53 protein-coding genes (2 of these 53 running past the window's edge) are annotated in these 57,671 nt (G+C 39.2%); 37 read left to right on the top strand and 16 right to left on the bottom strand.

What is annotated here, in order from left to right:
• The 3 genes in view from ybeY to H0W62_08765 are tightly spaced (at most 48 nt apart) and all read left to right on the top strand, a layout consistent with a single transcriptional unit that may run on beyond the window.
• On the top strand, positions 1-311 hold the 3' portion of the coding sequence (gene ybeY, locus H0W62_08775; GenBank protein ID MBA3648631.1) for an rRNA maturation RNase YbeY. 151 nt of this gene lie to the left of the window's left edge; 311 of the gene's 462 nt are visible here — the last part of the coding sequence; the start codon falls outside the window, past its left edge; the stop codon is at positions 309-311.
• 48 nt (positions 312-359) lie between these two features.
• Positions 360-2,222 carry a tRNA uridine-5-carboxymethylaminomethyl(34) synthesis enzyme MnmG gene (gene mnmG / locus H0W62_08770; GenBank protein ID MBA3648630.1) on the top strand — a complete coding sequence of 621 codons (1,863 nt, stop codon included), beginning with the start codon at positions 360-362 and terminating at the stop codon, positions 2,220-2,222.
• Positions 2,223-2,246: 24 nt separating this feature from the next.
• Positions 2,247-4,688, top strand: coding sequence for a choice-of-anchor B family protein (locus tag H0W62_08765; GenBank protein ID MBA3648629.1), 2,442 nt, complete (start codon positions 2,247-2,249; stop codon positions 4,686-4,688).
• An 11-nt stretch (positions 4,689-4,699) separates the two neighbouring features.
• On the opposite strand, the gene H0W62_08760 is transcribed toward H0W62_08765, so the two are convergent.
• Together H0W62_08760 and H0W62_08755 are read right to left on the bottom strand one after the other, a co-directional pair.
• The gene (locus H0W62_08760; protein MBA3648628.1) at positions 4,700-5,197 is read right to left on the bottom strand and encodes a hypothetical protein; all 498 of its coding nucleotides are present in this window, start codon (positions 5,195-5,197) and stop codon (positions 4,700-4,702) included.
• Positions 5,194-5,775 carry a sigma-70 family RNA polymerase sigma factor gene (locus H0W62_08755; GenBank protein ID MBA3648627.1) on the bottom strand — a complete coding sequence of 194 codons (582 nt, stop codon included), beginning with the start codon at positions 5,773-5,775 and terminating at the stop codon, positions 5,194-5,196. Before H0W62_08755 ends, H0W62_08760 begins: the two co-directional genes overlap by 4 nt.
• Positions 5,776-5,920: 145 nt before the next feature.
• On the opposite strand from H0W62_08755, the gene H0W62_08750 reads away from it, so the two are divergent.
• Positions 5,921-6,265 carry a hypothetical protein gene (locus tag H0W62_08750; protein MBA3648626.1) on the top strand — a complete coding sequence of 115 codons (345 nt, stop codon included), beginning with the start codon at positions 5,921-5,923 and terminating at the stop codon, positions 6,263-6,265.
• A gap of 70 nt (positions 6,266-6,335) precedes the next feature.
• On the opposite strand, the gene H0W62_08745 is transcribed toward H0W62_08750, so the two are convergent.
• Both H0W62_08745 and H0W62_08740 read right to left on the bottom strand, forming a co-directional pair.
• Positions 6,336-6,782 (bottom strand): hypothetical protein, encoded by a 447-nt coding sequence (locus H0W62_08745; protein MBA3648625.1) that lies wholly within the window; start codon positions 6,780-6,782, stop codon positions 6,336-6,338.
• 72 nt (positions 6,783-6,854) lie between these two features.
• A complete protein-coding gene (locus H0W62_08740; GenBank protein ID MBA3648624.1) occupies positions 6,855-7,592 on the bottom strand; it encodes a DUF72 domain-containing protein in 738 nt (245 codons plus the stop codon).
• Between the two features lie 99 nt (positions 7,593-7,691).
• Here H0W62_08740 and H0W62_08735 point away from each other — a divergent pair, with 99 nt between their 5' ends.
• The 3 genes from H0W62_08735 to H0W62_08725 all read left to right on the top strand — a co-directional run bounded on the left by H0W62_08735 (position 7,692) and on the right by H0W62_08725 (position 11,838).
• Positions 7,692-8,903: a DUF763 domain-containing protein gene (locus tag H0W62_08735; protein ID MBA3648623.1), complete on the top strand. Its 1,212-nt coding sequence runs from the start codon at positions 7,692-7,694 to the stop codon at positions 8,901-8,903.
• A 109-nt stretch (positions 8,904-9,012) separates the two neighbouring features.
• Entirely contained in the window at positions 9,013-11,193 is a 2,181-nt protein-coding gene (locus tag H0W62_08730) for a glycoside hydrolase family 9 protein (protein MBA3648622.1), read from the top strand.
• Positions 11,194-11,370: 177 nt separating this feature from the next.
• Positions 11,371-11,838, top strand: coding sequence for a hypothetical protein (locus tag H0W62_08725; protein ID MBA3648621.1), 468 nt, complete (start codon positions 11,371-11,373; stop codon positions 11,836-11,838).
• Positions 11,839-12,910: 1,072 nt separating this feature from the next.
• Here the strand turns inward: H0W62_08725 and rlmD are convergent.
• Both rlmD and H0W62_08715 read right to left on the bottom strand, forming a co-directional pair.
• Positions 12,911-14,335 (bottom strand): 23S rRNA (uracil(1939)-C(5))-methyltransferase RlmD, encoded by a 1,425-nt coding sequence (gene rlmD, locus H0W62_08720; GenBank protein ID MBA3648620.1) that lies wholly within the window; start codon positions 14,333-14,335, stop codon positions 12,911-12,913.
• Positions 14,336-14,612: 277 nt separating this feature from the next.
• Positions 14,613-14,921 carry a YXWGXW repeat-containing protein gene (locus tag H0W62_08715; protein ID MBA3648619.1) on the bottom strand — a complete coding sequence of 103 codons (309 nt, stop codon included), beginning with the start codon at positions 14,919-14,921 and terminating at the stop codon, positions 14,613-14,615.
• A gap of 149 nt (positions 14,922-15,070) precedes the next feature.
• Here H0W62_08715 and H0W62_08710 point away from each other — a divergent pair, with 149 nt between their 5' ends.
• The gene (locus tag H0W62_08710; protein ID MBA3648618.1) at positions 15,071-16,510 is read left to right on the top strand and encodes an aminotransferase class V-fold PLP-dependent enzyme; all 1,440 of its coding nucleotides are present in this window, start codon (positions 15,071-15,073) and stop codon (positions 16,508-16,510) included.
• Positions 16,511-16,815: 305 nt separating this feature from the next.
• Here the strand turns inward: H0W62_08710 and H0W62_08705 are convergent, their stop codons facing one another.
• Together H0W62_08705 and H0W62_08700 are read right to left on the bottom strand one after the other, a co-directional pair.
• Positions 16,816-17,244, bottom strand: coding sequence for a type II toxin-antitoxin system death-on-curing family toxin (locus H0W62_08705; GenBank protein MBA3648617.1), 429 nt, complete (start codon positions 17,242-17,244; stop codon positions 16,816-16,818).
• Complete coding sequence (locus tag H0W62_08700; protein MBA3648616.1) at positions 17,244-18,317, bottom strand: DNA-binding protein; 1,074 nt, start codon at positions 18,315-18,317, stop codon at positions 17,244-17,246. Before H0W62_08700 ends, H0W62_08705 begins: the two co-directional genes overlap by 1 nt.
• 235 nt (positions 18,318-18,552) lie before the next feature.
• Here H0W62_08700 and rplM point away from each other — a divergent pair, with 235 nt between their 5' ends.
• The 6 genes from rplM to frr all read left to right on the top strand — a co-directional run bounded on the left by rplM (position 18,553) and on the right by frr (position 22,710).
• Entirely contained in the window at positions 18,553-19,002 is a 450-nt protein-coding gene (rplM, locus tag H0W62_08695; protein ID MBA3648615.1) for a 50S ribosomal protein L13, read from the top strand.
• Between the two features lie 19 nt (positions 19,003-19,021).
• Positions 19,022-19,414: a 30S ribosomal protein S9 gene (gene rpsI / locus H0W62_08690; protein MBA3648614.1), complete on the top strand. Its 393-nt coding sequence runs from the start codon at positions 19,022-19,024 to the stop codon at positions 19,412-19,414.
• A gap of 40 nt (positions 19,415-19,454) precedes the next feature.
• A complete protein-coding gene (gene rpsB, locus H0W62_08685; protein MBA3648613.1) occupies positions 19,455-20,360 on the top strand; it encodes a 30S ribosomal protein S2 in 906 nt (301 codons plus the stop codon).
• 81 nt (positions 20,361-20,441) lie between these two features.
• A complete protein-coding gene (locus tag H0W62_08680; GenBank protein ID MBA3648612.1) occupies positions 20,442-21,278 on the top strand; it encodes an elongation factor Ts in 837 nt (278 codons plus the stop codon).
• Positions 21,279-21,373: 95 nt separating this feature from the next.
• The gene (locus H0W62_08675; GenBank protein MBA3648611.1) at positions 21,374-22,087 is read left to right on the top strand and encodes a UMP kinase; all 714 of its coding nucleotides are present in this window, start codon (positions 21,374-21,376) and stop codon (positions 22,085-22,087) included.
• A gap of 65 nt (positions 22,088-22,152) precedes the next feature.
• Positions 22,153-22,710, top strand: coding sequence for a ribosome recycling factor (frr, locus tag H0W62_08670; GenBank protein MBA3648610.1), 558 nt, complete (start codon positions 22,153-22,155; stop codon positions 22,708-22,710).
• Positions 22,711-22,756: 46 nt separating this feature from the next.
• Here frr and H0W62_08665 read toward each other — a convergent pair whose 3' ends face one another.
• A complete protein-coding gene (locus H0W62_08665) occupies positions 22,757-23,785 on the bottom strand; it encodes an SPASM domain-containing protein (protein MBA3648609.1) in 1,029 nt (342 codons plus the stop codon).
• 462 nt (positions 23,786-24,247) lie between these two features.
• On the opposite strand from H0W62_08665, the gene nadA reads away from it, so the two are divergent.
• Complete coding sequence (gene nadA, locus H0W62_08660; protein MBA3648608.1) at positions 24,248-25,255, top strand: quinolinate synthase NadA; 1,008 nt, start codon at positions 24,248-24,250, stop codon at positions 25,253-25,255.
• 43 nt (positions 25,256-25,298) lie between these two features.
• A complete protein-coding gene (locus H0W62_08655; GenBank protein MBA3648607.1) occupies positions 25,299-25,811 on the top strand; it encodes a hypothetical protein in 513 nt (170 codons plus the stop codon).
• Positions 25,812-25,828: 17 nt separating this feature from the next.
• Here H0W62_08655 and serS read toward each other — a convergent pair whose 3' ends face one another.
• The gene (serS, locus tag H0W62_08650; GenBank protein ID MBA3648606.1) at positions 25,829-27,097 is read right to left on the bottom strand and encodes a serine--tRNA ligase; all 1,269 of its coding nucleotides are present in this window, start codon (positions 27,095-27,097) and stop codon (positions 25,829-25,831) included.
• Between the two features lie 289 nt (positions 27,098-27,386).
• Between serS and rho the strand changes: the two genes are divergently transcribed.
• The 11 genes from rho (at position 27,387) to H0W62_08595 (ending at position 36,566) form a co-directional block, all read left to right on the top strand.
• Positions 27,387-28,907: a transcription termination factor Rho gene (gene rho / locus H0W62_08645; protein ID MBA3648605.1), complete on the top strand. Its 1,521-nt coding sequence runs from the start codon at positions 27,387-27,389 to the stop codon at positions 28,905-28,907.
• Positions 28,908-28,973: 66 nt separating this feature from the next.
• Positions 28,974-29,129 carry a 50S ribosomal protein L34 gene (gene rpmH / locus H0W62_08640; GenBank protein MBA3648604.1) on the top strand — a complete coding sequence of 52 codons (156 nt, stop codon included), beginning with the start codon at positions 28,974-28,976 and terminating at the stop codon, positions 29,127-29,129.
• A 52-nt stretch (positions 29,130-29,181) separates the two neighbouring features.
• Positions 29,182-29,583, top strand: a complete 402-nt coding sequence (rnpA, locus tag H0W62_08635) for a ribonuclease P protein component (protein ID MBA3648603.1) — start codon at positions 29,182-29,184, stop codon at positions 29,581-29,583.
• Positions 29,564-29,785, top strand: coding sequence for a membrane protein insertion efficiency factor YidD (gene yidD, locus H0W62_08630; GenBank protein ID MBA3648602.1), 222 nt, complete (start codon positions 29,564-29,566; stop codon positions 29,783-29,785). The genes rnpA and yidD overlap by 20 nt, the downstream gene beginning before the upstream one ends.
• Positions 29,786-29,910: 125 nt before the next feature.
• The gene (locus H0W62_08625; protein ID MBA3648601.1) at positions 29,911-31,572 is read left to right on the top strand and encodes a S41 family peptidase; all 1,662 of its coding nucleotides are present in this window, start codon (positions 29,911-29,913) and stop codon (positions 31,570-31,572) included.
• Positions 31,573-31,717: 145 nt separating this feature from the next.
• The gene (tsaB, locus tag H0W62_08620; GenBank protein ID MBA3648600.1) at positions 31,718-32,395 is read left to right on the top strand and encodes a tRNA (adenosine(37)-N6)-threonylcarbamoyltransferase complex dimerization subunit type 1 TsaB; all 678 of its coding nucleotides are present in this window, start codon (positions 31,718-31,720) and stop codon (positions 32,393-32,395) included.
• A gap of 92 nt (positions 32,396-32,487) precedes the next feature.
• A complete protein-coding gene (locus H0W62_08615; GenBank protein ID MBA3648599.1) occupies positions 32,488-32,838 on the top strand; it encodes a helix-turn-helix transcriptional regulator in 351 nt (116 codons plus the stop codon).
• 120 nt (positions 32,839-32,958) lie between these two features.
• Positions 32,959-33,264, top strand: coding sequence for a helix-turn-helix transcriptional regulator (locus H0W62_08610; GenBank protein MBA3648598.1), 306 nt, complete (start codon positions 32,959-32,961; stop codon positions 33,262-33,264).
• A gap of 32 nt (positions 33,265-33,296) precedes the next feature.
• Positions 33,297-34,688, top strand: a complete 1,392-nt coding sequence (locus tag H0W62_08605; protein MBA3648597.1) for an MBL fold metallo-hydrolase — start codon at positions 33,297-33,299, stop codon at positions 34,686-34,688.
• A 94-nt stretch (positions 34,689-34,782) separates the two neighbouring features.
• Positions 34,783-35,436, top strand: coding sequence for a uracil phosphoribosyltransferase (upp, locus tag H0W62_08600; GenBank protein ID MBA3648596.1), 654 nt, complete (start codon positions 34,783-34,785; stop codon positions 35,434-35,436).
• A 101-nt stretch (positions 35,437-35,537) separates the two neighbouring features.
• Positions 35,538-36,566 carry a PorP/SprF family type IX secretion system membrane protein gene (locus H0W62_08595; protein MBA3648595.1) on the top strand — a complete coding sequence of 343 codons (1,029 nt, stop codon included), beginning with the start codon at positions 35,538-35,540 and terminating at the stop codon, positions 36,564-36,566.
• Between the two features lie 25 nt (positions 36,567-36,591).
• On the opposite strand, the gene H0W62_08590 is transcribed toward H0W62_08595, so the two are convergent.
• Positions 36,592-37,197 carry a DNA-3-methyladenine glycosylase gene (locus H0W62_08590; GenBank protein MBA3648594.1) on the bottom strand — a complete coding sequence of 202 codons (606 nt, stop codon included), beginning with the start codon at positions 37,195-37,197 and terminating at the stop codon, positions 36,592-36,594.
• Positions 37,198-37,392: 195 nt separating this feature from the next.
• Between H0W62_08590 and H0W62_08585 the strand changes: the two genes are divergently transcribed.
• Complete coding sequence (locus tag H0W62_08585; protein ID MBA3648593.1) at positions 37,393-38,046, top strand: SAM-dependent methyltransferase; 654 nt, start codon at positions 37,393-37,395, stop codon at positions 38,044-38,046.
• 44 nt (positions 38,047-38,090) lie between these two features.
• On the opposite strand, the gene H0W62_08580 is transcribed toward H0W62_08585, so the two are convergent.
• Complete coding sequence (locus tag H0W62_08580) at positions 38,091-38,372, bottom strand: acylphosphatase (GenBank protein MBA3648592.1); 282 nt, start codon at positions 38,370-38,372, stop codon at positions 38,091-38,093.
• An 84-nt stretch (positions 38,373-38,456) separates the two neighbouring features.
• Between H0W62_08580 and nadB the strand changes: the two genes are divergently transcribed.
• Positions 38,457-40,046, top strand: a complete 1,590-nt coding sequence (gene nadB, locus H0W62_08575) for an L-aspartate oxidase (GenBank protein MBA3648591.1) — start codon at positions 38,457-38,459, stop codon at positions 40,044-40,046.
• Positions 40,043-40,243: a nuclear transport factor 2 family protein gene (locus H0W62_08570; protein ID MBA3648590.1), complete on the top strand. Its 201-nt coding sequence runs from the start codon at positions 40,043-40,045 to the stop codon at positions 40,241-40,243. Before nadB ends, H0W62_08570 begins: the two co-directional genes overlap by 4 nt.
• Positions 40,244-40,319: 76 nt before the next feature.
• On the opposite strand, the gene H0W62_08565 is transcribed toward H0W62_08570, so the two are convergent.
• Positions 40,320-40,949: a hypothetical protein gene (locus H0W62_08565; GenBank protein MBA3648589.1), complete on the bottom strand. Its 630-nt coding sequence runs from the start codon at positions 40,947-40,949 to the stop codon at positions 40,320-40,322.
• 494 nt (positions 40,950-41,443) lie between these two features.
• Here H0W62_08565 and H0W62_08560 point away from each other — a divergent pair, with 494 nt between their 5' ends.
• The gene (locus H0W62_08560; protein ID MBA3648588.1) at positions 41,444-43,483 is read left to right on the top strand and encodes an aryl-sulfate sulfotransferase; all 2,040 of its coding nucleotides are present in this window, start codon (positions 41,444-41,446) and stop codon (positions 43,481-43,483) included.
• A gap of 172 nt (positions 43,484-43,655) precedes the next feature.
• Positions 43,656-44,303 carry a Pr6Pr family membrane protein gene (locus tag H0W62_08555; protein MBA3648587.1) on the top strand — a complete coding sequence of 216 codons (648 nt, stop codon included), beginning with the start codon at positions 43,656-43,658 and terminating at the stop codon, positions 44,301-44,303.
• 108 nt (positions 44,304-44,411) lie between these two features.
• Here the strand turns inward: H0W62_08555 and H0W62_08550 are convergent, their stop codons facing one another.
• Positions 44,412-45,965 carry a hypothetical protein gene (locus H0W62_08550; GenBank protein MBA3648586.1) on the bottom strand — a complete coding sequence of 518 codons (1,554 nt, stop codon included), beginning with the start codon at positions 45,963-45,965 and terminating at the stop codon, positions 44,412-44,414.
• A 190-nt stretch (positions 45,966-46,155) separates the two neighbouring features.
• Here H0W62_08550 and H0W62_08545 point away from each other — a divergent pair, with 190 nt between their 5' ends.
• The 5 genes from H0W62_08545 to H0W62_08525 all read left to right on the top strand — a co-directional run bounded on the left by H0W62_08545 (position 46,156) and on the right by H0W62_08525 (position 53,938).
• A complete protein-coding gene (locus tag H0W62_08545) occupies positions 46,156-47,934 on the top strand; it encodes a sulfatase-like hydrolase/transferase (GenBank protein ID MBA3648585.1) in 1,779 nt (592 codons plus the stop codon).
• Positions 47,935-48,190: 256 nt separating this feature from the next.
• On the top strand, positions 48,191-50,308 hold the full coding sequence (locus H0W62_08540) for an aryl-sulfate sulfotransferase (GenBank protein ID MBA3648584.1): 2,118 nt from the start codon (positions 48,191-48,193) through the stop codon (positions 50,306-50,308).
• Positions 50,309-50,641: 333 nt separating this feature from the next.
• A complete protein-coding gene (locus tag H0W62_08535) occupies positions 50,642-51,547 on the top strand; it encodes an ATP-binding cassette domain-containing protein (protein ID MBA3648583.1) in 906 nt (301 codons plus the stop codon).
• Entirely contained in the window at positions 51,540-52,817 is a 1,278-nt protein-coding gene (locus H0W62_08530; protein MBA3648582.1) for an ABC transporter permease, read from the top strand. The genes H0W62_08535 and H0W62_08530 overlap by 8 nt, the downstream gene beginning before the upstream one ends.
• A gap of 98 nt (positions 52,818-52,915) precedes the next feature.
• On the top strand, positions 52,916-53,938 hold the full coding sequence (locus H0W62_08525; GenBank protein MBA3648581.1) for a M28 family peptidase: 1,023 nt from the start codon (positions 52,916-52,918) through the stop codon (positions 53,936-53,938).
• Here the strand turns inward: H0W62_08525 and H0W62_08520 are convergent.
• Positions 53,935-55,428, bottom strand: a complete 1,494-nt coding sequence (locus H0W62_08520) for a hypothetical protein (GenBank protein MBA3648580.1) — start codon at positions 55,426-55,428, stop codon at positions 53,935-53,937. The two genes, H0W62_08525 and H0W62_08520, sit on opposite strands and share 4 nt — an antisense overlap.
• 384 nt (positions 55,429-55,812) lie before the next feature.
• Positions 55,813-57,671, bottom strand: the 3' portion of a protein-coding gene (locus tag H0W62_08515; GenBank protein ID MBA3648579.1) for an aryl-sulfate sulfotransferase. It continues 280 nt past the right edge of the window; only the last 1,859 of its 2,139 coding nucleotides appear in the window; its start codon lies beyond the right edge, outside the window; its stop codon occupies positions 55,813-55,815.

Raw genomic sequence — 57,671 nt, 5'->3', positions numbered from 1 at the left:
ACAGCAGGTATCTTAACCATAAATTTTATACTGATATATTAACGTTTGATTATTCTGAAAACCATCGAATAACTGCAGAAATCTATATAAGTGTAGACCGTATTAAGGATAATGCATCAAAGTTCAAAAATACCTTTCAGCAGGAATTGAAGAGAGTAATGATCCATGGCCTTTTACATACATTAGGATATAAAGATAAAAGTGTCGTATTAAAACGCCTCATGCGAAAAAAGGAAGATGACTGCCTCTTACTTTTTGATAATATGAAGCATGTTTCACGTGAAACTGCGCCTATCTATAATAAATGTTAATGGCTATTAAGGGTTGTATAAACTATCTTTACAGGTAAATTTTTTCTTTTGTTCCAGGAATATGATGTTATTGTGGTAGGTGCAGGCCACGCCGGGTGTGAAGCGGCGGCAGCAGCTGCGAATCTGGGTTCCTCGGTACTATTAATAACCATGAATATGCAGACCATAGCTCAAATGAGCTGTAATCCTGCAATGGGTGGAATTGCAAAAGGTCAGATCGTGCGGGAAATAGATGCTCTAGGTGGTTATTCCGGTATCGTTACTGATAAAAGCGCTATTCAATTTCGAATGCTGAACAGGTCTAAAGGGCCGGCTATGTGGAGTCCACGTGCTCAAAATGACAGACTATTATTTGCCCAGGAATGGCGTTTAAGGCTGGAACAAACGAAAAATGTAGATTTCTTCCAGGATACTGTTCGAAAATTAATAATCAAGGATCAAATAGTTACAGGTGTAGAAACAGGACTTGGATTAAAAATAAAATCCAGGTCAGTAGTACTTACAAATGGTACATTTTTAAATGGGATCATACATATTGGAGAAAAACAGTTTGGTGGCGGTCGGATGGCAGAGAAAGCTGCAACCGGAATTACGGAACAATTAGTTGAATTGGGTTTTGAATCCGGCAGAATGAAGACCGGAACGCCACCGCGCGTGGATGGAAGATCTATTGATTATAGTCTGCTTGAAGAACAACAAGGAGATGAAAACCCGGGAAAGTTTTCTTACACTAATACTTTACCGCTTTCAAAGCAGAAATCATGTCATATTGCCTACACTGATTCTAAAGTACATGAAATTCTAAAATCGGGATTTGATGCATCACCCATGTTTTCCGGCAGAATAAAAGGTGTAGGCCCCAGATATTGTCCCTCTATTGAAGATAAGATAAATCGTTTTGCAGATAAGGAAAGGCATCAGCTTTTTATAGAGCCTGAAGGATGGAACACTATTGAAGTTTATATCAATGGATTTTCAACTTCCTTACCGGAAAATATTCAATATGAAGCCTTAAGCAATATCAGTGGATTTGAAAATGTGAAAATGTTCAGGCCGGGATATGCGATTGAATATGACTATTTCCCTCCAAATCAGCTAAAATTATCCTTAGAGACTCAAACTATAGATAATCTTTTTTTTGCTGGTCAAATCAATGGTACTACCGGGTATGAAGAAGCAGCTTGCCAGGGCTTAATGGCAGGCATAAACGCACATTTAAAAATTCAACTTCGGGAACCTCTTATTCTAAAGCGTTCTGAAGCATATATTGGAGTGCTGATAGATGACTTAATAAATAAGGGTACTGAGGAGCCGTACCGGATGTTTACTTCCCGTGCAGAGTTTCGCATTTTATTACGTCAGGACAATGCTGACTTGCGGCTTACAAGTATTGGTAACTCCATTGGATTAGCAGACGAAAACAGGGTCAGTAGAGTTAATCAAAAGAAACAGGCAATCGAACAAATTATCTCAGACTTCAAGAATCAAAAATTAGAGATAACAGAGGCCAATTCTTATCTTGTTTCACGTGAAACAACAGAGATTAAAGAACGAGCGAGCCTTTTTTCTATTTTGAGCCGCCCTCAATCCAATATGATATCCATGATAGAATATCTGGATAAAATTTGCAATATTGTAAATGGTTTTGATGATGAAATAATAGAAGAAGCCGAAATTTTAATGAAGTATGAGGGCTACATCGAAAAGGAAAAAGAGATCGTAACAAAAATGAACCGTCTGGAAGATGTTCCTCTTTTAGAAGCATTTAACTACTCACAAATTAAATCTCTTTCTACCGAAGCGAGGCAAAAACTTACAAAAAATAAACCCCAGACTCTTGGTCAGGCAAGCCGCATTAGCGGTGTTTCACCAAGTGATATTTCCGTATTAATGGTGTATTTAAAAAGATAATTTCAATTCACTTATTAAATCTTTATGCTTAAATTCTATACTAAAGGGCTCTGTGTAGCTTTTCCTGTAAGGCAACTTGCAAGTTTTCTAATATTAATTTTATTGGCCGCTACAACCTTTTCACAAAATATCACTCTGCGGGGCCATATATCTTATCCTACACCTGAAAATGGTAACGTTTGGGGGTATGTAGATTCAGCAGGAAGGGAGTATGCCCTGATGGGAACTTATGAAGGTCTTTCTATTGTAAATGTTTCCGATCCTGACAATCCGGTTGAGGTTTTTAAAGTGCCTACCCAACCTAGTTTATGGCATGAGATCAAAACCTGGAATCAGCATGTTTATGTCACGAATGAAGCAGGTGGAGGCTTATTGATCGCTGATTTAAAAGATCTTCCGGATACAATAACTTATAATTATTTCACTGATTCAGCAACCTTAAATACTTCCCATACCCTTTGGATAGACGAAAACGGAATTCTTTATCTTTTTGGAAGTAACCTGGGGGCTCCGGGAAGATATGGTGGTGCTGATATGTACGATTTAAAAGAAAACCCGAATAATCCGGTGTATATTTCTTCCTATAATGCAACCGGAGATTTCCAAAGAGATTACATTCATGATGGATTTGTTAGGGGAGATACGCTTTGGGCATCACATGTATATTCTGGAATGTTAGAGGTGATAGATGTATCAGATAAGCAAAACCCCGTTCCCCTGGCTTCATTTTCAACTCCAAATAATTTTACGCACAATTCGTGGCCTACACATAACGATCAATACCTTTTTACTACAGACGAAGTAGACAATTCTTTTCTGGCCAGTTACGATGTTTCTGACCTGCAAAACATATCCCCCCCTCTGGATAAAGCGCAGAGTAATCCCGGCAGTAATGCTATAGTCCATAATGTACATCTGTTTAATGATTCATTTGCAGTTACAAGTTATTACACAGAAGGAGCAGTAATATTTGATGTAACCCATCCCGATAATATGATTAAGGTGGCACAATATGATGAGTCTGAATTTACAGGGGGCGGATACCATGGAGATTGGGGTGTTTATCCGTATTTACCTTCAAAAAATCTGCTTGTTTCAGATATTGAAAACGGTTTATACATATTGACCCCTGTTTATAATCATGCAGCCTGGGTTTATGGAGTAATAACAGATTCTGCTTCAGGTGCCTTATTAAATAACGTCAGTGTAACAGTATTGAATACTGAAAACAGCGCGGTATCATCCTTATCAGGAGAATATAAAACAGGTGCAGCATCTGCAGGTTTCTATAATATTTCTTTCAGTAAGCCAGGCTATCATACCAAAATAGTAGAGGGTGTTTCACTTATATCAAATCAGTACGATACACTTAATGTAGTATTGGGGCAATTGCAAAACTTTGTCTACCAGGGCCAAATAATTGATTCCAGTTCCAAACAACCGCTGTCTAATGCAATGGTTGTGATTGTAGACAGCATCTTTACGTTTACAGACTCTACAGATTCAAATGGTAATTTTATATTCCCTGTTTTTTATAATGGAACCTACCAAATTTTTGCGGGAAAATGGGGATATAAAACCGCTTACCTATCCTCTCAAAACATTAACAGCGGCACCTCTCCGCTTATTGTTTCTCTTGCACCAGGTTATTATGATGATTTCTCACTTGATTTCGGATGGAAAGAAAGCGGTGATGCGCAATCCGGCAAGTGGGTAAGGGCTGAGCCGCTCGGCACACTCTACTATAGTCAGCAATCAAATCCAGAATTCGATGTAGATAATGACTATGGTAATCAGTGCTTTGTAACGGGAAATAAGGAAACAGAATTTTATGTGGACCCGGTTTTTAACGGAACCACGCGATTATCCTCTCCACTTTTTAATGTATCAGGATATACCGATCCCTACCTTGATTTTTATATATGGTTCTATAACGTTTCAGGAGTTTACCCATACGATACTTTAAAGATCTTTTTAGTTGGTGAAAGCGATTCCTCGCTATTAAAAAATATAAGCGTTTCAAATACACAAAGGAGTCACTGGGTTAGAGAGCGTTTCAGGATAAAAGATTTTGTGGTTCCTTCTGAAAATATGTCAGTGCATTTTTATGCTGAAAACCCATCGGGAAGCTATAGTTTATTAGAGTGTGGAGTTGACAAATTTCAGATCATAGATTCTTTTGAAGTGGGCATTAATAATTCAGGCAATAATATCAACCGGCTGGAAGTATTTCCAAATCCTTTTGATAATACTTTTTTCGTTTCCTATGACCTGTTGCCTGGTAGTTTTACCACTCCTGAACTGCTGTTAACCGATCCGGCAGGCAGGGTGATTATCTCAAAAAAATTGATTAACGACATTGGTGAAGAATCCTTCTTTATCGGGCTATTACCTGCGGGTATTTATTTTTTACAGTTAAAGAATAAAAATGGTTTATTGCTTACCAGGAAAGTAATAAAGAAATAATAGTCTGATGTTCATAAGCTTGAGCCGTTCTTGTGGATTGTCTTTCTCATTAATTTATCTATCAAGAACAAGGCTGCAACTTCATCTATAATCAGAAATGCCAGCAGATTACGGTTTAATATATTAGACCAATTTACTTGGGGCATCTGAAAAGAGAATGTTGAACCCGCAGGGTGACTCCATTGAATTTGCGATAATGTATATACAAGCAATCCAAGAATGCTGATTAGGAAAAATCCGCCAATTCCTTTAATGATACGCGTGTCCACTTTTGTCTTTACAATTTTCGGGGCAGGTTCAAAGGCAACCAGATCCATTATATTTTGTGTAAACCTTAAGGATGGTTCTTCCAGTTCAACACTTTTAAGATGTTGGTGAATAGAAATATATTCATCATATAATTTTTTTATATCAGGATTTTCATGGAGCATTTGCTCTATGGCAATTACCGCTTCAGGTGAAGATGTGCCATCAATGTAATTCCAAAGCTGTTCATCAATCGTATTCATAGCAGTTCTTTTACTTCATTTTGTAATAATTGTTCCAGCTTAATTCGAAGGCGCTGACGGGCCCGGTGCAGTTTTACTTTAACAGTGTTGGTTTCATAGCCTGATATTTTACTTATTTCATCCAAAGACTGCTCGCCCTGATAAAAGAGGGTAATAATAAGTGCATCATCAGGCAATAGCATTTGAATAGCTTTATTCACGTGTTCAGTTCTTGATTTGTACTCAATTTCATTTGCCTTTAAATAGGATGGATAATCCTCTAAAATATGTTCGTGCTGCTCATCATCCACTGAAATAATCTGCACTTTTTTCTTCCTTAGAAAAGACATAGAAGTATGGTAAACAATTGAATAAAGCCATGTTGAAAACTTTGCACTCTGTTGAAAAGTCCCCAATGAGCGGTAGGCCTTTACGAAACAATCCTGGGCTACCTCTTCTGCATCTTCTCTGTTCTTTGTAAACCGAAGCGATAACGAGAAAATATAACGTTGATAGCGCTGCACCAACAAGCTATATGAAGAAGTATCACCTCCCAACACTTTATTGATAATCTCAATATCCGAAAGTTGCTCACTCATTAACAGCTTATTAGACTACCCAAATACTGCACAGGTTACAGGAAGTCCGATTTAATTAAACTGATAATAAAATAGCAAATGCCTGTAACCTCCGGCTTAATATCAGAGTCAAATTACACATTCAACAAACCTAAAAATATAAAACATGGATCCTATTTTAATTCCCATTCTTGTTCCGCTGGCTGCCTTTGCCATGATTTTTGGTATTGTATACCTCTCAAATAAAGAGCGTATGCTAATGATTGAAAAAGGTATGGACCCTCGCTCAAAACAGCACCGGCCATTGAATTCAATTAACTCTTTAAAGGGCGGATTAATTTTTTTAGGCGTGGGCATCGGTTTAATGATTGCTTTTTTCCTTACAAACTATTCCCTTCCCAATACGGAAGATTCTGAGGCAATTTATTTTAGTATGATTGGTATTGGAGGCGGCCTCGGATTAGTAATAAGTTACCTGGTAGAAAGAAATGATGAAAAAAAACATCTTTAATCTGAAGAGTAATTCGCTTAGTGACTTACTTAATCCTATTGCTCTTAATCTTTTACAGTGTCATATTAATTCAGGCTTTCTGTTTTTGAAATCCACCTGCATTAGCAGCTATCGCAATGGCTAAAGCAATAATCGTTAGATTTTTGAGAATATAACTTCCTGAAAGAGAAGGAACCATAAACGATTTCCAGGTAAAATCAGGTAACAGTACGAGGGGACCAAATGTCATTATCATGTGCGGAATAAGCAAATATAATGCGATTCGTTCCTTTCCGGGAAGAAGAAATATAATGCCAATAGCCATTTCATAAAGACCAAAGAATATTTCGAATCCATGGAAAGGAATAAAGGGTATGGTTTGACTCCACAATTGTTTCACCAGTGCCTCGGCAGGACTGAGTCCAACTAATTTAAGCACGCCAAACCAAAAATAGACAACAAATATTGCGAACCGGGTAAAGGGGAAACATATCCGGCATAAAAATTTAAGAACCCGGTGCTCAAGCGATGCCAGCATACTTTTGAATTAAACTGATAAAGCAGTAAAGATCAGATAATGAATAATAAAATTCAAGAGGAAGGTAAATTTTTAATTTTCAAGAAATTCGCTCAATTTTTTGGCATTATTTATTGCATATACGTTTATATCGTTGTTAAAGTAGGCAAAAACATCTTTTCCGCGAGCCAATTTTTTAATCTTACCCGCCCACTCCTGAAGTTCCGCATCAGTATAATCTGAGGCGTAAAGGTTAGGTGCACCATGAAATCTGAGATAAGTAAAATTTGCAGTAACTTTTTCCACAACCGGCCATTGATTCGAGTGCTGAATAACAAGTCCCAAATTATATTTTTTTAGTACGGTATATACTTCCTCTGTAAACCAGGTGGGGTGGCGGAATTCAAAAGCATGACGCGTTTTATTTGCTTCAGTATTATTTTTTAATACTTCCGCAAAAGAGTTCAAACGCTCCACATTTACTGCCCGGTGAGCAGGCAATTGCCAAAGCACTACTTCAAGCTTGAGACCCAATGCTTTGGATTGGCTAAAAAAATTTTCTACTGCCTCCCAGGCATTTTTCAATGCAAGAAACTGGGTAATATACCTGCTTCCTTTAATTGCGAAACGAAAATGGTCGGGTGTTCGGTTTTTCCAGCTTAAAAAGGTGCTTTCTTTTGGAAGATGATAGAATGAACTGTTAATCTCTACACTATTATAATGTTCCGTATAAAATTCGAGTTGCCTTGCTACTGGAAAATCTTTTGGATAAAATCTCTCATGCCAATGTTTATAGTTGAAACCGCTGGTGCCTGCATAAATTTTCTTCATAAGTAACCCTGCTTTAAACAGCATCAATTATTATGCAACAATAATAGGAAGACAGTCAATCGATTTGGATATAATTTAGCTGCTCACTTAAAAATATCAATGCCCCGCAGTGGATATGCTGATCTTCCGCTTCATTATGGTCATGTACCCGTATGGCTGGCGGAGCGAATGAAAAAGTTGGGCGGTGCTATTGTAGAAGCAATAGCTCTGGAGTACGGCATTTCTGCAGTAGTTCAGCGCTTCAGCGACCCTTTTTGGTTTCAGTCTTTAGGTTGCGTACTGGGTATGGACTGGCATTCGTCAGGAGTTACTACATCGGTGATGGGTGCTTTAAAAAAAGCGATAAATCCAATTAGCCATGAGCTTGGAATTTATATATGCGGAGGAAAGGGCAAATATTCCCGGCAGACTCCTGAAGAGCTGGTACGCATTGCTGATAAAACAGGTATGAATGGCAATTATTTAATTAACTGCAGCAAGCTAAGCGCTAAGGTAGATAACACTGCCATTCAGGATGGCTTCCATCTTTACCTCCATTCCTTTATTGTTACGAGGGATGGTGATTGGACGGTGGTACAGCAGGGATTAAATGATAAAAGTAGCATGGCAAGAAGGTACCATTGGCACAGCACTTCAGTAAAATCTTTTGTGGATTCACCCCATACTTTTATTTATGGAAAAAACCAGGGGCTTATCCTGAACCTTACAGATCCTAAGGCTTCGGGCACCCGCGATTCACTTGTGAAAATAGCCATAGAAGATCCTGTACAATCTTTACCGGAAATAAAGAAGCTGTTAATGCCTTGCTACCACGATGTACGAGCCGCAGATGTTAACATAAAACGCTTAGGAAGTGTATTGGCACTCGCTCATGAAAAAGAGGTTCAGAACTTTGAGTCGCTGCTTATGTTGCAAGGCCTGGGACCGAGAACATTACAATCCCTTACCCTGGTAAGCGAGGTAATCCATGGGACACCGTCACGCTTCAGTGATCCGGCGCGTTTTTCATTTGCGCACGGAGGAAAAGACGGACACCCATTTCCAGTGCCTGTAAAAGTCTACGATGAAACTATTGATGAATTGAGACAAGCCGTAAATAAAGCAAAAATCGGTTCCAACGAAAAAACACATGCAATAAAAAGTCTGGCACACCTGGCTCAAAGGATAGAAAAAGATTTTGTGCCGAATCAAAACCTGAGTGCTGTAATAAAAAAGGAAAAGGAAGACTCCTGGAAATATGGTGGAAGAACGGTTTTTGGTAAAGTGATGCCCCCTCAGGGAAATAACAATGAACAGCTCAAATTATTTTAACGATAATCATTTAGCAACCATTTATAGATTTTCCCGGATAATGTATTAAAAAGAAGCCTGGCCTGTCTAACCTTTTTGCATCTCCACCGTAGACTGGGAAATTCTATTTATGAAAATTGTTTGTGTTTTTAGTTTTCTGCTGATTTCCATTCAAGCAGTGGCTGCTCCTGTTACTACTACAGAATTTATTAAGATCGACCAGTTTGGCTACCGTACGTTTGATCAGAAGATCGCTGTAATTGCTAACCCTCAAACCGGATTCAATGATACTATTCACTTTACTCCTGGAAATACATACCAGGTACGCCGCTGGAACGATGATGCAATAGTTTATTCCGGAAATATCACAACCTGGAATAGTGGCATCACGCAATCTCAATCCGGCGACCAGGTTTGGTGGTTCGATTTTTCTTCAGTAACCGTATCTGATGATTACTATATCTATGACCTTACAAATGCATTAGGCTCTTATCGTTTTACTATAAGCGACTGTATTTATAATGGTGTAATGAAAGCCGCGCTTCGCACTTATTATTATCAGCGCTGCGGAATAGTCAAGGCTGCACCGTATGCAGATGCCGGATGGACGGATGGTGTCTGCCATGAGGGAGTTCAGCAGGATATGGATTGCCGGCTGTACAGCAACACGAACTCTTCCACCAGCAGGAACCTAAGCGGCGGCTGGCACGACGCCGGTGATTACAATAAATATGTAAACTTCACCTGGGAAACCCTTACTCATTTGCTGCTCGCTTACGAACAAAACCCGTCCGCTTTTGGAGATAACAGTAACATACCAGAATCAGGGAACGGCATTCCTGATATTTTAGATGAAGTGAAGTATGAGATGGACTGGCTATTAAAAATGCAGAATACAGATGGCTCTGAGCTTAGCATTGTGGGCGGAGGATCAGCAAGCCCGCCTTCGGCTGATGCGCAATACCGCCGTTATGGTCCGGCAAATACTTCTGCAACGCTTACCGCAGCATCAGTATTTGCGTTGGCAGCTATTGAATTTAAATCGCTCGGTATTTATTCCATGAAAACGTATTCTAAAACATTGAAAACGGCTGCGGTAAATGCCTGGAAGTGGGCGAAGGCAAACCCCAATGTCTATTTCTATAATTCAGGCATCATCGGTGCAGGTGAGCAGGAGACGGATGATTATGGCAGGCTTTCACGCAAAGTAGCGGCAGCATGTTATTTATATGCATATACCGGTGGAACTTCATACAAAAACTTCTTCGAGAATAACTATTCACAAGTGCATTTGATCCAATGGCAGTTCGCGTATCCGTTCGAACAAGCCCAGCAAGATGCCCTCTTATATTATACAAAGCTTCCCGGAGCTTCTTCAAATGTAAAAAGTGACATAACCACTGCATATACCAACTCAATTACTGGTTATGATGAAAATCTTCCGGGGTTTTTAAATAAAACGGATGCCTACCGCGCCTACCTTCAGGATCAAAACTATACCTGGGGCAGTAATGAGTTTAAATGCGACCAGGGTGTAATGTTCACAAATATGAATGGCTACAATCTGGATCCGGGGAATGCAACCAATTACACAAATGCTGCTTCCGGCTACCTGCACGGAATGCATGGAGTGAATCCGCTCACACATGTTTACCTGAGCAACATGAGCACTTATGGCGCTGAGAATTCAGTTTTGGAATTCTATAATTCCTGGTTCAAAGACGGAAGCCCTTTGTGGGACCGTGTAGGTACTTCTGTTTATGGACCAGCTCCCGGTTTCGTTCCTGGTGGCCCGAATCCATCTTATAATTGGGATGCCTGCTGCCCAAGCGGTTGCGGCAGTTCTTCCAATAATGCCTTGTGCTATTCGGTCTCCATCGATCCGCCGAAAAATCAACCTATACAAAAGTCCTATAAGGATTTCAACAACGATTGGCCAATTGATTCCTGGCAGGTAACTGAAAATGCCATTTATAGCCAGGCAGCTTACGTGCGGTTGCTTGCAAATTTTATAGGTAGTGGATGTACTGAAAAAGTTTCCTATTCAAACGCAGCCAATGATAAAATTTCATTTAAGTGTTATCCTAATCCTGTGTACAATGATTTACATGTAATTTTTGAAAGGGCACTTAATCAAAATGAAACTCTAAGTTTATTTAATTCAGTTAGCAAGCAGGTTAGCTCCTATATTATCAACAAGGGCTTAAACGAAACACATATAGATGTCTCTTCTTTTCCTTCGGGAATTTATTTACTGATGGCAACATGTTATAATATCGTGATAACGCAAAAAATAGTTGTAGTAAAATAATGTATAAGAAAAGACAACTGAATAATTTCAATCCTAAATAAAGTAGGTCCTAAAGCTCTTTGTTCACTTTTCGACAAACTTAAGGTGACTTAATCCTGTTAAGACTGCGAAATTTAGGTCAGGGTTTTATATTTGAGTTAAATATGGTCAATAAGATCAACCGTCTTTTACCCTTTAATGAACCAATCAAATTCCCTGTTTCGTCTCATTCATTCTTTAAGCCAAAGCGAAAAGAGATATTTTACGCTTACAGCAGCTATAAATCGAAGGTCAAGCTCTTATCTTAAGCTTTTTAAAGTTCTTGATCAGCAGAAAGAATATGATGAAACATTACTGAAAGAGCGGCTTCATAAAGAGTCATTTATTTCTCATTTATCGGTTATTAAGGTACAGCTATACCATTTCCTGTTAAAAACATTACGCAATTTTCATGAGAGCCGCTCTGTAGATTTCACACTTAAAGAAATGATGCTTGACGCGGCTATACTTAATGAGAAAGCGCTCTACGAAGAGAGCAAAATGAAGCTGCTGCGGGCAAGAGATTTGGCTGAACGCTATGAAATCTGGAAGGTTTTATTAGAAATTCTCCATAAAGAATATACGCTTCTTTCCATCACTTCTGAAAAAAGTAATATTGAAAATTAGCTGCGCCGTATCAATTCAGATGAAAAGAAATTTCTTCACCGGCTAAACAACTATGGAGAAATAGCTTATACCGCACTTTCTTTATCGGTGCTCCTTAAGAAAGACAATTCAGCGCAAGATCGGTCAAAAGTAAAAGACATTCGCGATCTGATGTTGCACCCCCTTCTGAAAAATGCAGATCAGTTTGCTAGCTTCAGAGCTAGAAGTTTATTTTATTTTATCTGGTCTTCTTACCTGATGGCAAGCTGCCAATATGAAAAAGCTGAATTATACCTGACGGGGCAGATTGATCTCTACAATCAGTTTCCCATTTAAACAACAGGCACCAGGAAATTACCTTGGGGCGTACAGCGATTTGCTGGTACTATACTATCACAATGGGCAATACGAACAAGTGATGGAAGTGATTAAACACTTAAAAAATTAAGCTGAATCAAATGAAATAAAACGCGTAACCTCTGATCGGTTTCGGATAATTATTTTTTCCTGGACTTACAAAACGGAAATAGGGATAGCTATAAAAACGGACAACATCAGCAATTACAGCAGAGTAATCACACAACAAAAAGAATTCTTTGACCGGAATTGCAATATGATGGAACCTCAGCGCAGATTAGAGACATTTCTTGCTCTTGCTGCTTATTAATTATGAAATTCATAATCATGAAAAGGCGATCAGGTTCATTGAAAAAATACTTAATGACGATGCAGCTAAAACCCACCATAAAATAACAACGGTGGCTCAGGTGTTGCATACTCTTATTCATTATGAAGAGGGAAATTTTGATCTGTTGGAGTATTTAACAAGAGGATTAAAAAATTTAAATGGGAATAAAAAAAGTACAACAGCTACCGAAAACTTATTAATAGAGTTTATACTCAATTTATCTCAACTGAATCCTTCTGAACATAAACGGGAATTCTTTTCCGGCTACCTTAAAAAATTTTCAGCGCTGAAAGAGAATCGATTTGAAGACCACAATTTCGATTATTTTGATATCACCATTTGGTTACGAAAGAAAATATTTTTGCAGGGAGAAAAGATGGAAAAGAATACCCTTGCATATGCATTTTATAATTTTTTTATAAGCTCAGCTATATTCTCCACATGGTGGGTTTGCGGAAAAAGATCAAAGGGACGGATTTTTTCTACAGAGTACTGTTCCGCAAGAAACTGCAGATCACGAGCCTGAGTAGCCGGATTACAGCTTACATATATTATTTTATCCGGAGCAAGCTGCAACAATTCTGATATCACCTGCGGGTGCATTCCGGCTCTCGGCGGATCTGTAATTACAATACTTCGATTGGATTGTTCTTTAGTAGCCGAAGAAATATCAGCGTAAAAAGGTTGAGAAGAAATTTTAGAAATATCAGCCTGATAAAAGTCAGCATTGGTAATGTTGTTCAGCTTCGCATTTTCTCTTGCGTCGTCAATGGCTTGCTCTGCCTGTTCTACACCGACCACTTTCTTACACTGCCTTGCAAGAAATAAGGCTATGCTGCCAGTTCCTGTATAAAGATCCAGCACAAAATCTTCTCTGTCCAATTCAGCAAAATCACGCACGCATTGATAAAGCTTTTCTGCCTGGCGGGTATTTGTCTGAAAAAAAGACTTTGCGCTGATTTTAAATTTTAAATCTTCAAGGTGCTCCTGCACATAATCATTTCCTGAATAAGTGATTACCTCCAGATCATAAATGGTATCGTTTCGCTTTTGATTTATTACATATTGCAGGCTGGTTATCTCCGGAAATTTTGTTTTAATAAATTCCATCAATTTCAGAATTTTATGATCATCCGAGGTTGAGAAAACAACCACAACCATTACTTCTCCTGTTAAAGTAATCCGGATTATAAGATTGCGCAAATCGCCCGTCTGTTTTCTTAAATCAAAATATTCATAACCTTCCGCGATCGTAAAATTTCTTATGGCAAGCCGAATCGAATCATTTAATGGCGGCTGCAGCGGACAAGTCTTTACATCAAATACACGATCAAAAGCACCTGGTAAATGATAACCCAATGCTGCATTCTTCACCTGATCAGGATTATTTTTCCAGTCCTCAATTCTGATCCATTCACTTTTACAAAAAGTAAACTCAAGCTTATTGCGGTAATGCCGGTCTTTTTCAGATCCTGCAATAGAAAGCTTTTCCTTAATATGTATTTTCCCTATTCGCTCAAGCGTATCTTCTACGGCTAGCTGTTTATATTTCAGCTGCATCTCATATTTCATATGCTGCCACTGGCAGCCGCCGCAATAACCAAAATGAGGGCAAAACGGCTGTATCCGATCATGGGATGCCTCAATCACCCTGACCACGGATCCCTCCATCCAGTCTTTCTTATTTTTCTCAATTACTATATTAACCACATCACCCGGCACTCCACCTTTCACAAAAATTACTTTTCCTTCACTATGGGCTATTGATTTACCTTCATTGGCGTATGAATCCACCTGTATATTTTCAAGAATAAGATTGCCGCGTGCCATAGAAGCTTGGGTATTTCTGTTGAATTTTCAATAATAATGAATACGTTCCAATGACAAATTAGCCGCAAATACAATTTTTTTTTTAAACTATTTCAAATGTTGAGCAGAGTACTGCTCAAGTAATAAAACCCTAACCTTGGCCGCAATTACAATCCCGGTATATACCTGGTTTATATCACCGGTAAAGGGTTGGGTACTTCCACCCCAAAGATTGTTTAACAATAGTTTGCAATAGACAAAAGACCGGGCATCTCCGGGCTTTTCAGTCTACTATTATCTATCTTCTCCAGTTTCCATGAATCCATACATAGCCGCTCCTTTGCCGATTCCAGTGGCCCGGAGTCCAATGGTATTGAGTACGTGGAGGGCGTGACCAGTAGCCCGGTACTTTTACATAAACCCTGCTCTTTTGATCCCACCGCCATTCCGATGCAATCCAAACTGCTCCGGGGTAAGGCGCCACCGGCGCTACTACGACCGGCGGTGGTGGCGGCTGCTGGATAACTACATGATGTGCACAACTGCTTGTCAGTGCTATCAGAATTGAGAAGATAGCTATATTTATGATCCCACGTTTAGCTTTCATTCTTTAGTTTATGCTTATTTTCCAAAGATTAGACCAAATGATATCGTCTATAAATTTTATTGGATAACCTTGTTCGTTAATTTGAAGAATGTGGAGCCTTTCATCAATAATTCAGGGATATAAAATTACATCAACTAATAAGCATCTTCATGCGCGATCAAATTTTACGGCTGGAAAAAACTTCCCGATTACTTGATCCGGATCAGAGTCAGCGAAATCAGGTACGCAGCCGGGTTATTGAGTATGGGGATCATTTCCTGAATCATATAGAAACTACCAATGCTTTTAATATTTTAAATGAGCAATTGACTGATCATTTAAATATTCCAATTACCGATGAACCTTCATCTATTGCCGAGTTATTATCCATCATTAAAAATGAGGTTGATTATCCGGGGCTCAATCCAGCATCTGGTGGCCATTTGGGATACATTCCCGGGGGTGGAATTTATTATTCCGCTTTAGGAGATTACCTCGCCGATGTATTTAACCGGTATGCAGGCGTGTATTTTGCAGGGCCGGGAGCTGTAAAAATGGAAAATAGCCTGATCAGCTGGTTAGCCGATTTAATGAAATATCCAAATGATGCTGCAGGCAATCTTACATCCGGGGGAAGCATCGCAAATTTAATTGGTTTGGTATGCGCGCGCGATGCATCCAAAATAAAGGCAAGGGATTTCGAAACTGCCGTAATCTATTTAACATCACAAGCCCATCATTCGGTAGATAAAGCCATTCGCATTGCCGGAATGAAAGAATGTATTATCAGGCAGGTACCGCTTGACGATCACTGCAGGATGAAGAGTGAGGCTTTGGAAAAGATGATTGTGATGGATAAGAAAAACAAGCTTCAGCCTTTTTTAGTTATTGCTTCAGCAGGAACAACAGATACGGGTGCCATTGATCCATTGGAAGAAATTGGAAGTATTGCAAAAGTGAACAACCTATGGTATCATATTGATGCAGCTTACGGCGGATTTTTTATACTTACACATGAAGGGAAACAAAGGTTAAAGGGCATTAATAGCAGTGATTCTCTATCGGTAGATCCGCATAAAGGGTTGTTTCTGCCTTATGGCTCAGGTGCCGTGCTGGTGAAGAATAGGGTTGCCATGAATACATCTCATTTTTACCAGGCCAATTACATGCAGGATGCAACAAATGCCACAGAGGATCTGTCGCCTGCCGATCTTTCTCCCGAGCTTACCAAGCATTTCCGGGGGTTACGTATGTGGCTGCCTTTAAAGCTGCATGGCTTAAAACCCTTTAAGGCATGCCTGGAAGAGAAATTATTGCTGGCAAAATATTTCTATGATGAAATTCAAAAATTGGGATTTGAGGTGGGCCCTGAGCCGGAACTGTCCGTGGTAACGTATCGCTACGTTCCTCAAAAAGGTAATGCTGATGCATTCAATAAGCGTATTGTAGAAGAAGTGAAAAAGGACGGACGGGTATTCATCTCTTCCACCATATTAGATGGCAGGTTCATACTTCGAGCCGCTATCTTGTCTTTCAGAACACATCTTTCCACTATTGATCTGCTGCTAGATATTTTAAAAAATACTGTAAGAAAATTGCTGACTGAATAAGCAGATTTAACGACTATTGTTACTGCTCCAAATAAAAAAATGCAAAAAAGGTGATTATTCCGACAGGAACAAATTGAAAGTATCAAATTATAACTAATATGTAAGTGATGAAATCGTGTATATAGTCATGATCAGAAGAAATTTCTTGTAGCTTGTAATATGAAACTAAAGGCTGCCAAAAGAAGCGCAAATCAATGGCAGAATTGACGAATGGATATGAATTTATAAAGAATAAAGCATTAAATCCGCATCATAAAGAGGACTTTAAACGGATGGCTCTCGGCATTAACCTAAGCCCACAGTATCTAAGAGATAGCATGTATAATTTTCAATTTTAATTCTTCATTATATTCAGGTTCGCTTAATAATGATACCATAATTTCCTTCAAAAGTTTTTTATCAATAAGATTGTCTGCAACTGAAACAGCAATATTCTCCATTCCAATAATAAATTTGTCAACAAGCGCACGAAAACCATTTAATTCCAGAAAAAAAGCCCCTAAAGCAACTGAGGTTCTTTTGTTACCATCATTGAAATTGTGCCCCTTATTTATTTCATAAACGATATGCGTTAATTTGTCTACGAACATAGGATAATAGTCGTCATTTTGAATATGTGTCAATGAGCTTTCTAATCTGCCTTCATCAATTATTCCTGGATTACCACCTGATACTTCTAAAATCTTATCATGAGTTTTGATAGCATAGCGCAGGTCAAAATACTTACAATCCATTATCTACCCTTTAGCCGTTTAAAAACCTCTTTATTTTCTTCAATTCTTTCTTCAAGGGAGATACTATGTTCTCCTATAAATTTTTCAAAATCCTCAGAACTTACAATTCCAATGTAACTTTTCAATTTTTCATGGAGTGCATCTCTTAATGCCATGTCACGACTTGCCATTAAACTTCTTGCTTTCTCCCTGAGTGGTTCGTAAATTTCAATGGTAAGATTTTCAAATTCATTGAATAATTCATGCGCTTCAATGAGTTCAAGTTTCCTACCTATAGACTCAAATTTTTTCTTTAGATAAGCAGCAAACCCATTTTCATAACTTGAAATAAGATCAAGGACTTCTGAGTACATTGTTAGCCTCACATTTTCCTTTGAATTGAGGTTGAGAATCTGCCTATATTCTCTTGCATTTTCTTTGAAGATGCTTAGATAAATTTTATCGGTAAGTTGGGCATATTTAAAATTATTAGGTTCAATGTACTTGTTTAAGGCATCAGTAAATTCCTGACGGTAATTGAATTCACGAATAGCACTTGGCAAAAATTCTTCTTCTCTTTGATTTATGTATTTTGTCGACCCTCCCATTTTCTTATTCAGAACATCAATTACTATGTCTAAAATAGCCGAACGAAGCTCTCGTGCTCTTTCAGAACCCGTTAGTAGCATTCCAATATTTAAGAAGGCTCTAAATGTGAATATTCCTATATAAGGCGTTTTGGAGCTAATATCATCAATACCAATCATTTCCGAGATGTCTCCGACATCAACGTCGGAAACATTCCGCCTATATTCTTTTAGGTATGTTAACACGGCATTTCTAAATTCTCTAAGTCTTTTTCCGCTGAATAGTTCATACCCATTTTCAGCCAATTCGGCAGCATGATTTTCTAATAAACGTTCAATAGTTCGAGTATCTACTTCAAAAAATCTACTAATTTGCTGCTTAGTATACCTATACTTTGCTTCAAACTTTAAAGCTCTAAATCCTAATTGCTCGTAAAGCTCTTGAAGGGCAATATTGTTATTAAGAATATTCTTCCTTTCAGTTTGGGAATTTGTTAAATCTTTCATTCTAAGGGAATGGTGGGAAATTAGGAAAGTTTCTCCATAAGGACGTCAAACATCTCGGTAGGACGTTTTCGGTACCATCTCTAAAAACTACATCCGTCAATATATTTTGACGAAAATTTACCTCATTATCAATGTTTTATACGAACGACCTTCAAATTAATGTCCTTAGCCCTTGCTTCCTGCACTATTCCAATTACCTTTGCGACCCCTATTTATAACCTAATACAATACTCCGGTGGATACATTAAGTTTCAGAACGCAGCATGCCAATAAAAGTACTGTAAAACAAGCATGGTGGCTCGTGGATGCCGAGGGTCAAACCCTTGGTCGCCTTTCTACCAAAATTGCTTCTTTGCTTATTGGCAAGCATAAGCCTTACTTTACCACTCACGTAGATTGCGGGGATCATGTAGTGGTTATTAATGCTGAAAAAGTAAGAATGACCGGAAAAAAGATGAGTGATAAAATTATAGTAACCTACACCGGTTATCCTGGCGGCAAACGGGAAACTACACCCGAAAAGCTGCTGGATAAAAAACCTGAATATCTTATTGAAGAAGCCATTCGGGGCATGCTGCCTAAAACACGGCTAGGCAGGGCTATGTTTGGCAAACTGCATGTTTTTGCCGGTACCAGGCACAACCATATGGCGCAAAAACCTACTCCCATTCAAAACAATAGTTAACATTAAAAGACACTAATACGTGGAAAAAACAAATGCCATTGGCAGAAGAAAAGAGGCATCGGCGCGGGTAATCATATTTCCGGCTTCGGGAAAGTCAAAAATTGTAGTAAACGGAAAAGACTATACTGATTATTTCCCTCAGCGAATTTTTCAGCAGGTATTAGAGCAGCCTTTCAACCTTCTTGAGATACAGGACAAGTACGACGTAATAGTAAATGTTAACGGCGGCGGAGTGAAGGGTCAGGCAGAAGCAATTCGTCTCGGCATTGCCCGCTCTTTAATAAAAGTAAATCCGGAGTATCGCCCCATCCTTAAGACTAAGCAAATGCTTACCCGCGATCCGCGCTCGGTAGAACGCAAGAAGCCCGGCAGAAAAAAAGCCCGCAAGCGTTTCCAGTTCAGCAAGCGCTAATTGCAGGAATGTATTAATCATAACAAAATCTTTCATTACGGTGGAAAAAATTGAATATAAACAGTTGCTCGAGGCCGGAGTTCATTTTGGTCATTTAAAGAAAAAATGGAATCCAAAAATGCTTCCGTACATTTTCATGGAACGTAAAGGGATCCATATCATTGACCTGAATAAATCTATGGAAGCGCTCGAAGAAACGGCTGCTGCTATGAAGCAGATTGCACGCAGTGGAAAGAAAGTGCTTTTCGTTGCAACCAAGAAGCAGGCAAAGGAAATCGTATCTGCAGCTGCCCAAAGAGCGGGGATGCCTTTTGTGACGGAACGCTGGCTCGGTGGTATGCTTACGAATTTTTCAACAATTCGTAAGTCCATAAAAAAGATGCAAAGCATTGAAAAGATGCTTACCGATGGAACCTTTGAAAACATTACTAAAAAAGAACGTTTGCGCCTCGGCCGTGAAAAGGCTAAACTTGAAAAGGTGCTTGGGGGTATTGCGGCCCTTAATCGATTGCCGGCTGCTATATACATGGTTGATATTATGAATGAGCACATCGCCTTAGCGGAAGCAAAGAAGCTGAATATTCAAACTATCGGCATGGTGGATACCAATTCCGATCCCACACTGGTTGATTTTGCCATTCCCGCAAATGACGATGCAACGAAATCAATTGCTATTGTAACCAGCTATTTAACCCAGGCAATGGTTGAGGGATTAGAAGAGCGTCAAAAAGATAAGGATGCCATGGAAGCTTCAGGAGGACAGGAGGAAGAAGAAAATACAGAATCGCGCAGAGATTTTAATATGGGCGAAGACGAAGATAGTAAGGATAAAAGAGGTGGTAAAAGAGGTGGTAAGGGGCCCGGTGCACCTGCAGGAGGAGGATTAAGAAGAAGAAGGCCGCAAACTCAACAGCAGCAACGCCCGCGTCAGCCGTTGAAAAAATAATAATTCATATCTTATTCTTTGTATTGAGAGAACTCAGTGTGTGCTTTCTGATAATAGTAAATCATTAAAACATTAAATAAAATGGTTGAAATAAAAGCTGCGGATGTAAACAAGCTCAGGCAACAAACCGGTGCCGGCCTTATGGACTGTAAAAAAGCACTGACAGAATCTGAGGGAGACTTTGAAAAAGCAATTGATTACCTGAGAAAAAAAGGACAAAAGGTTTCTGCATTACGATCCGATCGTGAAGCGAAAGAAGGTGTTGTTATCGCGCTTTCAAATAATGAAAGGACAAAAGGCGTAATTGTAAACCTTAGCTGTGAAACTGATTTCGTAGCAAAAAATGAAGAATTTATTTCCTTTGCAAAAACAGTAGCACAGCGTGCCCTGGAAGAAAATACTTCCGATCGTGATCAGGTTCTTCAATTAAACTACACCGAGATTTCTATCGGTGATAAGATAGCAGAAATGGTTGGTAAGATCGGAGAAAAAATTGAGCTGCGCCGCTTTGAAATTCTGGAAGATGAAACGGTGGTTTCTTATATTCATTCAAACTATAAGCTTGCAGTTTTAGTAGGTTTTAACAAACCAAAAACAGATTTACTGGAAAGTACCGGTAAAGATGTTGCGATGCAGATAGCAGCTATGAACCCGGTAGCCGTAACCCAGGAAAATGTCCCTCAAAACATCATAGACCGTGAATTGGACATTGCCCGTGAAAAGGCGAAAGTGGACGGCAAGCCGGAAAATATGATTGATAAAATTGCAGCGGGTGCTTTAAATAAATTTTTTAAAGAGCAAACACTGATGAGCCAGGAATTCGTAAAAGATAATAAGAAATCAATTTCAGATGTGCTGAGAGGAATTGATAAGGATTTAAAGGTGACTGCCTTTAAGCGAGTAACGCTTTCAAATTAAACCATCAAAGGAGAGAAATTAATTCTCTCCTTTTTTATTTATAGGAATTCGCAATTCAAGGATTTGTAGATAACTGTTATAGAAAGAAACGGAATATGCCGATAAAATACAATCGCATTTTACTGAAGCTGTCTGGTGAATCTCTTATGGGAACCCAGGATTATGGGATAGATCCCGCGATGACAAGTCTGTATGCTGAAGAAATAAAATCAGCTGTAAATGCGGGTGTTCAAATTGCAGTAGTAATAGGCGGTGGGAATATTTACAGGGGGATGAACTCGGAAGAATCGGGCATTGAGCGGGCACAAGGTGATTATATGGGTATGCTTGCAACGGTAATGAACGGCATGGCGCTGCAAAGCATTCTTGAAAAGCACCAGGTAAGAACCAGATTGATGTCCGCTATAAAAATGGAGCAGATTGCAGAGCCATACATTCGGCGGCGGGCAATGAGGCATTTAGAAAAGGGACGTGTGGTAATCTTCGGGGCCGGAACAGGTAACCCATTTTTCACAACAGACACTGCAGCGTCTCTGCGGGCTATTGAAATTGATGCAGAAGTAATTCTGAAAGGAACACGCGTAGATGGAATTTATACAGCTGATCCGGAAAAAGATAAGAACGCTGTTAAATATGAGGCCATTACTTTTAATGAAGCATATTCGAAAAATTTGAATGTTATGGATATGACTGCTTTTACTCTTTGCCAGGAAAATAATATACCCATCATCGTGTACAATGCAAATACTCCCGGAAACCTTTACCGTGTGTTACAGGGAGAAAAACTCGGAACGCTCGTTACCGGATAAGTAATCAGAGCTTGTAATATTTTTTTGTCTCTCCATTTTTTATTTTTGATCGAAATTTTTTACTTATGAGCATTCAACAAATCAGTAGTGATGCAAAAAATAATATGGATAAAGCAATCCAGCACCTTGAGATTGAATTGACCCATGTACGGGCAGGGAAAATTTCTCCCGCCATTCTCGATAACATAGAAATAGATTACTACGGCTCACAGCTGCCCATATCTCAGTCAGCTAACGTCTCAGTTGCTGATGCGCGCACATTGGTTATTCAGCCCTGGGAAAAGAAAATGCTTGAAGTAATAGAAAAGGCCATCCTTGCTGCAAACATAGGGATCACCCCTCATAATGATGGGAATGTTATTAAGCTTTACCAGTCTCCGCTTACGGAGGAACGACGAAAAGAATATGTAAAAAAAGCACACCAGTTTGCTGAACTTGCGCGCGTAAGCATCCGCAACATCCGCCGTGATGCGGTGGATCAAATAAAAAAATTAGGTAAAGAGCATGTTTCAGAAGACCAGATAAAAGACGGGGAAAGTGATATGCAAAACCTTACTATAAAATATATTGGATTAATTGATAAACACCTTGAAGTAAAGGAAAAAGAGATTATGACCGTTTAATAACGATCTTAAATCAGGCTGATTTTGAATATACATAACGGCTGATTTAATTACGTATCACAGACATACCTTCTGAGCAATTTTTACAGATATCTATTTCATTTCTTGAAGTTAGCACAGCATTTCTGAAGGCAGTATATGCCTCGCTTTTCCAGATTTGGCTTAATGGCCTTTGTTTAAGATTCCCTAACTGGTGCTTTGCATCCTTATCAAAACAGCAGGGAACCACATTTCCATCCCAGGTAATTACACAGGAGTGCCACATCTTCCAGCAATGGTTAATCAGGGTGTTTTTAATCCGGTAAGTACCATCCGGGTTTATTTTATAACGCGAATATTTTTCTATGGTGGGAATCAAGCTGTTCCCATTTTCATATTCATAGACCTGTGCTGTTTTAAACCACAGATCATCAGCTCCTGATTCTTTTTGTAAATCAATAACTTCAGAAATCTGGTGTTCATTGGGTTTTACAACTAAAAACTGTATAATAATATGTGGGGTTTTGGATTTCAGTTTTTCTTTCCACTTCACAATACTTTTTACCCCCGCTACAACTTTAGATAATTTACCGCCAACCCTGTACTGTTCATAAACCTCCTGTGTAGTGCCATCAATGGAAATAATAAGACGGTCCAACCCTGATTCCACGGTTTTTTTAGCATTTTCTTGATTTAAAAAATGACCATTGGTAGAGGTGGAAGTGTAAATATTATGGTCTGAAGCAAACTCAATCATATCCAAAAGCTTTGAATTGAGGTAGGGTTCACCCTGAAAATAAAAACTGAGGTACAATAAATCACGGTGTATCTCCTGAATGATCTCCTTAAAAAAAATTTCATCGAGCATTCCTGTATTACGTGTAAAGGCTCTTAACCCACTGGGGCATTCGGGACACCGAAGATTACAGGACGTTGTAGGCTCTATGGAAACACTAAAAGGCAATCCTTTAAGAGTTGCTGTTCCTGCATATTTAGAATAGTGATACGACCAGAAAACTTTAATAATATTCCATGCTTTACGTAATGTAAGTTTGCTGATCAGGTTGGTAAAATCATTCCACACCGGTGTAATCATAGGTACTATTCTTATTCAAAAATACCATTTCATGCCAGAATGAATAAACTGCCATTAATCTGTAACGAGTTTATTATCAAAGTGTTCTTACTAACATTATTTTCCCCGGATATGTGTTTAAACCGTTAGCAGAATGTTCCAAACTTTCTATTTACAAATATCGTCTTATAACTTACCCCTTAGGTGTATAACTCTTTAAAAAAAGTACCATTTGTCAACGAGCCCATTTTTAAAAAGTGAGTAATTATTTAGAATTTTATTAACTGAGCAACATGCGGCACATTGTGTTAACAAGTATCAACCTTGTTGATTTGCAGGATGAATCGTTGTGGATTACGTATTTTTAAATGTGGATGAACCATTGATAAGCAGGAAAGCAAGTAAAAGAAAGTAAAGTTGCAAACGAATTAACACCACTAATAGATTGTAATAATAACTTTCTATTTTAAAAGTAATATTTAAATGAGTGAACAAGTAGCTGAAGCAACTGAGAAATTAAATGAAACCGGTTTTTTAGATATTGAGGTGGACCCGGAAATAGATTTATTTGAAGAAATTAAACGCCTCAAGAAAGAAAAAAATGCTATTATACTAGCGCATTATTACCAGGAGCCGGACATCCAGGAAATTGCGGATTATATGGGAGATAGCCTTGGGTTATCACAGCAGGCAGCAAAAACGCAGGCCGATATCATTGTATTTGCTGGAGTCCACTTTATGGCTGAAACGGCGAAAATCCTTTCACCCCAAAAAAAGGTTTTAATACCTGATCTAAAGGCAGGATGCTCCTTAGCGGATGCCTGTCCTGCGGAATTGTTTTCAAGGTTTAAAGCTAAATTTCCTGATCATGTGGTAATAACCTATATAAACTGTTCGGCTGAAATTAAAGCACTTAGTGATGTCATTTGCACTTCATCCAACGCCCAAAAAATAATTGAATCCATCCCTCCAGAGAAAAAAATCATTTTCGCTCCTGATAAGAATTTAGGGAGTTATCTTATCCGGAAAACCGGCCGGGATATGCTGCTATGGGAAGGTGCATGTATTGTTCATGAAGTATTTTCAAGGGAAAAGATATTAAAGCTGAAAAACCGGCATCCACAGGCAAAGGTAATTGCACATCCTGAATGTGAAACCCAGGTATTAGAACTTGCCGATTATATTGCATCCACCACTGGTCTTCTTAAATACACTATAAATAATTCAGCTACTGAATTTATAGTAGCGACTGAAACTGGAATTCTTCACCAGATGCAAAAATCATCTCCTGAAAAGGTCTTTATCCCCGCTCCTCCTGATAATGGCTGCGCCTGTAACGATTGCCCTTACATGAAACGCAACACACTTGAAAAATTATTCGTGTGTATGGAGTATGAAATTCCTGAAATTACAGTTCCTGAAGAGATACGAATACAGGCAAAGAAATCAATCGATCGTATGCTTGAAATTTCGGCACAGCATGGACTGTGAATAATAATAAAATCACAAAGCTTCTACTTAGGATTCTTATGCTATGAATCTTAGAAAGGAAATAAAAGAGCATTCTAAAAAGCAGGTGATAAAAATTGCATCCTGGATTAATGGCGATAAAGATCGCTTTGCGGAATTGATGAAATTATTTTTCAATGATCAGTACCGGGTAGTTCAGCGATGTGCCTGGCTTGTATCTCATGTGGGTAAAAAACATCCTGAGCTCATTTTACCTTTTATAAAACGGATGCTGGAATACTGTAAGCAACCTGTTCACAATTCTGTTAAAAGAAATGTAATTAGGGTTTTACAGAATATTGAAATTAAAAAAAAATTACATGGACTGGCAACAACTATTTGTTTCGATTTTTTGGTTTCTTCCATGGAGCCGGTTGCAATAAAAGTATTTTCAATGAGCGTACTTTCAAATATTGCAAGAGATGAACCGGGTATCAGAAATGAGCTGCGTATGCTGATTGAAGATCAGATGGAATTTGCAAAGCCAGCCTTTACTTCGAGAGGAAAAAAAATATTAAAGATGCTCGGAAGGGAATAAATTTTTTTAAATCAGTCTTAAATCATTTCCCAACCAGTATACGGTACCAATGCTGCCGGAATTTTAATTCCTTCAGCGCTTTGATTATTTTCTAATAATGAGGCTACAATTCTTGGAAGCGCAAGTGCACTGCCATTCAGGGTATGAGGAAATTCTGTTTTTCCCTCTTTTGTTTTAAAACGAAGCTTCATGCGGTTTGATTGAAAAGTTTCAAAATTAGAAACACTGCTTACCTCAAGCCAGCGTTTTTGAGCTGCGCAAAAAACTTCAAAATCGTAGGTTAGCGCAGATGCAAAACTCATATCTCCACCACATAATTTTAATATGCGATAAGGTAGCTCTAACTGTAAAAGCAGGTGCTCTACATGGCGCACCATTTCTTCCAGCATTTCATAAGAACGGTCGGGATGTTCAATGCGCACTATTTCCACCTTGTCAAACTGATGCAGCCGATTTAATCCCCGAACATCCTTTCCGTATGAACCGGCTTCACGCCGAAAACATTGTGAATAAGCGGTCATCTTCAATGGCAGCTGTTCTTCCTTAAGCAATACATCACGGTAAATATTAGTTACGGGAACTTCAGCGGTTGGAATTAAATAAAAGCCATCGGCATTTACGAAATACATCTGTCCCTCCTTGTCAGGAAGCTGTCCTGTTCCAAACCCCGTTTCCTCATTAACCAGCAGAGGGGGCTGATATTCAGTATACCCTGCATCAATTGCATTTTCAAGAAAAAAGGAAATAAGGGCACGCTGCAGCTTCGCACCTTTCCCTTTATAGAGAGGAAATCCGGATCCGGTAATTTTATTTCCTAGTTCAAAATTTATTATATCATACTCTGATGCTATTTCCCAATGCGGCTTGGCGGATTGTGGCAATTCGGGTATGAAGCCTCCGGTTCGTACCACCTCATTATCTTCTGCTCTTCTGCCTTCCGGCACTTTTTCACTGGGAACGTTAGGGAGCAGAATCAATAGCTCAAACTGCTGTTTCTCTGTATCACGTAATTGATCTTCCAATTTTTTTGCATCCTCTTTCAATTTAAAAGTTTCTTCCCTTTTTCTTTCCGCCTCTTCTTTTTTTTTCAGGGAAAAAAGGTGTCCTATTTCTTTTGACAGCTGATTAAGGTTCGATAATATTTTATCCAGATCTGTTTGCATCCTGCGCCGCTCCTTATCGAGTGAAAGAATTTTTCCTACTATTTCATTTGCATCAAATTGTTTTTTTGCGAGTTGGTTTACTGCATTATCCTGGTTGCTCCGCAAATATTGAAGGGTAAGCATGATTAAATTTTTGCAAAGGTAAACTACGCTTCTGATCGCAAAAATTTAATGAAACAATAAAAAACAGCCGGCTATTTTTATACGTGGCTAAATGTTTTTTAATGGCAATTTGTAGTTTATAATTCTTTACATACCTTTGCCCTGTACTCTTCGTTTTAATCCATCCAGGAAATTTCGATTTATAATTTCAAATCATATTTATAATTAATTCAGGCATACAGGACCTCCCTGTTTGCTCCAATGCAAAACCAATGCATTTGAAAAACTAATATCACCCTTTAAACTATTTATGTACGACATTTTGCAATTGAACGATATGCTCGTTCCCGAACTCAGAGATATTGCTGACCATCTTAAAATTGAGAATTCTCAAAAGCTTGCTAAACAGGATCTCATTTACAAAATCCTCGATCAACAGGCTATTATACCTGAGTCTGTCAAAGAATCCCAGGACGATGCCAAGCCAAAAATACGAAGGCGTAAAGCAGTTACTAATGTAGATGAGCCGCCCGCTAAAGAAACGGAGGTGATTACAGCTACTATTCCAGAACCTGTTGAGATGGAGGCAGCACCCATAATAGAGGAATCTCCAGTAGTGATGAATGATAAGGTTGATGATGGAATGCGGTATGAAAAAAATGGGCAATTCCAGAGGTTGCCTTTCCGAAAGGAAGTTCCCACGTTTAACGTTGATTTTGATGGCATGATTCCGGGGGAAGGGGTTCTTGAAATCATGAGTGATGGGTATGGATTTTTGCGCTCCTCAGATTATAATTATCTTTCTTCTCCTGATGATATCTATGTTTCACCTTCCCAGATAAAATTATTTGGTATCAAGACAGGTGATACTGTAACAGGTACCGTGCGGCCCCCCAAAGAGGGAGAAAAATATTTTGCCTTACTGAAAGTAGAATCGATCAATGGCAAAAGACCTGAAGAAATCCGTGACCGTGTGCCGTTCGATTATCTTACGCCACTGTTTCCTGATGAGAAGCTAAACTTATTTAATGAGCCAAATGACTACTCTACACGTGTAGTTGATTTATTTACACCAATAGGAAAAGGCCAGCGGGGATTGATTGTAGCGCAGCCTAAGACAGGCAAAACCATGTTGCTGAAGGCTGTAGCCAATGCAATCGCTAAAAATCATCCGGAAGTATACCTGATTGTATTGCTTGTTGATGAAAGGCCCGAAGAGGTTACTGATATGGAGCGAAGTGTGCGGGCAGAGGTTGTGGCATCTACATTTGATGAACCCGCTGAGAAGCATGTAAAGGTAGCGTCCATCGTGCTTGAAAAAGCAAAGCGTATGGTAGAATGCGGAAATGACGTAGTAATATTACTGGATTCTATTACCAGGCTGGCACGCGCCCATAATACGGTGTCGCCGGCTTCCGGTAAGGTTTTAAGCGGTGGTGTTGAAGCAAACGCTTTGCATAAGCCCAAACAATTCTTTGGTGCCGCCAGAAACATAGAAAATGGCGGGTCGCTTACTATCCTGGCAACCGCCCTGATAGATACCGGTTCAAAAATGGACGAGGTAATCTTTGAGGAATTTAAAGGCACAGGTAATATGGAATTGCAATTAGACCGCAAGCTTTCAAATAAGCGTATCTTCCCTTCGGTGGATGCTACTGCTTCCGGAACCCGCCGTGAAGACCTGTTGCTGGATAGGGAGATGCTGCAGCGAATGTGGATACTTAGAAACCATCTCGCTGACATGACGGCTGAAGAATCAATGAAGTTCCTTCTTGATCACATGAAAGGCACCAAGTCTAACGAAGAGTTTCTGATTTCAATGAATGGATAAAAGTTATTTTTGTACCCGATGAAAGTATAAGCTTAAACCTAAGAACTACGATAAATAAACCAGGTTATGAAAAGAACTTATCAGCCGTCAAACCGAAAAAGGAAAAATAAACATGGCTTTCGTGAACGGATGAAATCAAAAGATGGACGTGCGGTACTTGCCAGCCGAAGGAAACAGGGGCGAAAAAAACTCACAGTGTCTGACGAAAAAACGCTTAAATAGCATTATTGGGGGGGAAGAAGCACTTTCAAAGAAAGAAGATGCACCCTTTAATATCAGGCGCACTCTTTCAAAAAAAGAACGACTCCATAGCAAAAAATTGATCGACGAACTGTTTTCGGATAGTTCGTCGTTTTATTTTTATCCGTTCAAAATAAATTATCTTAAAAAAAGTGAAAACGCTCAGTTTTCCGTTCAGGTTTTAATATCTGTTTCAAAAAAAAATTTTAAACGGGCTGTAGACCGAAACAGCATTAAGCGGCGTGTCCGGGAGGCTTACCGGATAAATAAGCAATTGCTATATTCTTCACTAAAAAAAAATAATCAGCAGTTGCTGATCGGTTATATTTATGTTAGCAGAAAGATGGAACCTTTCGCATTGATCCAGGATTCAGTATTAAAAATTATAGAACGAATTTCCAGTCTCTATGGCATTCCTGAAAAAAATCCTGAGTAGTATCCTTATCACTGGAATCTTACTGTATCAAAAAATTGTTTCCCCTTGGATTATGCCAGCATGCCGTTATACACCTACGTGCTCCGAATATGCTTTAGAGGCAATTAAAAAGTACGGACCCTTTAAGGGAATATGGATCGCATTTAAAAGAATTTCGCGCTGCCATCCCTGGGGAAGATATGGAAATGATCCATTACCTTAATCTAACAATATAAGTGAAGATTAATTTGCTCTTCTTTCGACCAACCTTATTCACGATTCGACTAATCAAAACGGGTGTAAATAATTTTGATTTAATTTCGTTTTTAACAAAAATAATCCGGACAAATGCTTAAAAAATTCAAGAGGCCACTGGTTATTTCAGGGCTGGTGCTGCTGGCCTTCATTCCTATTGCTTCTGTTACCGACAATTATTTCGAGATTTCCAAGAACCTTGACATTTTCGCCACACTCTATAAAGAAGTAAATACCTACTATGTTGATGATGTGGATCCAAACAAACTCATGCGCACGGGTATTGATGCCATGCTTGAGTCACTTGATCCCTATACCAATTATATCAGCGAATCAGACATGGAGGGATATCGTTTTCAAACTACGGGTAAGTATGGTGGTATTGGCGCCCTGATTCGTAAATCAGGGGATTTTGTGGTTGTTGCAGAGCCGTATCAGAATTTCGCAGCAGATAAAGCCGGACTCCATTCAGGCGACGTGATACTTGAAGTAGATGGCAATTCTACAAAAGGAAAAAGTGTAGATGATATCAGTAAAATATTAAAGGGACAACCCGGAACGGATGTTAAGCTGATTATACAACATCCCGGCGAAAAGAATTCTTCATCCAAAATAGTAACCCGTCAGGAAATTAAGGTGAGCAGTGTTCCTTACCATGGTATGCTTGATAACGGTATAGGATATATTCGTCTTACACAGTTTACGGAAAATTGCAGCCGCGAAGTAGCAGATGCTTTGAAAGATCTGGAAAGTAAAAATCAGTTAGCGGGACTGGTTTTCGATCTGCGCGGAAATCCGGGAGGCTTACTGAACGAAGCAGTCAACATTTCAAATCTTTTTATTGAAAAAGGACAGCAGATTGTAAGCACCCGCGGTAAGGTAAAAGAGTGGGATAAAGTTTTTTATGCCCTGAATTCGTCTATTGATTCCAAAGTCCCGTTAGCAATATTAACCAACAGCGGTTCCGCTTCAGCATCAGAAATTGTTACCGGCTGTGTGCAGGACTATGACAGAGGCGTTATTGTAGGGCAAAGAACTTTTGGTAAAGGTTTGGTTCAAACAACGCGCGAATTGAGTTATGGCACAGAGTTAAAGGTGACAACAGCTCATTATTACACCCCTAGTGGACGGTGCATACAGGCCATCGATTATGCCCACCGCAATGATGATGGAAGTGTAGGTAAAATTGCGGACTCTCTTAAAGCTTCATTCAAAACTAAAACAGGCAGGAAAGTATTTGATGGAGGTGGTGTAGATCCTGATATAAAAACGGAACCTGAAAAGCTTGCACCTATTACCTTGAGCTTGCTGGACAAAAATCTGATGTTTGATTACGCTACCGACTACCGTTTAAAGCATGAAACCATAGCCGCAGCAAAGGATTTCCATTTAACGGACCCTGAATACAGTGATTTTATTGTATGGCTTGGCAATAAAGATTATGACTATAAAACAAAGAGTGAAGATAAATTGAAAGACCTTCAGGATGCGGCGCAAAAAGAAGCATATTGGAATGATGAAGTGAAGCAGGATTTTAATGCTTTGCAGGCCACTCTGATGCATGATAAGCAAAAGGATTTGATAAAATTTAAAGACCAGGTTAAAGGATTGCTTGAAGAAGAAATTGCTTCAAGATATTATTATCAGAACGGACGACTCGAAGCTTCTTTGAAAGATGATGTGGATGTGAAGAAAGCGATGGAAGTACTTATTAACCAGGATGAATATAATAAAACCCTTACCGCCCTTAAATAATATTCGAAATAGGGCTGCCTTTCTTCTCAGCAGCCCTTTCAATTTTACAGATTATAGAAACCAAGATATGGCAATGGCCCAATGATCTGATCTATTTTTGAGTTCCGTTGATTTGTATGATCAGTATTACAAATAGTGTTTGCCGGTGGCCCTTATTTTAAATATCGAGACTTCAACAGAAGTCTGTTCAGTAGCTCTTGCAAAAGACGGAACTGTTCAGCGCATTTATGAAGAGGATAAGCAGAATCATGCTTCCGGTCTTTCGGTAATGATAGAAAGGTTATTCCATGATTCCGGGGTGTTATTATCATCCTTGGATGCAGTGGCTATAAGTGCAGGACCAGGCTCTTATACGGGCTTAAGAATAGGTACAGCAACGGCAAAAGGCCTTTGCTATGCACTTGAAAAGCCGCTGATAGCTATTAATTCTTTACATTCTTTAGCAGCTAATGCTATCAGGGAATGCCCTTCTGTTTCTTTATACTGTCCTGTGATTGAGGCAAGAAAGTCAGAAATTTATTATGGATTGTACAATAGTGACGGAGTAATGATTCGCCCTCCCGATGCTATTGTTATTACTGATCAGTTTCTTAATTCGTATATAAAGAATCATAAGGTTTTGATAACGGGCAAAAATGTTTCGAAATACAGCCCAATGTGGAAGCACGAAAATATAATATTCAGAAAAACAACACTACCATCAGCAAGCTGGATGTGCACTTTGACGGAAACCTGGTACCACCATAAAAGATTTTCAGATTTACTATCATTTGAACCTTATTATTTGAAACCTGCATACATAATTAGCAGTCTTAATCAATAGTTAAACATATAAAGGTTTTAAGACATTATGGTTTATCGGCATTGATTTTGTTTATGCGAAGTCTCATTCTTTCAACCTAAATTCCATTCATCATGCCTAAAGTTTCAGCATCCGAGCCTAAACTCGTATCAAAAAATGGAAATTCAAAAGTAATGGTACGCATTGACTACGATGCCCTAAAGAAGGCTGCAGGTGTATTGCGTGCTGTAAATCATAAACTCCGCCAGTCAATGATTAAGCTATTGGAAGATAGCGGCAGAATGACGGTTACAGAGATGTATGTGAAGTTGCGGCTGGAGCAATCAGTTGCATCTCAGCATTTGGCAATATTGCGCAAAGCTGAGGTTGTAAAAACTGAGAGAGATGGTAAATTCATCTATTATGCACTCAATGAGGATCGCATTTCAGAATTATCAGATCTTGTTGAAGAGCTGGCGGGTTAAAGTTTCATAACATTTGCCTTAAATAAGAAGGAGCTTAAGATGTTTAAGCTCCTTCTTATTTTTATGCAGCAACTATTTAATAGATTTAATTGTTATTATGTGATCTTAATAAAAAATTCCATGGCAGAAACTCTTGTTTTAGATTATGCACAGGTTAAAATAGGCTTAAGTAAGATTAAAGCTCTTGCTCATCCGCTCCGTCTTGAAATTATTGGTTTTATTGAAAAATTTGGTGAAATAAACGTGAATAAAATTTATCGTTCATTAAAGCTTGAACAGTCAATTACTTCACAGCACCTTAAAATTTTGCGTTCCGCAGAATTGGTAAAGACAAGAAGGGAGGGGAAGAAGATTTTTTATTCGCTTAATTATCCCAATATTCAGCAGCTTACGGATATTGCTCAGAAGTTCGAACGCAAAAAGTAATAGTTTTGTTTTCTTAAACTACAATACTTATTATGGCCGTAGAACAGCTCTATACCAGCTGCCTCTCCGAGGCAGCTTACTTTATTTTTTCGGAAGGAGAAGCAGCAGTAGTAGATCCGTTACGGGATTACCATCAGTATATTGCTCTTGCTGAAGAGAAGGGTGTGAAGATTAAATACATATTCGAAACGCACTTTCATGCAGACTTTGTTTCTGGTCATATCGATTTAGCCAGCAAGACAGGAGCTCAAATAGTTTACGGTCCTGAAACAACTACTAATTACCCAGTCTATATCGCGGGAGAGAAAGAGCGTTTTAAAATAGGTAACCTGCAATTGGAAGTTTTGCATACCCCGGGCCATACACCTGAATCCACTTGCTATTTATTGTATGATGAGCATGGAAAGCAGTATTGCCTTTTTACAGGAGATACTCTATTTGTGGGTGATGTAGGCAGACCGGATTTATTTGGTGCCGCCATTTCGAAAGAAGATATGGCTGACAGGATGTATGATTCTCTTCAGAAACTAAAACAGTTGCCTGATGAAGTAATCGTATATCCCGCTCATGGTCCTGGTTCTGCATGCGGTAAAAGTTTAGGGAAAGAAACCTGGAGCACAATGGGTATCCAGAAGAAGACAAATTATGCACTTCAGGAAGTACCCAAAAATGATTTCATAAAAAATATTACTTCCGGTCTTTCTACCCCGCCCAGCTATTTTGCTCAAAATGCAAGCATCAATAAAGAAGGCTACAAGCCCCTTGATGAAGTTATGCATAAAAGCCTGCGTGCCGTTCCCGTAGATGAATTTGAATTAGAAATAAAAAAAGGAACCATCGTTCTGGATACCCGTAATGAAGAAGACTTTGAAAAAGGCTTTGTACCCGGCTCTGTGTTTATAGGATTAAACGGTCGCTTTGCTGAATGGGTCGGTACTATATTGAATATAGATGATCAGATCTTACTGGTTACTGCACCTGGTAAAGAACAGGAAGCCGTAATCCGGATGGCGCGTGTGGGCTATGAAAATGTGACAGGATATCTGGAAGGCGGTTTTGAGGCGTGGAGAAATTCAGGTAAGCTTTATGATATGGTAATTTCGATTGATGCTGAAGAACTAAAGCTGGATTATGAATTCGATAATATCAAAATTGTGGATGTACGAAAAGAAAGCGAATATGAGTCCGGACATGTAGAAGGCGCAATTAATGTAGTATTACAAAACCTGGATCGCGATATAAATAGAATTCCGGATAAGGATGCCCACTTATATATTCATTGCCAGGGAGGTTTTCGATCTATGGTAGCGTCTTCTTTATTAAAAAGAAAAGGGTATCAAAATCTTAAGAATATCTACGGAGGCTGGGTAAGCATTTCTAAAACGAATATCCCTGTAGAGCTGCCCAAATTTTCAGAATCATAATTGGTCGCATTAGTTATCGTTCCGGTACTTATAACGCGGTTTACTTCAATAGATGTTATTGCAAACATCTATCTTTTCGGCATTAATCAAAAAGATGGAAGTAATAAATCTGAGTGCCACAAATTCCATTGTCAATCAATTTGTATCGGAAATACGCGACGCTGCTATTCAGCAGGATAGAATGCGCTTCAGGAAAAATATGGAGCGCTGCGGAGAAATTCTTGCGTATGAAATCAGCAAATCACTGCCATATAAAAGCATTCAGGTAGGCAGCCCCCTGGGGATATCAGAAATTTCAGTCTTACAAGACCAGCCGGTTATAGGGGCTATATTAAGAGCAGGTGTAATTCTTCACCACGGAATGCTTCATATTTTTGACCAGGCAGATAATGCATTTGTTTCCGCATATAGGAAGCATTCGGCTGACGGTACGTTTGAAATTTCACTGGAATATCTTTCTTGTCCTTCGCTTTCTAACCGTATTTTTATTCTGGCAGATCCTATGCTTGCCACTGGTAAGTCTATGGTAAAAACCCTGAACGAAATCTATAAATCAGGGAAGCCTGCACACACCCATCTTGCTTGCGTAATTGCCGCACAACAGGGTATTGATTGGGTTAATAAAAACATCTCCGATGTCACTATCTGGGCCTGCGCCATCGATCAGGAATTGAATGCAAACTCTTACATAGTGCCTGGTCTGGGGGATGCAGGTGACCTTTCTTACGGAAAAAAAATACAGCATTAGTATTTCACACCTCGCTTAGAACCGTTTGCTTTTAAGTCTATAATTCTTTCAAAAAGAGTAATTTTAATTTATAGCAGCATTTTGAAGCAATCAATAGCTACATGAAATATTTTAAGCTCTTTTTAATTTCATTCCTTCTTATTACTGAAATTGTTGAAGCTCAGGATCCGCATTTTTCCCAATTCTATTATTCTCCTCTTACGGAAAATCCCGCGTTAACAGGAGCTTTCGATGGAAGCTACCGGTTAGGAACGATTTACAAAAATCAATGGGGCAGTGTAACTTCACCCTTCGTTTACTCTACACCTTCTATCTCCGGGGATTATAAGCTCATGAATAATGGGTATAATAATAATTATCTCGGTGTAGGATTAATGCTGCTTAACGACCGTTCTGGCGATGCGAATCTCTCAAACCTTACTGCTATGTTTTCTGCAGCTTATCATCTTTCACTTGATCAGAGAGGTTACAATCATATCTCAATAGGTTTGCAAGGTGGCATTGTTCAGAAAAGTATCGACCAGGCTGCATTAAAATTCCTCGATCAGTATGATGGCAATGGAGGTTTTACAGGTATTTCAGCCGAACATTTTGATAATGTATCTATCCTATATCCTGACTTCTCTGCGGGTGCAGCATATACCAGCGTAATAAGTAAGCAAACCCGTTTCCAGGCCGGAATCTCGGTTTTTCATCTTACACAACCCACGGAAAGATTTTTACAAAGCACAGTGAGCAATGATCGTTTACCAATCCGCTACCTTGCCCATGCCAGTGCTACCTTTGGCCTGAACAGCAAAATTTACCTGTTTCCTTTTGGGCAGTTTCAGATGCAAAACAAAAATCAGGAGGTTGTTGCAGGGGCAAATATTGGTTATAAGTTCGCAGGCACTCCAAGCGCTGTTGGAACGCTGTTTTATGTGGGTGCCTTTACCAGAGTAAAGTATAATGTAGTGCCTACTGTCGGTTTTATGATGAATGGTCTGCAGTTTGGATTAAGCTACGATGTTAATTTATCCAATGATCTTAAAGCCGTTGCAAAAAGTAATGGCGGCTTCGAATTGGCTTTGGTGTATACCGGAATATTGCGATCAGATAAGGGGCAGCCTATCCCATGTCCTACATTTTAAATGAATATCAGCAAAACTGCTTAGCTCATTTAGGGATTCTGGAGACCCATGGATTGCCTTTAACAAAAAAACGATAGAGCCAGTGAGCAGCGTCGCCGGCATAGTCTACTCCTACTCTTGTGGTGGCAATGATTTCCCTGGAAGAAAATTTTACCTTCCTGTCTTCCAGCCAAATGGTATTGCCAGACAGGCTTATGCCGGAATGTTGCGTCTTTATTCCCAGGGCTTTGCTCACAGAACCAGGACCCTTAGTAAGGGTATAATCTATCTTCAGCTTATTTCTTCGAAGCAGCATCTCATCTACTCCTTCTGCCGGTTCTATACTCCTGATCAAAATTGCATGGGGAGTATCCGATTCGTTGGTTACTATATTAAAAAGCTGATGAATGCCATAACATAAATAGACATATGCAGTGCCGCCTGCCCCGAACATTACCTCCGTTCTTTTTGTCCTTCTTCCATTATAAGCGTGCGATGCCTTATCAATAATTCCTGCGTACGCTTCCACCTCCGTTATCATGCCGCTTGTTTTAATACCATCCATATTCGTTACCAAAAATTTGCCGGGGAGCTCCCGCGAAATTTGTAAAACATCGGGCCTGGTATAAAATGATTGTTGAAGGCGGGGCATTAATAAAATAATTTTGACAGGATATAAAAAGTGGTGAACTAAGATTTGTTTCACTGCAAATTTGAAATCAATTGTATCTTAAAAAAAATTCTTTAGGTCTTATAACTAAAATTCTAAAACACTTTGTCACACGAAAAAGCAGGAAGCGGATCTGTTCTTTTAATTCCCTCCGCCTTAGGTGAAAATGGTGCGGTTATGCTATCTGAAGAACTTAAAGAGATGGTGGCCACCATTGAGTTTTTTATAGTGGAGAATCAGCGCAGTGCCAGGCGTTTCCTGCGAAGTATTGGGTATAAAAAGAATTTTGACCAGGTAACGTTAGTCCTCATGGAAAGTGATAATAAATTTTTTGCAGGGGAAAATATGATAAACCATTTAAAAAGCGGAAAAGATATTGGTGTTATCTCTGAAGCGGGCTGTCCGGGTATAGCTGATCCTGGTGCTGCAGCAGTAAGATGGGCACATAAAAACCGAACAAAAGTGGTGCCTTGCATTGGTCCATCTTCTATTTTTTTAGCACTTATGGCAAGTGGCTTAAACGGACAGCATTTTTCTTTTCACGGATACCTCCCTATACCGACTTTCGAAAGAAAACAAAAATTAAAAAAGCTGGAAGAAGAATCTGTAAAGAAGAAACAGACGCAGATATTCATGGAAACTCCCTATAGAAATAATGCATTGCTTCAGGATGTTTTAGAGACCTGCATGGAAACTATATTGCTTTGCCTGGCATCAGATATTACACTTCCTTCCGAAAAAATCTTTACGCAAACCATCAAGGAATGGAAAAATAAAATCCCTGATCTAAAGAACAAGCCTTCTATATTTTTAATTGGAACCGAAATGTGATCAGGAGATAACGCTGATAAGTATTGTTATATGCTAACCAGGTGTTAGCTCCTGGTTACTTTAAACTCTGAAAAATTTTGCAGCGGACCTTCTTCAGCTTCTACTTTATCCACTCTTGCACGGTCGGGGCCTTTATGACACCATTCTAAAAAGATACGAAGCGATTCCGAATCACCTTCTGCCTCTATAAACACACTTCCATCCTGCTCATTTTTTACAGTACCTTTTATACCTAACTCCTCCGCCTGAGAACGCGCACTGGCGCGAAAAAAGACACCCTGCACCTTACCATGTACCTTTATGCTGTAATGGTTTAATGCATTCATACCATTTCTATTTAAATCTATATGAATTTAAAAGACCAGGCGCTTGCTGCAAACTTTATTGAGCTTCGTCCATTCTAATTCATTATGAAAAAATACGATTTCCTGATTATAGGCTCCGGTATTGCAGGCTTGACCTATGCCTTAAAAATAGCAGAATATGGTACCGTCTGCATCATTACAAAAGCTTCTGAAGATGAATCAAACACCAAATATGCTCAGGGCGGCGTAGCTGCAGTGTGGGACTTTAAAGAAGATTCTTATAAAAAACACATAGCCGATACACTGGATGCCGGGGATGGACTTTGCGATGTCAATATTGTAAATATTGTAGTGCGTGAGGGTCCCCAGCGTGTAAGAGAAGTAATTAACTGGGGTGCGCGTTTCGATAAGAATGAGGAAGGCGAATACGATCTCGGCAGGGAAGGCGGACACTCAGAGCACCGGGTGCTGCACCATAAAGACAATACCGGCTATGAAATAGAGCGCATCCTCTTGCGGCAGATCCAAAAGCATCCCAACATTGAGCTGCACACCCATTACTTTGCAATCGATCTTATTACTCAGCACCATTTAGGAATACAAGTAACCCGCCGGACTAAAAATATAGAGTGCTTTGGTGCTTATGTGCTGAATACACAAACGCAACAGATTGAAACATTAGTTTCGCGTATTACCCTGGTCGCAACAGGAGGCGCTGGCCATGTATATCGTAATACTACAAATCCGATTATTGCTACCGGCGACGGAATAGCAATGGTGTACCGCGCGAAAGGAAAAGTGGAGAACATGGAGTTCTATCAGTTCCATCCCACGGCATTATACCACCCTACGGAGCACCCTTCATACCTGATTACAGAGGCCATCCGGGGCTTTGGTGCCGTGCTGAAAACCACAGCTGGTAAAGAATTCATGAATAAATATGATAAGCGCGGTTCGCTTGCTCCGCGCGACATCGTAGCCCGTGCAATAGATAATGAGATGAAGAAGAGCGGTGATGAATATGTGTACCTTGATTGCCGCCACCTCGATAAGAAAAAATTCATAGAGCATTTCCCCAATATCTACGAAAAGTGCCATTCGATCGGGATCGATATTATGAAGGATATGATACCGGTAGTTCCTGCAGCGCATTACCTGTGTGGCGGAATACGCACCGATGAACACGGCAAAACTTCTATTAAAAATTTATATGCATGCGGAGAGTGTGCCTGTACCGGTCTGCATGGCGCGAACCGGCTTGCTTCCAATTCGCTGCTTGAGGCAATGGTATTTTCACACCGTGCATACTTAGATGCAGTTAAAAGGTTTAGCAAATTATCTTTTCAGGAAAACATTCCTGAATGGAATGCAGAGGAAACTTATAACCCTGAGGAGATGGTACTGATCACGTTTACCCGGCAGGAGGTGCAGGACGTGATGAGCAACTATGTTGGTATCGTACGGTCGAACCTGCGGCTAAGAAGGGCATTCGAGCGGCTTGAACTTATCTACAGAGAAACTGAAGAGCTCTACCAGCGTACGGTAGTCTCACCTGAATTGTGTGAGTTGCGCAACCTAATAAACATCAGCTATCTGATAATCCGCTCTTCTATGCAGCGCCACGAAAGCCGCGGACTGAACTTCAATACGGATTACCCGCGGAAAATGAAAGTGGCGAGGAATAGCGTGCTGTGAAAGAAGGACAACTCATTGAAAAAATTTCCTTTGTACAAAATATTGCAATTGTGATGGGTCACGATATAGTTAAGCCTAAAGCAGGAATGGAGAATGCCGGAAAAACTGTTACAAGAAGATACACAGATATCTGGATGAAGGATGGTGACGGCTGGCGTCTTACAGCACGACAAGCGACAATTATCTCGGTTCAATAGCTTCCTGTTCCGGGAGACACAAGCTATGTCTATAATCAGTCACTAGTTATTTCTCCATAAGATTTCCATCTTCAAATTAATAATTTAGAGAAGAAGTCAATGCTTCAAATTTTTGAGGACGGAAAGATAAATTTCCAAAAGCCAGTGTGTCTCGCATACAATAGTAATAGCACTTTGGATCTTTTGTATATAACACCCAAGTAACGTTATTCATTTCATTACCAATTAGCCTGAAATTTATAATTGAATCTATCGGTGCCTTAAATGATTGAGAACCTCCAACACCTAATTCTCCAATTGTTTGTATTTCAAAAATGCTCGTCTCTGGATACGCTTTACTTGCTGTAAGAGCAATTCTCACCCATGCTTCCGGTTCCATTTGTCTTTCTCCCGTGCCTCCATATCCATTCCAGTACTGTGCTTTTGATAAAGTTATTGCTTGAGTTGCCTGGTTTAATTCTTTTTGAGTAAATGTATATTCACCCTTACTATCGGTTGTATGTGTTGCAAATAGTGAAGTTGATTGGCACCCAAACTCTAAATCGAAGTTCGAACACGTATATAAACTGATTTTTACTCCAGGCAAGGGAATATTAGTTTTAAATTCTTTTACTTTCATTAGATTTATATCTTCTAAAGAGGTCTTTTTGCAGGAAACGAGTAGAGAAAAAATGCATACTAAAAGAAAGCAGGATGGTTTTTTCATGTTGAAGCTCTTTATTTGGTTGAATAAAAACTGTGCGTGCTATCCAGGTTTCGCTCAACAAGTTGACGCACAACGTTGCACGGCTTTGTAGAGAAGCGGTATTCCGTTTTATTTCTGCCTACCTAATGTACAAAAGCGAAATAGAATTTACAAATATATAAATAATATTTATCAGGAGCTATTACACAAAGCCGACGTTGCATTTGAAATGATCGGCGAGTACACCAACCAAGGACACAGTAACCTGGTTTTTCAGAAATGGTGGTTGGTTCTCATCGGCTCTTTTTTATGAATTTAACGAAAGAGACACAATAACCTTTCACATTATCTTTATGCCAATGATTATAAAACAATGCCGAGTCTTCGCTCCACACATGGCTTAACGGAGTGACTCGGCCCGGACACAGAATTACCATTTACTTTTCCATAAGATGTTTATATAGATCGCTTAAGAATTTTTTATTATGAATTTTTTAACACTGATATTTTTTTTCATGATTAGCCTGAAAGTTTCCGCTCAATTCCAATTTGTTGCGCCATTACCTGGTTCTTCTAATCAGCATCCCGATCGGAACATCATCTTAAGAGAGGAGCATCGGTTAAATCCTGCATCTCTTATTACAAAAAATCTTATTACTATAACCGGCTCCATAAGTGGCAACCATGATTGTGTTATCACGCTTTCAAATGATCATAAAACAATTAACCTGAAGCCCATTACCCCATTTGTATATAGTGAAAATGTTATAGTAAACACTAACGGTAGCATTGTGCGTGAAGATGGTAAAAGAGTTGCTCCGCTTCAATTGAAATTCTCTATTCAGCGTGAATTTACTGCTGAAGAGAAATCAGGTATAAAATCCTTTCTGCAAAAAATGCAAACCGAAGGAGTTATTGTTCCTCAAAATGCAGAGGCGAGCACTGATAGAAGCGCACCAAAAGTTGTTAAGGTTATTGTAAATAATAATCCCGCAGATGGAGATATTTTCATGGATTATTTTAATGGATTTGGCCTTGGTCACGCCAGCTATCACATTATTAACAACAATGGTGACTCAGTGTATTCTAAAAAAAAGGGAAGGTTCGTGGATGATTTTAAGCTTAACCATAATAATTATCTCACTCTTTTTAACGGTAATGTGGGCCAATTCGAACTGTACGACTCCTCTTTCAACCTGCTTAAAACTTTTGCTGCGGTGAATGGTTACCTCACCGATAACCATGAGCTCCAGCTTTTCCCGAATGGGCACTATTATTTAATCGGGCTGGATCCTGAAAGTGTAGACATGTCGGTATATAATCCCGACTGGCAATCAAATGTTACCGTGGTTTATACGGTGATTCAGGAATTTGATGCAGGCGATCATCTTATTTTTGAATGGAATAGCAAAGATCACATCAGCGTGTTGGAAGCATTGCATGAGCATCTTGATTACGGATATATCGATGCGGTACACACAAATTCAATTGAAGAGGATAACGATGGAAATATAATTGTTTCACACAAGCATCTTGATCAGATAACCAAGATCGATGTGAACACAGGTAAGTTTATCTGGCGGCTTGGAGGCTTGATGAATGAATTTACATTCACCAACGATCCTGAGCAATTCAATTATCAGCACGATGCCCGCCGGATTGCTAATGGGCACATCACCCTTTTCGACAATAACAATTGGGGCTCTCAGATTTCCTACGCAAAGGAATACCGGCTCGATGAAATAAATAAAAAGGCAACTCTTGCGTGGAGCTACCGGCATTCTTATGTGAACGGTAAACCTGTTTATGGATTCGCAATGGGAAGCGTCCAGCGCCTGGCTAACGGAAATACTTTTATCAATTGGGGATGGATTGTTTTTAACAGCGGAGATCCGGAGTATACGGAGGTAGATGCCAATAAAAATATTGTTTGGGAGGCTGAATTGACGCCCGGTAAATACAATGTCTCATATAGAGCGCATCGTTATTTATGGAATCCTTGTGCTATCCCTACCGCTACAAACTTAAAAACAACGGATGTTACTTCCATTTCTGCGCACCTGACCTGGGGCGTTTCCAATGGTGCTGTAAAATATAGGATTCATTATCGGGTGGAAGGCACTCCTAACTGGACCAATGTTATTACCAAAGGAAATAATACCTGGAAAAAAATTAACAACCTTCAGCCGGATACTGAGTATCAATGGCAGGTGAAATCTTTGTGTGATCCTACTGCACCTTCTTTATCCCGCTATAGTGAGCTGGAGGCGTTCAGTACACTTTCTTCGGGCTATTCTTTGGATAAAGTGAGCGTAATTGAAGTTTATCCAAATCCTGCCAGCGCTGTGATTAACATTTCAGTTCCCCATTCAGCATCGAATTATTTGAGGATAGAATTATTTAATCAATTAGGAAAAATGGTTTTTGGGCAGCTATACCAGGGCAAAGAAGGTTCATTTAGAATTCCTGTTTCAACATTAAGTGATGGAGTTTATTTTTTAAAGATTATTTGTGGTGAATATGTCTACTCGCAAAAAATGATTGTCAGCAGATGATTTTGTAAATTTTTTATGACCAATGGAATGGTAACTAGTGCATCCGTGACATTCCTATAATAAAAAGCACTAAAAGAAACTGACGGGAAGCCAGTAACAGGTCGATAGAATTGCAAACGCCTGAACATGTCGCATATCAGTCTTACACTGTATGCATAAACTTTGTAATCTTATGGAGAATGGAAAAGTAATGGTAGTTATTAGTGAAATTTGTCTAACCATATTGGCAATCCTGGGATGGTTTTCACTGACTGTCCAGTTCTACCTCAACATTACCAGCAACGTAGCATCAGTTCCAGAAATAATAATCAGGTACTTTAGTTATTTTACGCTTGACACAAACTTTATTGTTGCAGCATGCTGCACTGTGCTGCTGCTTAAATCAAATTCCCGGTGGATCCGTTTTATTTCTAATCAAAAAACACTGACTGCCGTTACTGTTTATATTGTTATTGTTGGAATCATCTACAATTTAATATTACGGGTTCTGTGGAATCCGGAAGGATTGCAAAAGGTGATAGATGAATTACTCCACTCTGTAATTCCACTTCTTTTTTTTGTGTATTGGTTATTTTTTGTATCAAAAAACCAGCTTGATTGGAGGGATGTGTTTTTATGGTTGATTTATCCGCTTGTTTATACTGTATTCATAATGATCCGGGGAAATTTTTCAGAATTTTATCCTTATCCCTTTATCAATGTTAAAGAACTTGGGATTCATAAAGCGCTTATAAATGCTGTTGGTATTGCCTTTTTCTTTCTGGTTGTATCTCTTTTATTTGTAGCCATTGGAAAGTTGCTAAACAGAAAGAATATATAGGTTTAATTTATTTCAAATTTTGCAGCAACCATTTTACTTCATCCGGTTATAGTCTTATATAAAATCTGTGAACCGGCTTTACAGCCTTTATCGAAATCTGCTATTTTTTTAAGGTGCAACGTTGAAAAGAATATTTGGCGGATGCATTTTATAAACAGCCATAATAGTAGCACCCTGAACTTTCACCTCATAAATTTTTTCTGATGAAGCATCCGACGGTTTGTGACTTCTGAAATTGGTAATGTAGTAGTCACATTGTTCATAAGGAACAACATGAAGCCGCCGCCGGTCATTTTCACGCAGCCATATAAGATTCCATTCACAGGGATCCACTTTCCACTGCACATTTATTGTATCCTGATGGTCATATTTAACTAGAAATTCCAGCGCATTGCGGTAAGATATACCCCAGTAGTCTTTATCGAAATAATCGTTGGCATATTTTCTTCCGATAAGATTAAAATAGGCATACTGATATGGATGTGACTGAACGATAAATATACACTGGCAGATGATGGTTGCTATTAGAAGTGCGCCAGTGATAGCTTTTACAATCTGCGCATATATTGCAGATAAGAAAGCAGTTGTATAGATCTTTTTAAGAGTAGCCACTGCTATCAAAAGTAAAGCAGGTTCCACAAAATAAAGGTGCCTGCCATCTTCGTAGGTATTTACATGAAATGCCATTGCGGATCCAAGAGGAACCACCAACCACAGGATTACGACGAGCCAGGAAACGGAGAGCTGATTTTTCTTAATTAAAATCTTGTAAACGCATAGAATAATTCCTGCCAAAGAAAACAACCACCATGCTACCGGAATCGTAATTGCCATCCACACCGGTATATAATACCACGGGGTATTCAAGGAATGGATGGTTTCGCCCATAAAATAGGTAGTTACATCATATGGATGATGACTGTAAAGAGCCATGACCTGAGCAATTTTATGGATGGGATCATGCCATATGGATGGAAAAAAGGCATACACAGAAAGAGGAAAAAGCAGGAAGTAGCTAGCGATCATTTTAGCTTCCCTCCATTGAAGTTTTTTTTCAAGTGCCATATATGCTGATGCGGCCAGTACTATAACCGGAAAGAAAACGCCTGCTACGCGGGTAGCTGTAAGCAGCCCGGAACAGATGATTATCCATACTACTGCTTGCCAGGATGGCCGCTGTACCCACACGATAAGTGCATATACGCTTAACACAAATAAAAAAAGAAAAGGAAGGTCTTTGGAATTATAAAAACAGTGGGCAAAGAGTCGTGGAGTCAATAGAAAAAAAAGACAGACCACAAGGGAAAAGCGGTAATCTATGAATAGCCGTAATCCCAGCAAATAAAATATGATCAGCCCTGCCCAGCAAATAATGAAATTAGAAAGATGCCGCATACTGTTTGGTAATGCTTCACCCTTTGGATTAAATATTTTTTCAGGAATTACTTCTACCGCCGCAACAATTGGATTTATGTAGCAATTCTCATTACTAAGCAATGCATCACTCTTGCCGAAGATATAATCCCATGTAACTAATCCAAGGTTATGCTGTGTAGGATCGTCCCAGCAAACCCCGTAATCTCCATGAACAGCAATTCCTGTAAGAAGAACTACCGAAAAGAAACAAACGGGAAGCCAGTGATCGGTTCGATAAAATTTCAAACAGCAGAGCATATTCGCTTATCAGTCTTTACGCTTTATGCAATAAAAGAAAAAGCCCGAACTTAAAGGATGTGTTTTACTTTCTGACATTAGTGTTGAAAAAGGGTTAATCATAATAGTTATAGCTTCCATTTAAAAGTTGAGATTAGAATTTACTTAGAAAAAGGTCGTTGTTCGTTGTTAACCTGTTATGAAAAAGACAAAATTGTTATTATTCCTAACATCCGTTCTTTGTATCACTCAAACAGGTTATGCGAGTTTTGCTTTTGGATCTGAACTCGGTACAATGCTCCGGAATAGCTCTTATTTTCAAACGCTAAACCCAAAAGATTCTGCAAAAAAATACACTATTGGTGATTCTCTGATCGTATCACCATTGCCCAACATTCTCCTGATTATTCTGGATGATGCCCGTTACGATTCTTACAGCAGCAATGGTGGCCCTTCTTTTCTTCAAACTCCTGCAATAGACCGCATCGCAAATGAAGGTGTAAATTTTAAAAATTCATTTGTTACCTATTCGTTATGTGCACCCAGCCGTGCAACTATGCTAACCGGCCTTTATCCTCATAATAATGGCGCCTACAACAATGAAAAGCCCTACCGTGACGATCTTCCCACCACAGGATCCCTTCTTCACGATAAAGGATATTACACTGCAATGCTTGGAAAATACCTGTACCCTGCACTTCCAAACGAACCACACCCCGGCTGGGATTTTTGGATGGCGGCGGATAAATGGGCGAAAATAAACCCGCGGTACAATCGCAACGGAACAGAGATATATCCTAAAGGCCATGAAATGGATATCCTCACCGATACGGCCATCCATTATTTTGCTACAAGAGCAGATACACAGCCGCTTTTTTTAATGCTGTGTTATCTGTCACCTCATAAAGAATGGATACCCGAACCCGAAGATTCAGGAATATTTGCAAATGCTAGCATGCCTTTTCCATCAAACTTTTATAAGTATGCTGATAATTATCCCAGCTGGTATGATACCCTCAGCAGTAAGGTTTCCTATAGCGACAGTGATTCATTACGAACAGACCTGGAAGCATACCTTGAAGTAGTATATGGGTTAGATGGAGAAATCGGGCGCTTACTCGACACGCTTCAGGCGATGGACAAGCTTGATAATACATTAATTTTATTTGTTAGTGACAATGGATTTTTTTTCGGAGAGCACACCCTGAAGTCAAAGAACCTTGCACAGGAAGAATCTATTCGCGTGCCTGTTTATGTGCGCTATCCTCAGTGGTTTGCACCCGGCAGTATTGATTCCAGCCAGTTGATTACTAATCTGGACATAGCGCCTACTATACTTGCTGCGGCAGATATTCCCGACACCTTTGGAATGCCAGGCTTTTCTTTGAAGGATCTGTACGATGGAATTCAGCAGCGTGATGCTTTTTACATTGAGCTCATACAAGATACCCTGGAGAATTATCCTGACTTTCGGGCAGTGCGATCGAAGCAATATAAATACATACATTATTTCTGTACAGCCCCGGCCGAAGAATTTTTTGATTTAACCCGGGATCCAAAGGAAGACACCAACCAAATTAATAATCCCTCTTATCAATTATTAGTAAATGAATACCGCTATAAGCTGGACAGCTTCACGACACTTTTGAATGATACCGTTCCGGCGGGTTACTTTGATTGCCATATGGTAGAAAGTTTACCTGTAGCATTTTATGAACCCGATGCCGATCTTGATGGCCCGCTTTATCCTAACCCCGCTTCAGATAAAGTGATCTTTAATTTAAATAAATTTGATGTTCCGGGGAATATTTCAGTCTATGCTTCGGACGGGCAACTGGTGTTGTACGAAAGCCTGATTCCTGAGAAAGGCAAAACCCGATCGATGGTTGATGTGAGTTTAGTACCTAACGGACTTTATTTATTTGCCATTCAGTATCGGAATAAAATAGAATATCACAAGCTGATGGTAGTACATTGAAGTTATCTTTTAACAAGTAACAAGTTAATTATCAATTATCAATCATCCTTTTATCTTTCTTACCAACTATTAAAAATTATTTTTTGGTTACACTTTTATGCCGTAAAGTTGCGCCTGAAAAGACGTAGTCTCACCCGAAGAATATTTATTATAAATTATAAGATTTACGCTTTATTTTTTGTATTTGCAATGAAAGGTGAAAACCATTCTTAAAAAAATTATCTTCCTTGCTTTATTCATTTGAATTTTTTTCAGCATGAAATTTTTTTTTACCCTTATTACTTGCGCGTATGTATGGCTCACAGCTTTTACGGCGCAGGCACAATTTGTATACGTGTTTCCCAAGCCCGGAACTACTTATCATTTGCCTGATGAAACGATTATACTTCGTAATGGCTCTTTGCTGGATGCTGCCTCCATTCGCAACCCGTCTCTGGTACAGATTCATGGTTCACTAAGCGGCCTTCATACCTGGACACCTATCCTCTCTGAATACAAAACACTTATCATTAAATCAGATAATCCTTATGCCTGGGGCGAAACAGTAAATGTGGTTATTAATGATGGCCTGAAGAAAAAAGATGGTTCTAAGATAAAAGGAATAGCTTTTTCTTTTCAGATAAGAAACCAACCCACCCCCGAAGAGGAAGAAAGAATACGACTCAGCGATTTAAATGCTTTAAAGGAAGACCACAATTTATACACATCTCCTAGAGGAAACAACCCTATTTTAGGGGATCTGGATTCAATGCCCACTTTTAAAATTACTACCAATAATAATCCTGCAAAAGGCCAGTTCTTTTATTGCAGTCAGTCAGAAGATCTTGCTGACAGCAGCTATTATCCATCTATTATTAACAATGATGGATCTGTAGTATGGGCTGAAGATGCTGGTTTAAGAGGTCATGATTTTAAGATAGACTACAATGGTGATCTTAGCTATTACGATTATATAAATAACTATTTTGCTATAGTCGATTCCAATTTTAACCAGGTCGATTCTTTTGAATGCATTGGTTTTGTAACGAATGCCCACGACATGGTTCGTTATTCCGATAAGCATACTTTTTTAATTGGAACGGACGACCGGATTATGGACTTGAGCCAGATTGTTCCGGGTGGTCAGCCAAACGCTCTGTTAAAAGGTGCTGTAATACAGGAGCTCGACAGTGCTAAAAATGTAATCTTTCAATGGAATGGCTTTGACTATTTTAAAGTTACGGATGCAGATTCGAACACATCGCTTACAAATGGCATAGTCGATTATGAACATGCAAATGCAATTGAGCGGGATTATGATGGTAATATTCTGCTCTCTAGCCGGAACTTTTCTGAGATCACCAAAATAAATACCAGCACCGGCAATATTATCTGGCGGTTAGGAGGGGAAAACAACCAATTTGATTTTAAGATTGATAATATAAAACAGCACTTCAGCTATCAGCATGATATCCGCAGGATAGCCAATGGAAACATTACGCTTTATAATAATGGGGACTATCTTCCTAAACAGCGCTCCAGCGCAAAAGAATACTCTTTAGATGAAAAAAATAAAATTGCTACTCTCGTTTGGTTTTATGAACATCCGGATGTTATAAGGCCTGACAGCATAAAGGGTTTTGATACCAGCAAAGTATATGGCCGTGCATCGGGTAGCGTACAACGCCTTCCAAATGGTAATACCTTCATTTGCTGGGGAGATGTATACAGTAAAAAGGACATACCGGATATGACTGAAGTAGACATGGATGGAAATATTACCTGGGAGATGAGCTTTGACGATACTTCTCAAAAAAGCTATCGGGCTCATAAATATGTTTGGGATCCATGCAGCAGGGTTACGGGATATACTCTTCAATCATTTCCTGACTCACTTCAAACCTTCCTTAGCTGGGGTGCTGCGTCGGGTGCAATATCATACCAGGTACAGTATCGTCCTAAGGGCAGTGCCGAATGGCAGTCAGTTCCAGCAGATTCTTTTTCTGTATTGCTTTCAGGCCTGGTGCCTGCTACCACTTACGAATGGCGGGTAGTTACTATCTGTTCTGATTCGGCCTCAGCAAGCTCTCCTTATTCTGTAACGGATACATTCACCACTCCGGTTGCTTTATATATTGATCAGATTGGTAAAAGTCTGATATCTGTTTATCCGGTACCCGCATCCACTCAGCTGAATATAGAGATTAAAAATACAGATGCAAACCTGATTACTATAAGCAACACCATTGGAATGATTGTGTATTCAAAAAAGATTTATTCCGGTACATCTCATTCAATAGTTCAGGTTGATATTCATCATTGGCCTCAGGGAATATACCAGGTCGAAATAGATAACGGTAAAAGCCGCGATCTGCGAAAATTCATCAAGCAATAACAACCTATATTAAAAATAGGAAGTAAATTTTCTTAAAAGCGGTGGCCTGATTGATGCTTCTTCTATTCATGATCCAAATCTTATTGAAATTTATGGTTCAATAAGCGGGAGCACAGCTGGGTTCCGGTGGCACTTTAAACTGGCACTCTGCGAAAAGTACAGCAAAGACACAGGTAAAAATTGATGGTCTGGTACCATCACGTACTTCTATACCGGGATTGATGAGCTCCATTTGTATTATAACGGGATAAGCTTTCTGCCGAGTCATTATCAACACAGGACGCCTTTTCTTAGCCGGGCTTTTCTACCTTTGACAAATTAATTTTTCAAAAGATGTCGTTTCTTGAACTGAACAAGGTAGTAAAGACCTATGGATCAACAAGGGCGCTTGATGAAGTAGACTTTACTGTGGCAAGGCAAACGATCTTTGGAATGTTGGGTCCAAATGGAGCCGGAAAGACCACTACTATCCGCATCATTACAACTATTCTTGCAGCCGACTCAGGCAGCATATTATTCGATGGCCAGCCTTTGAAGGAATCACATTCTTCAGAAATGGGATATATGCCTGAAGAGAGAGGGTTGTATAAGAAGATGAAGGTATGGGAGCAGTTGGTTTACCTGGCACAGCTTAAAGGCTTAAGCGGACATGATGCAAAACGGAAGGTGTTTGAATGGATGGATAAGTTCGACATTAAAGATTGGTGGAATAAAAAAGTGGAAGAGCTTTCAAAAGGCATGTCCCAAAAAATTCAGTTTATTGCTACCATCATTCATGAGCCAAAGCTAATTATTCTCGATGAGCCCTTTTCAGGCCTTGACCCAATCAACTCTAAATTAATCGAAGAGGTCATTTATGAATTGAAGCAGAAAGGCGCTACCATTATTTTTTCAACACACAGGATGGAACAGGTTGAGGAAATCTGCGAAAACATAGTGCTTTATAATAAAGGAAAGATTATTCTCTCAGGAAGTGTAAAGGAAATTCGCCAGCGCTTTAAAAAGAATGAGTTCAGCATTCATTATGAAGGAACAGCGCCGCAGCTGGATGCAGAGTGCTTTCCAATTGTGCGCCAGGTAAATCATGAAATGGTAGTGAAAATAAAAAATGGTTATTCCTCGAATGACCTGTTAAGCACGCTCGTGCAACAGCCACTTAAAGTTGTATCTTTTAACGAACTGCTTCCCACATTAAATGAAATCTTTATTGAACAGGTAGAAGGAAAAAGCCATGAATAAAATCCTTTTGATAATTCGGCGGGAATATCTTTCAAGGGTACGCAAGCGCGTGTTTATCATCACCACATTACTTGCACCTCTTATTCTTGCGTCCTTCACCATTCTGCCAGTTTACCTGGCAAGTGTGAGCATGGAAACGGAAAATATTGCAGTGCTCGATAAGTCTGAGATTTTTACGGGAAAGCTGCATGATCATGACAAAATAAAGTTTTCCTATTTAAACGAATCCAACGATTCTTTGCAGAAACATTATGAAGAAAAGGGTTATACCGGAATACTATATATCCCTGCGGAATTTAATATAGATCATCCTGCTAATGCCGAATATTATTCTCATAATCAGCTGGGCCTCCTCACAGAGGGAGCAATAGCAGACGAAATGAATGGCGTGCTTAAAAAATTACGCCTGGAAAAAGCGAATGTTCCGCCTGAGCTCCTCGAAAATATTGATAAATCAGAAGTGCAGGTAGTTCAAAGTAACGACCAGCTGGGTGATACCGGAATAGCAACAGCTGTAGGTTATATACTTGGTTTTATGATTTACATCACGCTGATTCTATATGGCACGCTGGTGATGCGCGGAGTAATGGAAGAAAAGTCAAACCGCATAGCTGAGGTCATAATTTCCTCTGTGAAACCGTTTCAGCTGATGATGGGCAAGATTCTCGGTATTGGCTTCGTTGGCTTAACACAATTTATTATCTGGATTGTACTGGTAACTCTTATTCAATCTGTTCTAACGGGCTATTACTCGAATGATCTCCATCAGTTAAACCAGGTCTCTAATATTCCGGGAGCCGCGCCCCAGGGCAATATCCCTCAAATGGCCAACATCGTTTTACAAGCCGGCAAACTGCCGCTTGCTCTGATCGCTTCGGGGTTTATTTTTTTCTTTTTAGGAGGATACCTTTTGTATGCCTCAGTTTTTGCTGCAATTGGCGCAGCAGCCGGCGATGAAAGTGATCAGTCCCTTACGTTCATTGCTACCTTTCCTATCATCATCTCCTTTCTTATTTTAATCTCAGTGATGAATCAGCCGAATAGCAAATTAGCCATTATTACTTCACTGATACCTTTTACTTCCCCTGTGATTATGACTGCACGGCTGGCCTTTGAACCACCTGCCTGGCAAATTGTAGCTTCCATGGTCTTGCTTGCGTTTGGATTTTTTTTCATGGTATGGCTTGCAGCAAAAATTTATCGAACGGGCATTTTGATGTACGGGAAGAAAACATCTTTGAAAGAAATGTTAAAGTGGGTGCGTTATTAAATCTGTAGCACGGTAATTCATTTCATGAGTTGGGGTTAAACTCAGTATTACAAATAATATTTAGGTATTATCTCGCAGCTAAATAATCATTGTTTTAAATGACTTTCAGCAGATCTGTCTTCCCGATATTCACAGTTATCACCCTCTTGTTAGCCTGTGCTTCCTGCAATCATCCCAAAGCACCCCTGCAACAGCAGGATACTACAAAGGAGGCATCAATAAAGAATATCACTGTTCCTGATTTTAATGCCGATTCGGCATATGCTTTTATTGCAAAACAGGTTTCCTTCGGACCTCGGATACCGGGCACCACAGCACAAAATAAATGCGCTCAGTGGATCACTGAAAAAGTAAAGCAGTACACGGCTAATGTAATGGTGCAGGACGTTGAAGTAACGCTTTACAACCAGCAGAAAATGCCCTGTAAAAACATTATTGCGTCCTTTAATCCTGATGTACCCAAACGCGTTTTACTTTTTGCTCATTGGGATACGCGCCCATGGAGTGACCGTGACAGCATACTTAAAAATAAATCTTTTGATGGTGCCGACGACGGTGGCAGCGGTGTAGCAGTTTTAATGGAGATAGCAAGATTGATGAGCAGGCAAACACCCTATGCAGGTATTGATATCGCGTTTTTTGATGTGGAAGATTATGGACCTCCGCTATCGGAAGAAACAAAAGCCAATGAGGAAAATGCTTATGCCCTTGGAACTCAATACTGGGCTGCTCATCCTCATGTTGCTAACTACCGGGCTTACTATGGTGTTTTACTGGATATGGTTGGTGCAAGAAATGCCGTATTTCCAATGGAAGGGTTCTCTATGGATAAGGCACCCTCCATAGAACAAAAAATATGGAACACTGCTCAATCTCTTGGATATGGAAAATTTTTTATTAATGACAGAGCAAATGCTGTAACCGATGACCATTCCTATGTAAATCAAAATAATGGAACGCCTTCCGTTGACATTATTTACCTCGATAAATTTTCACCTACCGGCTTTGCTCCCCATTGGCATACCCAAAAAGATAATATGGAGATTATTGATAAAAATACCCTAAAGGCTGTCGGGCAAACACTGTTGCAGGTTATTTATTCTGAAACTCCTGAGTTTTAGCTTTGTAATTTCTCAGCTACTTTATGGTGGTTCAACCAGCCGCATTGGTTAAAAAATTGAACACGCAACATTTCTGCCGAATCTTGCATAATTCCTTTAAGATTATGCTGAAGACCTTTATAGCATTCCTTTACCAAAATGTCCGGCTTTGCCGCTTGTCTGAAAAAATTCAGTAATGATTTCTCAAACTGAAAGAACAGTTTTCGGGTGGTTAAAAAATATTCTGTCTGTCGTACAATATGTTCCAGCAAATCATAATTCCCCAACTCAAAATGCGCAACCAGGTTTAAAAGTTTAGCTTGCTTGAAATAGGGCAAGGCCTGTACTTCCTTAGACCGTTCATTCAGCAATACATTAATAAACGTAAGCGCTTCGCTATACTCCTTTGCCTGAACCAGGTAATTCATTATTGAATAATAGTTCCTTACTTCCACTTCGCGGTGGAAGCTCTCTTTTGTACGCTGGTTCACTGAACTATAGTACTCTTTTATAAGCTTCATACAGGCTTTAGTATTTCCATATTTAGTATGGTAATTCAGCTCGTTTGAGAATAAAAGGTGAAATTGAAAATAGCGGTTGGGTTCAGTATTTACGCTAAGCTGTCTTAGTTTTTCTAGGTAGTGCCCGGCTTCCTGCTGACATTCATTTTCGAGGTATTCATTAATCAGGTTATAATAGCAATAGATCAATTGAAATTCATGAAAATAAAAACGCATTGAAAATTTTTCGCACAAGGCGGCAAGCTGCTGTATGTATTCAAGTGCTTCCTTCTTCTTTCCCATGAATTTATGCTGCATATATTTTAAGCCCAAATACAAGCGCTGGATAGATTTAGAGCCATATTCCTTATTATCGGCGAGCATGGGTTTATCGTAAATGTCTTTTATCTGCGAAAACATTTCTGGTTGCAGTGCGCCTGTTTTACTTCCACTCAATTCACTGAGCTGAAAATAATATTGCCTCATTTCAGTGATGTCGGATATTTGCCGGATTACTGCTAGCTTTTCTTCATAGTTTTCAAAAGATAAATCATCCGGTGCATAAGTAAGGGTAGACGTAGCAATCAATGCATATTCCCAGCGGTAGGTAGCAAATTTCAATTCATTAAAATCATATGCCTCCGCAATGTCCTTTACCTTTTTTATCTGTTCCAATGCTTCATTGATTAGCATTTTTTCGCTGAGAATTTCTACGGTGCTCAGCAAGTACAATGCTTCCGTATATGATGAGGTTTTTTCTTGCTGAATAACCAGTGATTTCAGTATAAGGTCGTATAGATATGCCTTGGCCTTATGGAAATTCTTTTCGTAGGATGGGAATTTATTTTTTAATAATGCTTCACTGTATTCCTCCTGAGCCTCAATAGCATCGTATAATTTTAAATAGCCAGCTTCAGCTTCAATCATCCATCTCTTTGCATATTGCCGGAAAAACTTCTTCTCTGAATTCGAAAGGGAATGCACCAAATTGTACAATTTGTCTTTTGCCATAAAAAATCGAACGTTTTGTGAGACAAATAAGCTGTACGATCTAATGTACGCTTTTACTTTTTTTAGGGATCGTTTATTAATTGAAACCGGTTTATTGTTTCAATTTAGTTCATAATTATTGAATCCTTAAATGGTTTTGATAAGCATAGATACAAAAATTAGATCTTAAACCCTCTTATTCTCAATTAATTTTTGGGAATTCAATTTAATTTTTATAATGAAAAATAGGAACAAGCAGTTAATAAAAAAAATTTGTCCCCGGAGTATTCAATTTATTGAAGTGGAATTATCCGTCTTTGAAAATAGCAGACCTTTTCAGTAAATCATTTATGTGCAACAAATCGGTTATTCGCTGCAAGGATACTTGATGATATCACTAATCTGCTATTGCTTTAAAAATGTCTTAACTACCGTTTTCGAATTGCAATGAATCTCTGCTATATAAATACCTGAAGTGAGCGCATCCACGGCGATGGCTATTAGCTGGTGACCATTATCTGTATTGAAATCCGAATGCTTTACTATTACTCCAAAAATGTTTCTTATCTCAACAGATAACTGGTTATCTCCGGGTTCATTGATTGCAATATTTAATTTCTGACCGGCAGGATTTGGATATACATCAGCAATTAACTGCCCATTAATTATTAGATCGGTCAGGATATTCTTTGCAGCGAGCGTGGTAAACCTGGAAATAGAAGAATAGTTAGATGTCTCATTGTTATCACATAAGGTAAGTACCTGCCACTCGTACTTCGTAGCGGGGGTCAAATTTCTTATCGTCATAGTTGTGTTTGCAGTATTTCCTGCTTTAATCCATGAAGTGGTTCCCTTAACACGGTAGTTTACACGATATTTTGCTCCTCCGGTAGCCTCACCCCAGCTTAGAGATGCATTCTTTTCTTTCGGAACTGCATCCATTGTATAACCGGTAATTCTGCTGCATGGATTCCAGACATATTTATGTACACGGTAACACTTTTCACCGGCAGAATCAAAGGTCATTTCCCAGCGGATTACCTTATTTGAGTCTACTTCAGTTTGATTAGGCATTCCTTCATTAAGGGGAATAAGGCCCCAATCAATCATAGTATTACCGTTTGGCAATCGTTGGGCATTTCCTGTTGCACTCCCGAATACGTGGTTCCCGTTAACATCCGGATGTTCATAGTACCAGATCAGCGTTACTTTTTTCTTTTTTTCATCAACCATATATTCTTTTGCACTGCTGATTAAAGGATCAAGATGATTTCCATTGTTGAACAGTGTAATGTGGCCGTTGCCCAGCAGCCGCAAGTCATGCTGGTTTGAGAAATGTTCAGGAATATTATCATTCACGAAAGTGAATTGGTTATTTTCTCCATTCATGCGCCATATAATAGCACCGGTTTTATGATTTATCTTAGTTAATTCATCCATATTCCTGTTTGAAATCCAAAGGTTTCCATCTGCATCTCTTTCAAGAGAATTGGTATGCGCAAAGTCTACCGTTGCATTAGTCAGGGAAACATACTGATCAGCGTCAGTAATTTTAAAATGGTCCATGGTTCTCCATTCAAAAATCACGTTGTGACTGGCATCTAATTCCTGGATCACCGGGTATTGCACCACGGCATCGGGCAATCCGCCATAAGCAGTCAAATCCGTAGTTTCATTATCGTAAGCAAACACAAAAGAATGGCCGTCCGGATACATCATAAATTCATGGTTGTTTGTAGATTTTTCCAAGCCGTTTCCGCATTGAACGGAATCAATAATGTTATAATTGGAATCCATCACCATCCAGATCGCACGGTCATCAACAAAATAAGTGAGATACCCGCTTACATTTATTTTAAAATCGCGGCCATTGCTTCCAACATCCCGCGCCCAAACGATATTGCCATTGTTTTTTATAATGGTTAAAAAAGAATTTGTTCCTACGTGCCCAAGCACATCCTGATCTTCATGGTTGCAATAAAAAATCTGACCGGATGCAGGATTATTATTAATGTTAATCTTAAAAGCAGGCATTGAATCCAGAGGGTAAATTGTAGTCGCAGGCAAAGGGATCTTGTTTGCTTGTGATTTTAAATTTATAGTATGGAAACTTTCTTCAGCGAGACGATCATGGTTTGCCTGTAGAAACCGTACTTGTTCCTGCGGTGTTGATTCCGGCTTTATGTAAAAAGTGAACGATACACCTTGAATTTTTTCTTTGCTGGTTTTTTTAATACCCGAATGGACAGTCACAGAAACGGTTT

Source organism: Chitinophagales bacterium (assembly GCA_013816805.1).
In the GTDB taxonomy this organism is placed as follows: Bacteria; Bacteroidota; Bacteroidia; order Chitinophagales; family UBA10324; genus MGR-bin340.
This window is presented reverse-complemented; position numbering and strand designations above follow the sequence as displayed.

Coding starts and splice junctions, on each gene's coding strand:
- H0W62_08765 (MBA3648629.1), top strand. CDS start 2,247: ATGCTTAAATTCTATACTAAAGGGCTCTGTGTAGCTTTTCCTGTAAGG.
- H0W62_08760 (MBA3648628.1), bottom strand. CDS start 5,197: ATGAATACGATTGATGAACAGCTTTGGAATTACATTGATGGCACATCT.
- H0W62_08755 (MBA3648627.1), bottom strand. CDS start 5,775: ATGAGTGAGCAACTTTCGGATATTGAGATTATCAATAAAGTGTTGGGA.
- H0W62_08750 (MBA3648626.1), top strand. CDS start 5,921: ATGGATCCTATTTTAATTCCCATTCTTGTTCCGCTGGCTGCCTTTGCC.
- H0W62_08745 (MBA3648625.1), bottom strand. CDS start 6,782: ATGCTGGCATCGCTTGAGCACCGGGTTCTTAAATTTTTATGCCGGATA.
- H0W62_08740 (MBA3648624.1), bottom strand. CDS start 7,592: ATGAAGAAAATTTATGCAGGCACCAGCGGTTTCAACTATAAACATTGG.
- H0W62_08735 (MBA3648623.1), top strand. CDS start 7,692: ATGCCCCGCAGTGGATATGCTGATCTTCCGCTTCATTATGGTCATGTA.
- H0W62_08730 (MBA3648622.1), top strand. CDS start 9,013: ATGAAAATTGTTTGTGTTTTTAGTTTTCTGCTGATTTCCATTCAAGCA.
- H0W62_08725 (MBA3648621.1), top strand. CDS start 11,371: ATGAACCAATCAAATTCCCTGTTTCGTCTCATTCATTCTTTAAGCCAA.
- rlmD (MBA3648620.1), bottom strand. CDS start 14,335: ATGGCACGCGGCAATCTTATTCTTGAAAATATACAGGTGGATTCATAC.
- H0W62_08715 (MBA3648619.1), bottom strand. CDS start 14,921: ATGAAAGCTAAACGTGGGATCATAAATATAGCTATCTTCTCAATTCTG.
- H0W62_08710 (MBA3648618.1), top strand. CDS start 15,071: ATGCGCGATCAAATTTTACGGCTGGAAAAAACTTCCCGATTACTTGAT.
- H0W62_08705 (MBA3648617.1), bottom strand. CDS start 17,244: ATGGATTGTAAGTATTTTGACCTGCGCTATGCTATCAAAACTCATGAT.
- H0W62_08700 (MBA3648616.1), bottom strand. CDS start 18,317: ATGAAAGATTTAACAAATTCCCAAACTGAAAGGAAGAATATTCTTAAT.
- H0W62_08680 (MBA3648612.1), top strand. CDS start 20,442: ATGGTTGAAATAAAAGCTGCGGATGTAAACAAGCTCAGGCAACAAACC.
- H0W62_08675 (MBA3648611.1), top strand. CDS start 21,374: ATGCCGATAAAATACAATCGCATTTTACTGAAGCTGTCTGGTGAATCT.
- frr (MBA3648610.1), top strand. CDS start 22,153: ATGAGCATTCAACAAATCAGTAGTGATGCAAAAAATAATATGGATAAA.
- H0W62_08665 (MBA3648609.1), bottom strand. CDS start 23,785: ATGATTACACCGGTGTGGAATGATTTTACCAACCTGATCAGCAAACTT.
- nadA (MBA3648608.1), top strand. CDS start 24,248: ATGAGTGAACAAGTAGCTGAAGCAACTGAGAAATTAAATGAAACCGGT.
- H0W62_08655 (MBA3648607.1), top strand. CDS start 25,299: ATGAATCTTAGAAAGGAAATAAAAGAGCATTCTAAAAAGCAGGTGATA.
- serS (MBA3648606.1), bottom strand. CDS start 27,097: ATGCTTACCCTTCAATATTTGCGGAGCAACCAGGATAATGCAGTAAAC.
- rho (MBA3648605.1), top strand. CDS start 27,387: ATGTACGACATTTTGCAATTGAACGATATGCTCGTTCCCGAACTCAGA.
- rpmH (MBA3648604.1), top strand. CDS start 28,974: ATGAAAAGAACTTATCAGCCGTCAAACCGAAAAAGGAAAAATAAACAT.
- H0W62_08625 (MBA3648601.1), top strand. CDS start 29,911: ATGCTTAAAAAATTCAAGAGGCCACTGGTTATTTCAGGGCTGGTGCTG.
- H0W62_08615 (MBA3648599.1), top strand. CDS start 32,488: ATGCCTAAAGTTTCAGCATCCGAGCCTAAACTCGTATCAAAAAATGGA.
- H0W62_08610 (MBA3648598.1), top strand. CDS start 32,959: ATGGCAGAAACTCTTGTTTTAGATTATGCACAGGTTAAAATAGGCTTA.
- H0W62_08605 (MBA3648597.1), top strand. CDS start 33,297: ATGGCCGTAGAACAGCTCTATACCAGCTGCCTCTCCGAGGCAGCTTAC.
- upp (MBA3648596.1), top strand. CDS start 34,783: ATGGAAGTAATAAATCTGAGTGCCACAAATTCCATTGTCAATCAATTT.
- H0W62_08595 (MBA3648595.1), top strand. CDS start 35,538: ATGAAATATTTTAAGCTCTTTTTAATTTCATTCCTTCTTATTACTGAA.
- H0W62_08590 (MBA3648594.1), bottom strand. CDS start 37,197: ATGCCCCGCCTTCAACAATCATTTTATACCAGGCCCGATGTTTTACAA.
- H0W62_08585 (MBA3648593.1), top strand. CDS start 37,393: ATGCTATCTGAAGAACTTAAAGAGATGGTGGCCACCATTGAGTTTTTT.
- H0W62_08580 (MBA3648592.1), bottom strand. CDS start 38,372: ATGAATGCATTAAACCATTACAGCATAAAGGTACATGGTAAGGTGCAG.
- nadB (MBA3648591.1), top strand. CDS start 38,457: ATGAAAAAATACGATTTCCTGATTATAGGCTCCGGTATTGCAGGCTTG.
- H0W62_08565 (MBA3648589.1), bottom strand. CDS start 40,949: ATGAAAAAACCATCCTGCTTTCTTTTAGTATGCATTTTTTCTCTACTC.
- H0W62_08560 (MBA3648588.1), top strand. CDS start 41,444: ATGATTAGCCTGAAAGTTTCCGCTCAATTCCAATTTGTTGCGCCATTA.
- H0W62_08555 (MBA3648587.1), top strand. CDS start 43,656: ATGGAGAATGGAAAAGTAATGGTAGTTATTAGTGAAATTTGTCTAACC.
- H0W62_08545 (MBA3648585.1), top strand. CDS start 46,156: ATGAAAAAGACAAAATTGTTATTATTCCTAACATCCGTTCTTTGTATC.
- H0W62_08540 (MBA3648584.1), top strand. CDS start 48,191: ATGAAATTTTTTTTTACCCTTATTACTTGCGCGTATGTATGGCTCACA.
- H0W62_08535 (MBA3648583.1), top strand. CDS start 50,642: ATGTCGTTTCTTGAACTGAACAAGGTAGTAAAGACCTATGGATCAACA.
- H0W62_08530 (MBA3648582.1), top strand. CDS start 51,540: ATGAATAAAATCCTTTTGATAATTCGGCGGGAATATCTTTCAAGGGTA.
- H0W62_08525 (MBA3648581.1), top strand. CDS start 52,916: ATGACTTTCAGCAGATCTGTCTTCCCGATATTCACAGTTATCACCCTC.
- H0W62_08520 (MBA3648580.1), bottom strand. CDS start 55,428: ATGGCAAAAGACAAATTGTACAATTTGGTGCATTCCCTTTCGAATTCA.